Source organism: Streptomyces sp. NPDC008163 (assembly GCF_042956885.1).
GTDB classification, from domain to species: Bacteria; Actinomycetota; Actinomycetes; order Streptomycetales; family Streptomycetaceae; genus Streptomyces; species Streptomyces drozdowiczii_A.
In genome coordinates, this window is record NZ_JBIBHG010000006.1 from 168829 (window position 1) to 225053 (window position 56225).

The following is a 56225-nucleotide window of genomic DNA, read 5'->3' on the forward strand; positions in this document are numbered from 1 at the left end:
GGACGGCGAAGGTGATCTCCAGCGGCGAACGGCTCATGTACGCCACGTGTGTCCGCACGCCGACGGCGGTCAGGCGCAGGGCCCGGGCGGGCGTCATGCGGCGACCTCGCCGTCGAGGTGGCGGTCCGTCCCGGAGCCGGTGGCCGGCTCGGCGCGGCCCGGCCCGTCCGGTGCGGGCTCCGCGGGGAAGGGCCCGTCCGGTGGTGCGGTTTCCGGGCCGGAGGGGTCGTCCGACGCGGACTCCGCGCGGGAGGGCCCGTCCGGTGCCGGCTCCGCGCGGGAGGGCCCGTCCGGTGCCGGCTCCGCGCGGGAGGGCCCGTCCGGTGCCGGCTCCGCGCGGGAGGGCCCGTCCGCCTCCTCCACGATCGCGATGTAGGCGTCCTCCAGCGTGGGTTCCCGGGTGACGACCCGTCCGACGCGGACTCCGTCGAGCGCCGCAAGCACCTGTCCGTGCAGGTCGGCGCCGTGCTCCGTCTGCACGATGACGGCCTGTCGGCTGCCCCGGTCCTCGGCGGCCACGCCGTGCACCCCGGCCACGGCGCGGATGCGTTCGAGATGGTTCTCGTCCGCCCCGTAGGCCTCGATCTCCAGGATGCCGCGTTCCTGAACGCGGGACTTGAGCCGGTCCGGTGTGCCGAGCGCCCGGATGGTGCCGCCCGCGATGACGGCGATCCGGTCGCACAGCTCGTCGGCCTCCGCCATGTAATGCGTGGTCAGCAGCACCGTGGTGCCGCCGGCGCGGAGGTCGGCGACGGTGCGGCGGAGGTCGCGCGCCGCCACCGGGTCCACGCCGATGGAGGGTTCGTCGAGGAACAGGACGTCGGGGCTGTGCAGCAGGCCGCGCGCGATGTGCAGCCGCTGCCGCATGCCCCGCGAGTACCCTTCGACGCGCTCCTTCTCGCGCCCCGCGAGGCCCACCAGGTCGAGCAGTCCGGCGATGCGCCGCTTCTGGTCCCGGGGCTCGACTCCGTACAGCTCGGCGAAGTAGCGCAGGTTGTCGAGGGCGGAGAGCCGGTCGTACAGGCCCCGGTCGCCGCCGAAGACGTAACCGATCCGGCGGCGCACGGCGACCGGATCGGACGCCACGTCGTGCCCGAGTACCCGGGCCGTGCCGGAGGTGGGCAGCAGCAGGGTGTTGAGCATCTTGATGGTGGTGGTCTTGCCCGCGCCGTTCGGCCCGAGGAGCCCGAAGAGCTCGCCGCGCGCCACCTCGAAGGTGATCCCCCGCACGGCTTCGGTCTCGGTGCGGCGCGGACGCAGGAAGCCGGTCCGGCTGGTGTAGGTGCGGCGCAGGTTCTTCGCCTCGATCGCAAGCATGGCCCGGACGCTAGGTCCGCCGCTGCCGCCCTGCCATCGATTCGGAACCCTCCGAATCGTCCGCGCTCCCTCCTACGAGACCGCGCGCAGTACGTCCTCCCCCGAGAGCAGCGCGAGAAGGGCGCGGCCGGTGTCGGTGAGCTGGTAGTAGACGCTGCGGCCTATGCGGTGCCGGGTGACGACATCGGCCTCGGCCAGGGCCGACAGATGCTCGGAGACCGTGCTCGGCGCGAGCCCGAGCCGGTCGGCGATCCCGGCGGTGGTGAGGGGGCCGCCGAGCTGGCGCAGGACGGAGGCCCGGCCCCGGCCCAGCAGCAGCCCGAGCCGGTCGCCGCTGTCGGCGCGCTCCACCGGCCGCTCGCGCAGGGCGCCGGCGCCGCGCGCCTGGAAGGACACCGTCAGGACCTCGGGGTCGTCGGTGGAGTAGAGCCGGCAGCCCTCCGCGAAGACGAGGGGCACGAGCAGTAGCCGCCGCTCGCCGGCCCGGTACTCCGCGTCGATGTGCTTCGTCAGCTCCAGGACCGGCGGCTGCCACCTGGCCCGGCTCTCCAGGCCGGTGAAGAGCGCGTCGATGCCCTCGGTGGCGAAGGTCCGGGCCCGGATGAGCACTTCGTCCTCGACCAGGCGGCGCATGACGGGCCAGTGGACGGCCAACGCACCTTCCCAGTACGCCGCGTACGCGTCGGCGAGCGCCTCACACGCACCCTCGGGATCGACGAGATACGGGCGTACGAGGGGATGGTCCTCCAGCCCCGCGTAGTGCTCGGCGATCCCCGCGCGTACGACATCGGCCGGCGTCGTCCGTACGGCGTCCAGCTCCGCCTCGACGGCGGTGGCCCCGACCGGCCGGGGCAGCATGAAGTCCGGGAACTGGTGGGGGCCGTCGATCAGCAGCCGGAGCGCATGCGTCCGGTCGTCCTCGCGCAGCACTTCGCGGGCCCGCACCACCCATTCCTCGTACGGGCGGGAGGGGTGGCGGTGCGGCATCGTGAGGTGGAGGCTGCAGAAGGCGTCCCACAACGGGCTGATGGCGATGCGGGTCGCGCCGAGCGACGCCTCGTCCAGCTCGATCCGGATCATCCGGTCACCGCCCGCCCGGCGGCAGCGGCTCCAGGAAGCCCTCCTCGACCAGCAGCCGGATGGCCTGCGGGGTGCGGTCCCTCAGCAGCACCGGGTCCTCGTTCATCAGCTGGGCGATGGCGTCGAGGATGCGCCCGGCGGGCAGCGAGCCGTCGCAGACCCCGGCGAACCCGGCGCCGACCGCGTCGACCTTGGTGGCCCGGCGCATGCCACGGTTCTGACGGAGCACCACATGCTCCGGGTCCTCCGCCCCGGGCATCCCCACCTGCTCCTGCACCACCTCGGCGGCCAGGGTGAAGTGGGCGGCGAGGAGCGCGGCGTCGTCCTGCTCGCGCAGATAGTCCTGGCGGGCGAAGTGGGCCTCGACGGCGGGGCCGAGCGGCTGCTCCACCGCGTGCGGCCACTCCTCGATCACGACGGAGGGGCTCCCGGCGGCGGCCGCGGCGGACTTCCGCAGGGTGATCCAGCCGAAGCCGACTCCCTTGGTCCGCCGCGCCTCGAACTCGTCCAGCCAGGCGTCGTACCGCGCCTCGTACTCCACCGGGTCCGTGCGGTGGTCGCCGCTGTCGCGCAACCACAGCTCCGCGTACTGCGTGACGTCCTGCACCTCGCGCTGCACGATCCAGGCGTCGCACCCCGCCGGGACCCAGGTGCGCAGCCGGTCCTGCCACTCCTCGTCCTCGGTGTGCTCCCAGTTGGCCAGGAAGTGCGCGAAGCCGCCCTCGTTGAGCCGGCCGCCGGTCTGCCGCACCAGGGTCCGGCACAGGTCGTCACCGGCCATTCCGCCGTCGCGGTAGGTGAGCCGGGCGCCGGGGGAGATGACGAACGGCGGGTTGGAGACGATCAGGTCGAAGGTCTCGTCGCCGACCGGCTCGTACAGCGAGCCCTCGCGCAGGTCCGCCGGGGCGGCGCCGGACAGGGCGAGGGTGAGCCGGGTGAAGGCGAGGGCGCGCGGATTGAGGTCCGTCGCCGTGACCCTGGTGGCGTGCTGCGCGGCGTGCAGCGCTTGGATGCCGGAGCCCGTACCGACATCCAGGGCGGAGTCGACCGGCTTGCGGACGGTGATCCCGGCCAGGGTGGTGGAGGCCCCGCCGATGCCGAGGACGACGCCCTTCTCGCGCGAGCCGATCCCGCCGGCGCCGCCGACCGCGCAGCCGAGGTCGGAGACGATGAACCAGTCCTCGCCGTCCGGCCCTCCGTACGGCCGGACATCGACGGTCGCCCGCACCTCACCGGCCGTCTCGGTCAGCCAGCCGTCCGCCACGCACTCCTTCAGCGGGAGCACGGCCGCCGCCCGCTCGACAGGCACGGGCCGCTGGAGGAGGAAGAGGCGCACCAGCGCGTCGAGCGGCGTGTCACCACGGGTGGCCCGCGACGCCGGAACCGTCTCGCTGCGCGCCAGGGCGGCGTAGGCGGGCGCGCCGAGCCGGTCGAGGAGCCCGTCGGCCGTGAACGCGGCCGCGAGCAGGGCCTCGCGAAGCCGGTGCGCGTGGTCCGCCGCGGGAAGGTCTGCTGCGAAAAGGCTGGTCTTACTCACGTGCTCCATTGTGACGGCTCCCACTGACAACGGCAGCGACCCGGCCACCGCACCGGGTATCCCCGGGGTGGCCGGGCCGCTCACCCGGTCTCCGTACGCTCACCGCGGGCCGTGGCTCCGGCCGCCCGGTTACGCCTTCTTGCCGGCGGACGCGGAGGGAGACGCTTCCTTCGACGGCTCGGTCGAGGGCTTCGCGGAGGGCTCGGAGTCGTCCGCCGAGCCGCCCGAGGGAGACGCCGAGGCGGTCGGCTTCTGGCAGCCCTCCTGCTTGGCCATCGCGGTGCCGACATCGCCGGACTGGAGCTTCTGCAGCGCCTGGTCACCGCTGGTGCTGATCTTGTTCAGCTCCTCCGCGACGCCCTTGAGGCCGTCGGCGAACTTGCCCTGGTCCTTCGTCTCCAGGTCGTCGACCTTCCCCTGGAGCTTCGCGTAGGCCGCGGAGGAGGCGTTGAGCTCCTTCACGGCCTCCTTCTGCGTGGTCTCGCCGTCGTCCACCGGCGGCGGACCCGCCGAATCGACGGCCGAGCCCAGCGCCTTGTACGCCTGCGAGATCTGCTGGAAGGCCGCGGAGTCGGTCTTCTGGACGTCCGCGGGCTTGCTGTTGTCGGAGGTCTGCTGCTGGATGGACGCGTTGGCGTTCGCGATCTTCTGCAGCTGCGGCTGAACCTGGTCGCAGACCTTCTTCGCCCAGTCGTTCACCTTGTCGTCGCTGTCGTCGCTGCAGCCCGACAGTGCCAGTACGAGTACCGCTCCGCCGGACAGCGCGGCTGCAAGCTTCTTGTTCACCGGTTTGGTCCCTTCCAAGGCTCTCGGCCCCGGAACTTACACGTCGAACGCCCTCCATCCGGGTGCCAGGCGTCCGATAAGGAGGCTTTTGCAGCCATTTGCACCAAGGGAAATGAGGGATACGCAACTCACCCGGACGGCCCCCACCAAGGCGAACACGTGAACGATTCCTCACTCGCGCGCGACGGCGAACGGCCGGACGCGACGTCAGAAGCACGCGCAGAAGAGGGAATTGATTCCACGTTTCCCGCGACGGGCAGCAGCCCCGCTCAGGGAAGGACGGCGACCGGGGTCTTCGGCCAGCTCATCCGGATGACGCCGCCATCCGTACCGGACCTGACCTCCACGTCGTCCACGAGGCCGCTGATGACCGCGAGGCCCATCTCGTCCTCGTCGTCCGCTTCGGGCTCATCGAGCCCTTCGCCACGCCCGGAGACACCGCCGGGAACGGAGCCGTCGGCGCCGGGGCCCGGCACCTCGTCCCCGACCTCGATGGCGAAGGTCTTCTCCTCCTCGATCAGGCGGACCGTCACGGGAGCGGTGATGCCGTGGCTGCGGTGCAGGCCGACGGCGCGGCTGCACGCCTCGCCCACGGCGAGGCGGACCTCGTCGAGCACGGCCTCGTCGACTCCGGCCCTGCGCGCCACGGCCGCCGCCACGAGACGGGCGGTCCTGACGTGTTCGGGCTGGGCGCTGAAGCGGAGTTCAACGGTGGCCATGCGATCCCCCTCGAACGTACGTATGTGCATGCCAGGGGCAGGCCGCACGGCCCGAAGCCCCGGGCCCCTGCGGACCCTGGCTCCCGGCGTCGAGCGGACTCTCCCGGACGGATCGGGCGGCTGACGAACAGGGCGAACAATTAATCCGGCCACGGGCCGCCGACCGAGTGATCCCGGCACCCCGGGCACACCCACCGGCGACGGCGGAACCATCACGGCCGCCCCGGCAGGCTCCCTGGGGAGCCTGCCGCAGGCCGGCCGGCGCCGGACCGGCACGAACCCGGGCCGGCGCCGGACCGGACGTCAGTCGGTGGCCGCGACGGCCTCGTCGACCGTGGTGTGGATCGGGAACACCTTGGTCAGACCGGTGATCCGGAAAATCTTGAGAATGCGCTCCTGGTTGCACACCAGGCGCAGCGAGCCCTCATGGGCCCGCACCCGCTTCAGGCCGCCCACGAGCACGCCGAGGCCGGTGGAGTCGAGGAAGTCGACGCCTTCCATGTCGACAACCAGGTGGTAGCTGCCGTCATTCACCAACTCGACCAACTGCTCGCGCAGCTTGGGCGCGGTATACACATCAATCTCGCCACCGACCTCGACGACCGTACGGTCGCCACCAGGGCCGGACACATTGCGAGTCGACAAGGACAGGTCCACGGATCCTCCAGCACCTTGCTATCGAGCGGTCGCCCCTCGGTCTCCCCGACGGAGCCGGGGGACGGATCGCCAGCCGCGATGGCATTCAATCACTTACCGGCAGCCATGCACGACGCCTTCGGACCATTGTCCGCCTCGCCAGTGACACACTCGGTGCCGATGGCCAAGAATCAACGCCCCAGTCGACCCCCGGGGAGCGGGGGCTCCCGCCCCTCTCCCGACATGGTCCTCGACCGGCTCGCCGCAGGGGCGGGCCGGTCCGCGCGCATCACTCATACGGAGCACTTGCCCCCGCGTGCGGGAACCCATGCAGTCTGGCCCGACCGCATCCGTCCGGAAGTGATCGCCGCCATCCAGAAGGCCGGCATCGACCATCCCTGGGCCCATCAGGCGGCCGCCGCGGAGCACGCGCTGGACGGCACGTCCGTCGTGATCGCCACCGGGACGGCGTCCGGCAAGTCCCTGGCCTATCTCGCCCCGGTCCTCAGCGCCCTCCTGGACGGCTCCGAGGCGCCGAACGGGCGCGGCGCCACCGCTCTCTACCTCTCCCCCACCAAGGCTCTGGCCGCCGACCAGCGACGCTCGGTCAAGGCGCTCGCGGCCCCGCTGGGCAACGGCATCCGGCCCGCCGTCTTCGACGGCGACACGCCGGTCGAGGAACGCGAGTGGGTGCGCCAGTACGCCAACTACGTCCTCACCAACCCCGACATGCTGCACCGGGGCATCCTTCCGGCCCACCCCCGCTGGTCCTCCTTCCTTCGCTTCCTGCGCTATGTCGTCATCGACGAGTGCCACACCTACCGGGGCGTCTTCGGCTCCCACGTCGCCCAGGTGGTGCGCCGGCTCCGCCGCCTCTGTGCCCGTTACGGCTCCGATCCCGTCTTCCTCCTCGCGTCCGCCACCTCAGCCGAGCCCGCCCTCGCGGCCGGCCGCCTCACCGGCCTCCCCGTCACGGAGGTGGCCGACGACGCCTCCCCGCGCGGCGAACTGGTCTTCGCCCTGTGGGAACCCCCGCTGACCGAGCTGCACGGCGAGAAGGGCGCCCCTGTACGCCGGACCGCCACGGCCGAGACCGCCGACCTGCTCACCGACCTGACCCTCCAGGGCGTCCGCTCGGTCGCCTTCGTACGCTCCCGGCGCGGCGCCGAGCTGATCTCTGTCATCGCCAAGGAGCGCCTCGCCGAGGTCGACCGCTCCCTGCCCTCCCGGATCGCCGCCTACCGCGGCGGATACCTCCCCGAGGAGCGCCGCGCCCTGGAACGCGCCCTGCACTCCGGCAGCCTCCTGGGCCTCGCCGCCACCACCGCCCTCGAACTGGGCATCGACGTCTCCGGGCTGGACGCCGTCGTCATATCCGGCTACCCGGGGACCAGGGCCTCCCTCTGGCAGCAGGCGGGCCGGGCCGGTCGCGCGGGGCAGGGCGCCCTCGCCATCCTGGTGGCCCGCGACGATCCGCTGGACACCTTCCTCGTCCACCACCCCGAGGCCCTGTTCGAGCAGCCCGTGGAGTCGACCGTCCTGGACCCGGACAACCCGTACGTCCTCGCCCCCCACCTCTGCGCCGCCGCCGCGGAGCTTCCGCTCACCGAGAACGACCTCCAGCTCTTCGGCCCGGCCGCGCCCGGGCTCCTCCCCCAGCTGGAGACCGCCAGGCTGCTCCGCAAACGGCCGTCGGGCTGGCACTGGACCCGGCGCGAGCGGGCCGCCGACCTCACCGACATCCGGGGCGAGGGCGGCCGCCCCGTCCAGATCGTCGAGGAGGGCACCGGCCGGCTGCTGGGCACCGTGGACGAGTCCGCCGCCCACAGTGCCGTGCACAAGGGCGCCGTCCATCTCCACCAGGGCCGTTCCTACCTGGTCCGCACACTGGACCTGGAGGACTCCGTGGCCCTGGTCGAACAGGCCGACCCGCCGTACTCGACCACCGCCCGCGACACCACCTCCATCGCCGTCCTGGACACCGACACCGAGATCCCCTGGGGAGACGGCCGCCTCTGCTACGGGTCCGTCGAGGTCACCAACCAGGTCGTCTCCTTCCTCCGCCGCAGGCTGATCACCGGCGAGGTGCTCGGCGAGACCAAGCTGGACCTGCCGCCCCGCACCCTGCGCACCCGCGCCGTCTGGTGGACCGTGACCGAGGACCAGCTCGACGCGGCCCGGATCAACCCCGAGATCCTCGGCGGCGCGCTCCACGCCGCCGAACACGCCTCGATCGGCATGCTGCCCCTCTTCGCCACCTGCGACCGCTGGGACATCGGCGGGGTGTCCGTGCCGCTGCATCCCGACACCCTGCTGCCCACGGTCTTTGTGTACGACGGCCACCCGGGCGGCGCCGGATTCGCCGAGCGCGCCTTCCACACCGCCCGCGAGTGGCTGACGGCCACGCGCCTGGCCATCGCGTCCTGCGAGTGCGACGCGGGCTGCCCGTCCTGCATCCAGTCCCCCAAGTGCGGCAACGGCAACGACCCCTTGCACAAGCGAGGCGCCGTCCGCCTCCTCACAGAACTCCTGCGCTGCGCGCCGGGCGGGACGGTGACCGGGGCCCCGAGCGCGACGAGCGATGACGACCTGGGCGATGTGGAGACGGCTCCGAGCGCGACGGGCAAGGACGACGCCCCGGACGCCGAGGCAGGGGGCCCGGGCGCAACGAACGAGAACGACGGCCCGGACGCCGAGACAGGGGGCCCGGGGCCTACACCGGAGGGCCCGGGCCGCCCCGCTGATCCCGGGCCGCCCCGCTGATCCCCGCCCGGAGCGGCGGTCCGCCCGCCGGAGGAGCCTCCTCCGGCGGCCCCGCCCGGGCTCTGACCTCCGGCGCGTACGGCCCGAACCGCACCCGGGCCGTCACATCGGCGACCTCCCCCAGCACCGCGCACCGCACCACCTCCGCCCCTTGCGCCCTGGCCACCTCCTCGGCCGACGCGCAGGCCGGCCCCGCGCCTTGCAGGGCCCGGTCCGCCGCCGCCAGCGCGGCAAGATCGGCCGCGCCCCCGGCCCGGTGCCGGGCGGCCACCACCTGCCCGAGCGCCAGAACCACCGCGAACACGGTGCACAGCGTCGCCGTGGACACCGCCGCCCAAACGGTCGCCAGCCCCTGATCCCCCACCGGCACCCAACGCCGCCCTCCCCACCGGTCCGAGACTTCACCCCAGCGACAACGGCCCCACGCCCTCACCGGCCGCCCCCTTCCACCACCGGGTCCGGCGCGCCCACCGCAGGCACCGACGCGTCCTCGGACGCGGCCGCCGCCTCCGCTCTCAACGTCACGGCGAGGCGCTCGGGCCCGGGCGTCGGAGCGGACACCGTGACCCGCCACAGCTCTCCGGCCCGCTCCACTTGGACCGATGCCCCACCGGGCGCGGCGGAAAGAGCGGCTTCCCGCACCTGAGGGGCCGGCTCCGAACGGGCTGCCGCACGGGCGCCCGCCCGGGCCGCGTCCACACAACGGATTTGGGCCGACGCGGCCATCAGCGCCCACAACAGCGCCAGAGCGAACAGCGCCAGCACCGGCATCACCATGGCGGCCTCCGCCGTCACCGCTCCCCGATCGCCGAACCTCTTTCCGCCCGGCCCGACGCCCCCCGCCCCCGCCTCAGAACTTCGCATCGAGCGCGCCCTTCAGCAGCGACTGCAGCTGGGACATCACCGCCGCACTGGTGACGACCTTGTAGAGCACCGCGGCGAACGCGCAGGCCGCGATCGTGCCTACCGCGTACTCGGACGTCGTCATTCCGCTGTCGCCCCGAGACCGTGCGAGACGGACCACGGACCGCGTCCAGTTCTTGATCTTGCGCATCACTTCAAACCCCCGACACATCGGTTACGTACGACACGACTGAACTGCTCTTGCGCACTGCTCCTACGTCATCGCTCTTACGTCTTTGCCCTCCTGGTTAAGCCGGCTGAAGCAGGCCACCGGCCAGCCCGATCACCACGGGCGCCACACCGAACGTCAGGAACGCGGGGAGGAAGCAGAGCCCCACAGGCGCGGTGACCATCACGCCGGCCCGCTGCGCCCGCGCCACGGCCGCTCTCGCCCACTCACCCCGCAGTGCCTCGGCGATCCGGGCCACCGGCTCCGCCGCCGGGGCGCCGGTCGAGCCCGCCCGGTCCAGGCAGCCGGCCAGGGCGGCGGCCCCGGTTATCTCACCGAACCTCCCCCAGGCAACGACCGGGTCTCCGCCGAGCCGGATCTCCGCAGTCGTCCGGGCGAGCTGATCGCCCACCGGACCTCCCAGGGACTCCCCCACCGCCTCGGCCGCCTCCAGCGGACCGGCACCGGCGGAGAGGCAGGCCGCCAGCAGGTCCGCCGCCATGGGCAGTTGGCGTGCGGCCTCCGCCGTTCGGGCCTTGGTCTCGGCGGCGAGTCGCGAGGCGGCTCCGAGCCTCTTGCGCTGCCACCGCCGCGCGGCGTAGGCCGAGGCCAGGCCGACCGCCCATCCCGCCAGGCCGCCCACGAGGAACCACCCGGTCAGCACGACCGCCGACAGCACCACCCACTGTCCGACCGGGCCGGCGGAGACCATACGGCCCACCCGGGGCCCGGATGACCGGAACGGCCCGATCCAAAGGCCGGGAACCGCCGGCTCCACCGCCAGAAGTCGCTCGCCCCGATGCCGCACCCGCCGGCCGGTCTGCCGACGCGCCAAAGGAAGAACCACTCGCGCGTAGAGGCACAGAGCCACCGCAACGGCCTCTGCCACCTGGACGCCCCCTCCGGCTGACGCGCTCATCCGGCTTCCCCCGCCCGGACGATCCGGGCAGCCCAGAAGAGCCCGCACGCCTCCAGCAGGCCGCCGGTCACCAGACAGACCAGACCGGCGGTGCTGTGCAGCAACACCCTCAACGGGTCCGCGCCCATTGCGGCGCCGAGCCCCAGGCCGACAACGGGGAGCAGGGCGAGCACCACCACCGTCGACCACGCCCCCGCGAGTTCCGCCCGCAACTCATCCCGCTGCCGGCGCTCGGCACGCAACGCGCTTTCCAGCCGGCCCAGGCCGGCCGCGAGCCCGGCCCCGCTGCCCACCGCCACCCGCCAGCAGGCGGCCACTCCGGCCAGACCGTCCAGCCCCGGTTCACCCGCCGCCTGTACGAGCGCTCGCGGCACATCGCCCCCGAACCGCGCGGCGGCCGACACGTTGAATCCGGAGTCGCCCATCACGTCCGTGCCGCGCACCGCGACGAGCAGCGCCTCTCCCGGCTCGCGACCGGCCCTGAGCTCGCCGACCAGTGCGCCACACAGGTCCACCACCCCGTTCGCCCGGGTCTCCTGTTCCCTGCGCGACCGCCTGTTCTGCAACCACCTCCGCGCCAGGGGGACGGCGACCGCCCCCGCGATCAACGGCAGCACGGACTGTCCGAGCGCCGCCGGCACCGAGGCGACCGGGATGCACAGCCACTCCCACCGCCCTCTCAGGCGCCTCTCGATCCGGTTTCGGACCCTCCACCACCTCGCCCCGGACGGCGACCGCTCGCCCTCATCGGTCAGCAGCTTTCGCGCCCGGCGCAGCGGCCGACTACGTCCCATCACCGCCAGCCAGGCCGCCATCGCCAGACACAGCGCTGCGGCGTGCACCACGTCCGGCACCCCGACGTGCGCCGCCTCCCCAGTCACAGCGCACCTCCGATGAGGTCGTACAGCCGGTCCCAGCCACGCTCCCGCTCAAATCCCGTGACACCCCACCGCAGCGCCGGAACGGTCAGCACGAGCCCGGCCGCATCACGCTCCAGCACATGGATGTCCGCGATCCGCCTGCGTCCCGTCCGGTCCCGAGCCAGGTGGACCACGGCCGACAGAGCGGCCGCCAGTTGGCTGTGCAGCGCCAGCCGGTCCAGCCCCGCCGCGGTACCGAGTGCTTCCAACCGTGCCGGAACGTGTCCGGCCGCATTGGCGTGGACAGTTCCTGAACCTCCTTCATGTCCCGTATTCAGGGCGGCCAAGAGTTCGGTCACCTCGCCACCCCGCACCTCACCGACCACCAGCCGGTCGGGACGCATACGCAGGGCTTGTCGCACCAGGTCCCGAAGGGTCACCTGTCCGGCGCCCTCCTGATTCGCGGGGCGCGACTCCAGCCGTACAACGTGCGGGTGATCCGGTCGCAGCTCTGCTGAGTCCTCGGCGAGCACGATCCGCTCGCGCTCCCCCACCGCCCCCAGCAGGCTGGAGAGCAGAGTCGTCTTCCCGGCCCCCGTCCCGCCGCTGATCAGGTAGGAGACCTTTGCTTCCACCAGGGCCCTCAGCACTCGGTCCCCTCCGGGCGGCACGGTCCCGGCCTCGACCAGTTCCGCCAGTGAGAAGGCCCGGGGCCTGACCACCCGCAGCGAAAGGCACGTCGACCCGACGGATACCGGTGGAAGCACCGCGTGCATGCGGGTGCCGTCCGGCAGCCTCGCGTCCACCCAGGGCCTGGCATCGTCCAGCCGGCGTCCGGCCACCGCCGCGAGCCGCTGGGCCAGCCTGCGGACGGCGGCCGCGTCCGCGAAGGTCACCTCGGTGAGTTCGAGTCCGCCGCCCCGGTCCACCCAGACCCGGTCGGGCGCCGACACCAGAACGTCCGTGACCTCGGGGTCGGCCAGGAGCGGCTCCAGAACCCCGGTGCCGATCAGTTCCCCTCTGAGTTCGTCCGCACGACCGAGCACCTCGGCCGTGCCGAGCAGTCGCCCCTGCGCCCGCAGGGCGGCGGCGACCCCGGCCGGGGTCGGAGCAGTGCCGCTGGACGCGAGCCGCTGCCTCACCGCGTCGAGCAACGCCTCGGTCATGGAGTACTCCCGGCGACCGGGCCGCTGACGCGCTCCCCCACGAGCGCCTGTTCCCAGAAAGCGGCGCAGAATTTGGCCAGCGGGCCGCGCGCGTTGCCGCCAGGCGGCTCGCCGGCGTCCTGCTCGGCCGACAGACATCTTTCCAGCGGGAGTTCACCGGCCAGTGGCAGGCACATGGCCCGGGCCACCCATTGCGGGTCGAGCCCTGGCGCGTACGGCCCCCGTGCCACTACCCGCAGATCGTCGAGCACCATCCCGGCCACCGAGGCCACCCGCTTCGCCGCCGCGACCGCGCGCAGCTCTCCAGGAACGACCAAGAGCCCCAGGTCCAGCTGGGCAAGGGCCTCGGCCACCGCTTCGTCCACCCGGCGCGGCAGATCGACCACCACCACCCCGCCGAGCCTGCGCGCGGCGGCCAGCACCGCCCGCATGGCGGGTGGCGGGATCACCACCCAGTCGTCCCGGCCCCAGCTGAGCACCCGAAGCCCATGGAGCGCGGGCAGCGATTCCTCCAGCGCACCCGCGCCGACACGCCCCTTTGAATGGGCGAAATCAGGCCACCGCATGCCCTCCGCCCGCTCACCGCCGAGCAGCACGTCGATGCCACCGCCCAGCGGGTCCCCGTCGATGAGCATGGTCCGCTGCCCCGCCCCGGCCGCAGTCACCGCGAGGGCGCAGGCCAGCGTGGACGCCCCCGCGCCGCCCCGGCCCCCGATCACCCCGACCGTAACCGCGGGCCGGCCGACGCCTTCCGACGCGTTGGCGATCTGGTCGACAAGCCACGTCTCGGAGTCGGGCAGCCGAATCACGCACTCGGCGCCGATTTCGACGGCTCGGCGCCACACGTCCGGCACGTCCCGGCCTCGCCCCACGACCATGACGCCCCGCCTGCGCGCCGCGCCGCGGCACCGTGCGACCGCGTCGTCGCCGACGAGGACCATGGGCGCCAGCTCCCACCCCTCTCGATGGTCCGGCAGCGTGTGATGCACCTCCGGCTCCGCACCGGCGGCGGCACACAGTCTCAGCAGGTCGTCGAGGAGATCCACATCCTCGGTCACGATCAGCGGTCCACCCCGCCGCGTGGTGACAGCCGTCCACCGGCCCCGCGCACTGGATTCAGCCACGCTCTCCCCCTCCATCACTCACCCTCGCCGTGGTTGCGGCGATCTCGGAGCCCATCCGAGAACGGTGATTCCGGTACCCGTGGAGTTCACAGGTGGAATCACGGTGCAGCGCTTCCGGAAATCATGTGGATCTTGCTCAAAAACCGTGGACAACTCAGTGGTTGTGAATAACTTCGTCGCTCATACCGGTGACTCCCCGGTGCGACTCTTTCGCTACCCAGCGTCACGGCGCACGCTGAAGTGAGCCGGGTGCGGGCAGGCCCGACAAGGAGCAGAAGGAGGAGAAATGGTCGATTCCGCGCGGCAAACCGCGTCCGGACATGCGACGACCCCCGCCGGGGGGGAGAGCGGGGGTCGTCCCCACGGCCGACTCGGGGGGGGGAGGAGCCGGACCGGGTTAGCACGGTCGCGAACGATCCGTGACTTCCATGGTGTACCCGAGGCCCTTCTCAGGCAAACCCACGCGCCGGGGTTTACGCCGAATGGCGGGCCCCTATGCTCTGCCGTGTGGAAAACCGCTTCTTGCCGCGTACAGCCGCCTTCTTCGACCTGGACAAGACGGTCATTGCGAAGTCATCGACACTGACCTTCAGCAAGTCCTTCTACCACGGAGGGCTGATCAACCGCCGCGCGGTACTGCGCACCGCGTACACGCAGTTCGTGTTCCTTGCCGGAGGTGCGGATCACGACCAGATGGAGCGGATGCGCGAATATCTCTCGGCGCTCTGCAAGGGCTGGAACGTGCAGCAGGTCAAGGAGCTCGTGGCCGAAACCCTGCACGAACTGATCGATCCGATCATCTATGACGAGGCAGCGACCCTCATCGAGGAGCACCACACCGCCGGCCGCGATGTCGTGATCGTCTCGACCTCGGGCGCCGAGGTGGTCGAGCCGATCGGTGAGCTGCTCGGCGCCGACCGCGTCGTCGCCACCCGCATGGTCGTCGGCGACGACGGCTGCTATACGGGCGAGGTGGAGTACTACGCGTACGGCCCCACGAAGGCCGAAGCCATCAAGGCTCTCGCGGAATCCGAGGGATACGACCTGGCCCGCTGCTACGCGTACAGCGACTCGGCCACCGATGTCCCGATGCTGGAATCCGTCGGTCACCCCCACGCGGTCAACCCGGATCGCGCGCTGCGACGGGAGGCCGCGCTTCGGGAGTGGCCGATTCTCGTCTTCGACCGGCCCGTCCGCCTCAAGCAGCGCCTCTCCGCGTTTTCCCTGCCACCGCGACCGGCACTCATGGCCGCGGCAGCCGTGAGTGCGGCCGCGCTCACGGCGGGAGCCGTCTGGTATGCCGCCCGCCGACGAGCCGGCGCGGCTACCGCCTGACGCGGCCGATTGAACCAACTCGTCCGTAATTGAACCCAAAAGTAAAGAAGTGTGGCCACCACTACCGCTCCAGCAGCCCCTGGAGTACAAAGGATTCAACGGCCCGCGAGACCAAGGACATCCGTGAGGATGACCTGATTACGCAGCAAGGCCCCACGGACCGCGCATGAATACCCGGCACCCACGCGACGTCGACCCGTCGATTACGGGCCAGCCACACCAGGAGCGGGCAAAGACTCCGACCTGATGGGCACATATCGAGGACGCTTGGTAACCGGGTGGACGTGCCAGCGGCGGTACCGAGACCGGTACCGCCGCAACCATGTCCAGCCCCCCACGCCGGCGACGCCCTGCCGGTCAGCCGTCGGCCGACGCCGGCGGCTGACGACGCCGACGGCTAACAGGGGCCGCGCCTATGCGGCGCCTCGCTGCAGGGCCTCGCACACCGCCGTCGATTCCCTGACGCCGAGTTCCGCCGAGCGCCCGCAATGACTGATCCAGGCGGCCATGCCGTCCGGCGTGCCGGAGAGGTAGCCGTCGAAGGCGGCGACATAGGCCGCCCGCCCCTGCTCCGCGTGCCCGACCTCGGCCGGGCAGATCGATTTGGGATCGAGCCCGCTCCCGATCAGCACGATCCGCTCCGCGGTCCGCGCCACCAGGCCATTGTGCGAACCGAAGGGGCGCAGGGCCAGCAGCTCTCCGTGCACGACGGCGGCGGTCACCAGAGCGGGAGCCTCACTCCCCGAAAGGATGATCCTGCTGAGGCCGTCCAGTCGGCCCGCGACCTCGTCCGCGTTCGGCAGCGAGGCTTCGATCAGAGGCTCGTCCACCGGTTCGCCCGCAAGCCGGGGCCGCCCGACCGCGTCCTCCGGGGCGGCACTGCCGGCCGCCACCAGGTGAAGCCGGGCCAGTACCCGCAGCGGAGACTGACGCCAGATGGACAGAAGCTGCCCCGCCTCCGCCGTCAGGCGCAGCGCGGCCCCGACGACACGCGCCTCGTCGTCGCTGCTGAAGTCGGTGCGCCGGCGCACCTCTTCGAGGTTCCAGTCGGCTCCGGACAGGGCGGCCGATCCCCGCGCGCCCCGCAGAGCGGCCTCCGCCGTGACCTCGTTGCTGCGGCGCCGCATCACGCGGTGGCCGTAGACACGGTCCACCGCCTTGCGCACGGAGTCCACCGCGTCGGTCACGCCCGGCAGAGCGCCCAGAGCGACAAGCGGGTCCGAGGAAGTCGTACTCATAAGTAGCGAGGCTACGCGCCTCCCGCACGCCTACCGGCCGGGAGTGGCCTTCTTCACGAAACGAGACAACCCACAGCGAGCAATCGACTACCCTAGGTGAACATGAAGATCGCTTTCGTAGGGAAGGGCGGCAGCGGAAAGACCACGCTGTCCTCGCTCTTCATCCGCCACCTCGCAGCCAATGAAGCCCACGTCGTCGCGGTGGACGCCGACATCAACCAGCACCTCGGAGCCGCGCTCGGCCTGGATGAGGACGAATCCGCAGCGCTGCCCGCCATGGGCGCCGAGCTGCCTCTGATCAAGGAGTATCTGCGCGGCAGCAATCCGCGCATCGCCTCGGCCGAGACGATGATCAAGACGACACCCCCGGGCGAGGGCTCGCGCCTCCTGCGCGTGCGCGAGGACAATCCGATCTTCGACGCCTGTGCCCGTACGGTCCGGCTGGACGACGGCGACATCCGGCTGATGGCCACGGGGCCGTTCACCGAATCGGACCTGGGCGTGGCGTGTTACCACTCGAAGGTCGGCGCGGTCGAGCTCTGCCTCAACCACCTTGTCGACGGCCCCGACGAGTACATGGTGGTCGACATGACCGCCGGTTCGGACTCCTTCGCCTCGGGGATGTTCACCCGCTTCGACATGACGTTCCTCATCGCCGAACCGACCCGCAAGGGCGTCTCCGTCTACCGCCAGTACAAGGAGTACGCGCGGGACTTCGGCGTGGATCTGGCGGTCGTCGGTAACAAGGTGCAGGACGAAAACGACCTGGACTTCCTGCGCTCCGAGGTGGGCGACGACCTGCTGGTGACCGTCGGCCATTCCGACTGGGTCCGAGCCATGGAGAAGGGCCGCCCCGCACGCTTCGAGCTGCTTGAGGCCGACAACCGAATGGCCCTGCAGACCCTGCAGAACGCGGCGGAGGACTCGTACGAACGACGGGACTGGGGCCGCTACACGCGCCAGATGGTGCACTTCCACCTGAGGAACGCGGAGAGCTGGGGAAACGAGAAGACCGGCGCCGACCTCGCCGCGCAGGTCGACCCCGGCTTCGTCCTGGACGAGCGCTTCCTCCGGGCCGAAGCCACCCAGCCCGCGTGAGCGACTGAGGTCCCGGGGGGGGGCTCGGCCACGGCGCCGGGCACATCTCCTGCCCGGCGCCCGGAGCCATCGGCTCTAACGACCAGCCGGATTGCCCGCGGCCGCGGCCGGCGCCTTCGAGGCCGACTGCTCCTGGCCCACACCCGACTTGAGGAAGGCGGGCCACCCGGCCTTGGGCGCCTGGCCGACCTTCAGTGTCCGAAGCTGCGCCAGGGTCGCCGGATCCTGGGCATCGAGCCAGTCCGCCAGCTGCCTGAACGAGACGCAGCGCACGTCCTTCTTGGTGCAGACCGCCGCGATCGTCTGCTCGATGGCGCGCATGTACGTGCCACCGTTCCAGGACTCGAAGTGGTTGCCGATGATCAGTGGCGCGCGGTTGCCGTCATACGCGCGATCGAACGCCTGGAGCAGGCCGTCACGCATCTGATTGCCCCAGTACTCGTGCTTGTCCGGGTCGCCCTGCGTCGTCCCGGACTGGTTGAACATGAAGTTGTAGTCCATCGACAGCGTCTCGAACTCGCGCCCCGGGACCGGCACCAGCTGCATGGAGAGATCCCAGACGCCGTTCTTCTTCTGGGGCCACACCTGATCGTTGACACCGCTGGAGTCGTAGCGGAATCCCATGGTGCGTGCTGCCGCGACCATGTTCTTCTGGCCCTCCAAGCAGGGGGTGCGGCCGCCGACGAGTTCCTTGTCGTAGTCGAAGGGCAACGCCGTCTCGTCCTTGAGGACCGGGTCGTTAGTCTTCCAGCCCTTCACGAATGACTTGGCCTGGCTGATCTCGCTCTTCCACTCCTCGACGGTCCAGGTGCCGACGCCGCCGTCCTTGCCGCAGAAGTGCCCGTTGAAGTGGGTGCCGATCTCGTTGCCGTCCTGCCAGGCCCCACGGAGTTGGGTCAGGGTGTCGCGGATGCCCTGGGTGTCGTTGAAACCGATGTCCGAGGCACCGGCGTTGTGCTTGGGCGGGTCGTACTGCGTCCGCTTCCCCTCCGGCAGCAGATATACGCCGCTGAGGAAGTACGTCATCGCGGCGTTGTACTTCTTGCCCACCTCGCGGAAGTGCGAGAAGAGCCGCTGGCTGTCCTCTCCCGCGCCGTCCCATGAGAACACCACGAACTGCGGGGGTTTCTGGCTCGTCGTCAGGCGATTCACCAGCGGCTGCCTGGGCTGCACCCCCGTGAACGCCGTGGAGCCATCGCCGATGGCCCGGAACACACGCTTGGGCGCGGCTTCGGCGCCCTTCTTCTTCTCTCCCGCTGCGCCGTTCACGGCCCCGAGACCGGAGCCCTCCGCTCCGGAGCCGGTTCCCGCGCACCCGGCCGCTCCCGCGACCAGCGCCACGGCCACGACGCCCAGGCCGATCCTTTTCGTGGCGCCCATCGACTTCTTCGCGGCGGCCATCATCCGCCCACCTCTTTCTCGCAGGTAGCTTGCGCCGGGTGCCGACACGGCGCGGCCAAAGTCGCACGCACTGCCCAAGAGCCAGCACGACAGGCCGAATGAAAAGCTGACTATTCACCGGAATGGGTGGCTGGATGGCCCATTTGCGCTCAATCCTGGACATGACTCTTTACTCTCCATTACTGTCTGTTTACCGAGAGTTGAGATATCCCGCCGCTGCATGCCATGACCCACGGCCGCGTCATCGAGTTCACGACCGCGCCGCTCAGGAGGAGACGGGAAATATGTCTGCCTGCGTACCCACTCGCCACGACCACTCGTCCCGCAGTTCGCGCCCCTCCCGGTCCTCGGGAGTCAAGCGACCACACAGCCCGCCCCCGCCGCCGCGCGGCGGACGATTCCGCATCTCGGGCGCCGATGTGTCCGCGTCCATCACTGTCTTTCTGCTCGCCATCCCCATGTCGCTCGGTCTGGCCGTTGCCATGGGAGCCCCTCTGGAGGCGGGTCTCATCTCCGCCGCAGTCGGCGGCATCGTCGCCGGACTCCTCGGCGGCACTCCCCTGCAGGTCTCCGGCCCGTCCGCCGGACTGACCGTCGTCACCGCCGAGACGATCCAGATCTATGGCTGGCGCACCACCTGCGCCATCACGATCGGGGCGGGCCTGCTTCAGCTCGCACTCGGCTCACTGCGGGCAGCCCGTAGCGCACTCGCCGTCAGCCCCGCCATCGTCCACGGCACGCTCGCCGGCATCGGCGTGGCCATCGCGCTCGCTCAACTGCACATCGTGCTGGGCGGTTCACCGCAGAGTTCGGCGATCTCCAATGTGCTGCATCTCCCCGATCAACTGGCACGTGTCAGTCCCGCCGCACCGTTGATCGGCGCGCTCACCGTAGCCGTCCTCGTCCTGTGGCCACGCCTGCCCGGACGGACCGGGCGGTTCCTGCGCCGCACTCCGGCGGCCCTGGCCTCCGTGGGCCTGGCCACAGTCGTGGCCGCGTGGGCGGCGCCGTCGATCGCCCGGGTCGATCTGCCTTCCTGGCGGTCCCACGCCCTGCCCGAAATGCCCCACGGACCGGTGCTCGGTCTGGCCACAGCAGTGTTCACGATGATGCTGGTGGCCAGCCTGGAATCGCTGCTCGCCGCCGTCGCCGTGGACAAGCTGGCCGCCGACCGGAGCCGTGCCCAGGCGACAGACTCCCCGGCGCGGTCCGGATGCGCATCGGACGACAAGGCATGCGAGGTGGACGAGACGCGCGAGGGCGTCGACCAGTCGGACGCCACCCAGCGGCCCGTGCCACCCCTCCTCAAGCGCTCCGACCTCGATCGGGAGCTACGCGCGCAAGGCGTCGCCAACGCGGTGTCGGGCCTGCTCGGGGGACTCGCGGTCTCCGGTGGGGCCGTGCGCAGTTCGGCGAATGTGAGGGCCGGGGCGACCGGCCGCGCGTCCACCGTGCTGCACGGCGTATGGATCCTGGTCGCCTCTGCCCTGCTGGTCGGCGTCCTGGAGCGCATCCCGCTGGCCGCCCTCGGGGCACTCGTGATGATGGTCGGCCTCAAAATGGTGAGCCTGGCCCACATCCGCAACGTCCATAGGCACCGGGAGTTCCTGGTGTACGGCGCCACCATCGCCGGGGTTCTGGTCGTCGGCGTGCTCAAGGGCGTGGTCATCGGCATCGCCGTCGCAGTGGCCGTCGCGCTGCACCGACTGGGCCGGACCCGGATCTCGGTGTCCGAACGGAACGGGCAACACCTCGTTCTCGTCCGCGGCCAGTTGACCTTCCTGGCCGTTCCCCGCCTCAGCCGGGTGCTGGGGCGACTTCCCCAGGATGCCGATGTCGTCGTGGAACTGGACGGCTCGTTCATGGACCACGCCGCGTACGAGACGATCCAGGACTGGAGCAGCGCCCACGCGGCCCACGGCGGCCACGTCGCCTTCGCCGGGAGGTTCGGCGGCAGAATCGCCGAGCCCGCCGCGGCAGCGCACTCCTGCTGCCGGCCATGGACCCCCTGGCGCAACCATCACTGCCACGACCGGCCCGAGCACGCCCCTCCGCCAGAGGTCGACGGCGGTGCGGATGCCGACGCGGGCGAGGCCCCGCAGCGCACGGCATACGCCCCGGGCGCAGTCCACCCGCCGAGCCCCGCCCACGTCGCCGAATCCGCCGGAGGCGCAGACACCGCACCAGCCGTCCCGACCGGGATCGCGACCGCCACCAGCCCGGCCCCGGGCAGCCCCACACCCACCGCCACCCCCGCTCCCCCTCACACCGGCACCGGCACCGGCACCGGCACCGGCACCGGCACCAGGGCACCCTCCGAGCCCTCCCCGCCCTTCACGCAGCACCCGCCCTCGTCGCGGACGCAGACCCCCGCGGCCGATGCCCCCGCCACCACCGCCCAGCAGCCCGCATCCGCCGGCCGGCCCTCGCGCTCAGTCCGCGATCACCGGCTGGTCAGGGGTCTCAGCTCGTTCCAGCGGGATACGGCGCCCCTCGTCCGGGGAGAGCTGGCACGACTCGCCAGGGAAGGCCAAAGCCCCTCGCAGCTCTTCATCACCTGCGCGGACTCCCGCCTGGTGACGAGCATGATCACGGCCAGCGGCCCCGGCGACCTGTTCACCGTGCGGAACATCGGCAATTTGGTGCCACCCCCCGACGCCGAGGAGGGCGACCACTCGGTGGGAGCCGCGATCGAGTACGCGGTGGACGTGCTCGGCGTCGAGTCCATCACCGTCTGCGGCCATTCGGACTGCGGCGCGATGAAAGCGCTGTTGGGGGCCGCCCCGAAAGCCCCGGACACATCGCTGTGGCGCTGGCTCCGGCACGGGCTCCCCAGCCTGACTCGGGTGAACTCGACCGAAGACGCCCCGGTGCGACTCTCCGGCCGGCTGCCCGCCGACGCGGTGGAGCAACTCTGCCTCGCCAACGTCGTCCAGCAACTCGACCATCTGAGGGCCCACCCATCGGTGGCACACCGGATCGCCGACGGCACCCTTCAGCTCCACGGCATGTACTTCCACGTGGCCGAGGCCCAGTCCTATCTGCTGGACGAAGGCGCGAGCACTGAGAGCGGCACGGCCGAGGTGTTCGACCCGATCGCACCGTCGCACCCGACCCCACCGTCGCACCCGATCCCACCGGCACACCCGGCGGAGCCGGCGCGTACCGGCGCCTGAACCGCCGGCCCCTCGGATCCGTAAGACCTGGTGATCCCGCTTCCGTGTCGGAAGCGCCCGCACCGATGGTGTGCTGCACCATGCCGCGACGGCGCGGAGGCGGGATCATGCCTCTATACACGAGACACAGGTCTAAACCAATTCCTGGCAGACACTTGTCACCCGGCCTCGGGACTGATGAGCTATGCCCCGGGACACAACGGACACCCTGGGACTGGGAGAAGTCGTGAGCAACGAGAGCCTGGCCAACCTGCTTCGGGAAGAGCGGAAGTTCGCTCCGCCTGCCGAGCTGGCCGCCAACGCCAACGTCACCGCAGAGGCGTACGAGCAGGCCGAAGCGGACCGGCTGGGATTCTGGGCACAGCAGGCCCGCCGCCTGACCTGGGCCACCGAGCCGACCGAGACCCTCGACTGGAGCAACCCGCCCTTCGCGAAATGGTTCGCGGACGGCGAGCTCAACGTCGCGTACAACTGCGTGGACCGCCACGTCGAAGCGGGCAACGGCGACCGGGTCGCCATCCACTTCGAGGGCGAGCCCGGCGACAGCCGCGCTATCACCTACGCGGAGCTGAAGGACGAGGTCTCCCGCGCCGCCAACGCCCTCACCGAACTCGGTGTCGGCAAGGGCGACCGGGTCGCCGTCTACCTCCCGATGATCCCCGAGGCCGCCTTCGCGATGCTGGCCTGCGCCCGCATCGGCGCCGCGCACTCGGTGGTCTTCGGCGGCTTCTCCGCCGACGCCATCGCCGCCCGCATCCAGGACGCGGACGCGAAGGTCGTCATCACCGCCGACGGCGGGTACCGCCGCGGCAAGCCCTCTGCCCTCAAGCCCGCGGTCGACGACGCCGTCTCCCGTATCGACAGCGTGGAACACGTGCTGGTGGTCCGCCGTACGGGCCAGGACACCGCGTGGACCGAGGGCCGCGACGTCTGGTGGCACGAGATCACGGGCCGCCAGTCCGCCGAGCACACGCCCGAGGCGTTCGAGGCCGAGCAGCCGCTGTTCATCCTGTACACGTCGGGCACCACCGGGAAGCCCAAGGGCATCCTGCACACCTCCGGGGGCTACCTCACCCAGGCGGCGTACACCCACCACGCGGTCTTCGACCTCAAGCCGGAGACCGACGTCTACTGGTGCACCGCCGACATCGGCTGGGTGACCGGGCACTCCTACATCGTCTACGGGCCGCTGGCCAACGGCGCCACGCAGGTGATGTACGAGGGCACCCCCGACACCCCGCACCAGGGGCGCTTCTGGGAGATCGTCCAGAAGTACGGGGTCACGATCCTCTACACCGCACCGACGGCGATCCGTACGTTCATGAAGTGGGGGGACGACATCCCCGCCAAGTTCGACCTGTCGTCCCTGCGCGTCCTCGGTTCGGTCGGTGAGCCGATCAACCCCGAGGCCTGGGTCTGGTACCGCAAGCACATCGGTGCCGACACGTGCCCGATCGTGGACACCTGGTGGCAGACCGAGACCGGCACGATGATGATCTCGCCGCTGCCCGGCGTCACCGAGACCAAGCCGGGCAGCGCCCAGCGCGCCCTGCCGGGCATCTCCGCGACCGTCGTGGACGACGAGGCCAACGAGGTCCCCAACGGCGGAGGCGGCTATCTGGTCCTCACCGAGCCGTGGCCGTCGATGCTCCGCACCATCTGGGGCGACGACCAGCGGTTCCTCGACACCTACTGGTCGCGCTTCGAGGGCAAGTACTTCGCCGGCGACGGCGCCAAGAAGGACGAGGACGGTGACATCTGGCTGCTCGGCCGGGTGGACGACGTCATGCTGGTGTCCGGGCACAACATCTCGACCACCGAGGTCGAATCGGCGCTCGTCTCGCACCCGTCGGTCGCCGAGGCAGCCGTCGTCGGCGCCGCCGACGAGACCACCGGCCAGGCCATCGTCGCCTTCATCATCCTGCGGGGCACGGCGACCCCCTCCGACGAACTGGTGGCGGAACTGCGCAACCACGTGGGGGCGACGCTCGGCCCGATCGCCAAGCCGAAGCGCATCATGCCGGTGGCCGAGCTGCCGAAGACCCGTTCCGGCAAGATCATGCGCCGCCTGCTCCGCGACGTGGCGGAGAACAGGGCCCTGGGCGATGTCACGACCCTGACCGACTCCTCGGTCATGGACCTGATCCAGAGCCAGCTGCCGTCGGCCCCCTCCGAGGACTGACACCGACGCACGATCCGAAGGGCACCCGGCAGCGCGCCGGGTGCCCTTCGGGCCTTTACCGTGAGATCACCGCTCCCGGGCATCCTCAGCTCCTCACCCCGCCGGTACAGTGGCAGCTGATCGACAACAAGATAAGAAAATCTCCACAGGGGTGCCGGGAAGTCTGGTCGGCAAGTGCATCAGCCATGCCATCGCTGCCGTACCGACCCGGAGGTCTCCCCCCGTGGCCACACCCACCCCCACGCCCGCCGGCCCGCGCCGCACCTTCCTCGGGCGGCTGCCGCTCCCCGAGCGGAACTACGTCGCCGACGCCCTGCGCACGGAGACCGTCGGGGGCGTCCTCCTGCTGGTCGCCGCCGTGGCCGCGCTGGTGTGGGCGAACACGGCGGGTGCGAGTTACACGGCCGTCAGCGACTTCCACATCGGGCCCGAAACCCTCGGTCTGCACCTCTCCGTGGAGCACTGGGCCGCCGACGGGCTGCTCGCGGTCTTCTTCTTCGTCGCGGGCGTCGAACTCAAACGTGAACTCGTGGCGGGCGAACTGCGCGACCCGAAGGCCGCAGCGCTCCCCGTGGCCGCCGCGCTCTGCGGCATGGCGGCCCCGGCGATCGTCTACACCCTGGTGAACGTCCTCGGCGACGGCTCGAAGGACGGCTGGGCGGTCCCCACCGCCACCGACATCGCCTTCGCGCTCGCCGTTCTCGCCGTCATCGGCACCTCGCTGCCCGCCGCGCTCCGGGCCTTCCTGCTGACGCTCGCCGTCGTGGACGACCTCTTCGCGATCCTCATCATCGCCGTCTTCTTCACCGAGGACATCAACTTCCTCGCGCTCGGCGGCGCCTTCCTCGGCCTGGGCCTCTTCTACCTGCTGCTCCGCCTCGGTGTGCGCGGCTGGTACGTCTACGTGCCGCTCGCCCTGGTCATCTGGGGGCTGATGTACAACAGCGGCGTGCACGCCACCATCGCCGGTGTCGCCATGGGCCTCATGCTGCGCTGCACCCGCCGCGACGGCGAGAAGCACTCCCCCGGTGAGCGCATCGAGCATGTGGTGCACCCGCTCTCGGCGGGCTTCGCCGTGCCGGTCTTCGCACTCTTCTCCGCAGGGGTCTCCCTCTCCGGCGGCGCGGTGCGCGCCGTGTTCGACCATCCGGAAACCCTCGGGGTCGTCCTGGGCCTCGTCGCCGGCAAGACGATCGGCGTCTTCGGCGGTACGTGGCTGACCACCCGGCTCACCAGGGCCGAGCTGAACAAGGACCTGGCCTGGGCGGACGTCTTCGCGATCGCCACCCTCGCCGGCATCGGCTTCACCGTGTCGCTGCTGATCGGGGAACTCGCGTTCGCCGGTGACGACGACATGATCAACGGGATCAAGGCATCAGTTCTGCTCGGCTCCCTCATCGCGGCCGTACTCTCCGGTGTACTGCTCAAACTGCGGGTACGCAGATACAGGGCGCTGTCCGACGCCGAGGAACTCGACGAGGACGGCTCCGGGGTGCCGGACGTCTACGAACAGGACGATCCGGCGTACCACCTGAGGATGGCCGCGATCTACGAGGAGAAGGCGGCCGAGCACCGCCGCCTTGCCCGACTGGCGGGGGCAGCGAGCAACAGGCCGGACAGTCCGGCATGATCTGACATCGGACGTGTTGAACAGGAGAGGGAGTCAGGGATGAGCGACCCCGGCAATTACGCGGGCAGCGCCGACCGCAGTCTCGGCCAGCTGGTCGCGTCGGCGACAGCCGAACTGTCGGCGCTGGTGCACGACGAAATCGCCCTGGCCAAGGCCGAGGTGCGGCAGGACGTCAAGCGCGGCGTCATCGGGAGTGTGGCGTTCATCGTCACCGGCGTGCTGATCCTTTTCGCGATCCCGGTGCTGAGCTTCGCGGCTGCCTACGGCATTCACAACCTGGGCCTCGGCCTCGCCTGGTCGTTCCTGATCGTGGGCGGCGCGTTCATCCTGCTGGGCGTTCTGCTCGCGCTCTTCGGCTACGCGAAGATCAAGAAGGTCAAGCCGCCGGAGAAGTCCATCGCCTCCGCCAAGCAGACCGCCGCAGTCCTCCAGGGCGTCAAGCCGCACCCGCGCCCCGAGACCGCCGCCGACGCGATCCTCCCGGTGGGCGGCAGCACCCGCTCCGACCGGGCCATCGAGAGCGCACCGGTCCAGGACAAGGCGTCGGCTGTGGCACGCTCGTCCACATGACCGTTCCCGCACCGTCCGCCCCGGCCGGCGGCCCCGTCCGCCTCGACGGCCCCTGGACCCACCGGGACGTCGCGGCGAACGGCGCCCGCTTCCACATCGCCGAGATGGGTGAAGGGCCGCTGGTCCTCCTCCTGCACGGCTTCCCGCAGTTCTGGTGGACCTGGCGCCACCAGCTGCCCGCGCTCGCCGAGGCCGGCTTCCGGGCCGTGGCGATGGACCTGCGCGGCGTCGGCGGCAGCGACCGCACGCCCCGCGGCTACGATCCCGCCAACCTGGCGCTCGACATCACGGGCGTGGTCAGGTCCCTCGGCGAGCCGGACGCCGCTCTCGTCGGCCACGACATGGGCGGCTACCTGGCCTGGACCGCGGCGGTGATGCGCCCCAAGCTGGTGCGCCGGCTGGTCGTCTCGTCGATGCCCCACCCGAGGCGGTGGCGCTCCTCGATGCTCTCCGACTTCGGGCAGTCCCGGGCCGGGTCGTACATCTGGGGCTTCCAGCGTCCCTGGGTGCCGGAGCGTCAGCTCGTCGCCGAGGACGGTGCCTTGGTGGGCCGTCTGATCAGCGACTGGGCGGGGCCGGGCAAGGCCGTGTTCCCCGACGAGGCGACGCTCGGTGTGTACCGGCGGGCCATGACGATCCCCTCGACGGCGCACTGCTCGATCGAGCCGTACCGCTGGATGGTGCGCTCGCTGGCCCGCCCGGACGGCATCCAGTTCTACCGGCGCATGAAGCGGCCCGTTCGGGTGCCGACCCTGCACCTTCACGGTTCACTCGATCCGGCGGTCCGCACCCGCAGCTCGGCCGGGTCCGGCGAGTACGTCGAGGCGCCGTACCGGTGGCGACTTTTCGACGGTCTGGGTCACTTCCCGCACGAGGAGGATCCGGCGGGGTTCTCGGCCGAACTCATCAACTGGCTCAAGGATTCCGAGCCCGATCGCTAGCCCTTCTGGCACACCTGTTCCACGAACGGCCACGTGCCTGCCGCATAAGCCAATTGGCTGACGGACAGGCGATTACGGACCATGAGGCACGGGCAGACGTCCGGGTATGGGCTGGACGCACGACTTCGGTGACGCAGCACGCAATCGTCGCTCGACCGCCACGGCGGTTCCGGGCATTCATGAGGGGGACGGCCTTCAGGGCCGGGTGCACGCTTTGCACGTCATGCATGATCCGCGGCTCGGCATCTCACGCATCCTCCGCCGCCGGGCCCGCTGGGTCTCGGCGCGGCTGCGCCATCCCCGCAACTGACGCACCGACGGTCCCGCACGGGCCGCCCGGAGACCCTCAGAGCGCGCACCCCTGGCTGTCGACCTGCTGGTTGGCGGTACGGCCCTGCGTGATGTCGTCGCGGATCTCGTCCGCCGTCAACGCGTAGCCCGTGTCCGGGTCGTCGAGCGACTTCGCGAACACGACTCCGTACACCTTGCCCTCGGGGGTCAGCAGCGGGCCGCCGGAGTTGCCCTGACGGACCGTGGTGTAGAGCGAGTACACATCACGGCGGACCGTGCCCCGGTGGTAGATGTCGGGGCCGTTGGCGTCGATGCGGGCCCGCACGCGCGCGGAACGTACGTCGTACGAGCCGTTCTCGGGGAAGCCCGCGACGATGGCGCTGTCGCCCGTCTCCGCGTCGCTGTCGGGACCGGTGAACTGCAGGGGCTTGACGTCGAGGTCCGGGACGTCCAGTACGGCGATGTCGCGCTGCCAGTCGTAGAGGACGACCTTCGCGTCGTACAGGCGTCCCTGGCCGCCGATCTGGACGGTCGGCTCGTCGACACCGCCGACGACGTGGGCGTTGGTCATCACCCGGCGGCCGGAGAACACGAACCCCGTGCCTTCGAGGACCTTGCCGCAGCTGGGGGCCGTACCCACGACCTTCACGATGGACTGCTTGGCGCGCGCGGCGACGGGGCTGCCGGCCAGCGCCGGGTCGGGGGCCTTGACCTCGGTGATGGGTTCGTTGGCGAACGGGCTGAAGACCTGCGGGAAGCCGTTCTGCGCGAGGACCGAGGAGAAGTCCGTGAACCAGGTGGACGCCTGGGGCGGCATCACCCGGGAGACGCCCAGCAGGACCGAGGAGCTACGGACCTCCTTGCCCAGCGTCGGCAGCGAGGTGCCCGCCAGGGCCGAGCCGATGAGCCAGGCGACGAGCAGCATCGCCACCACGTTGACCAGGGCGCCGCCGGTCGCGTCCAGGGCGCGCGCGGGCGACCACGTGATGTGCCGGCGGAGTTTGTTTCCCAGATGGGTGGTGAACGCCTGGCCCACCGACGCACACACGATCACGATGACGACCGCGACGACGGCCGCGGTGGAGGAGACCTCCGAACCGTCCGTCATCTGGTCCCACAGGACCGGCAGGAGATAGACGGCGACGAGACCGCCGCCCAGGAACCCGATCACCGACAGAATGCCGACGACGAACCCCTGGCGGTAGCCGATGACCGCGAACCACACGGCTCCGGCCAGCAGCAGGATGTCCAGCACGTTCACCGTCTATAGCCTCGCAGATTCGTCACCGGGCCCGTACGTCTCCGTGGTCCGGGCGGTCCCGGATCGGTGGAGCACGGAAGTCAGCCTGTCATGCGCGCCAGTCGAGCGGCACCTGCCTGGCTCTGTCCCAGGGGCGTTCCCAGCCCGCGAAGTGCAGAATCCGGTCGATCACACCGGCCGTGAACCCCCAGACGAGTGCGGATTCGACCAGAAATGCCGGGCCCCGGTGTCCGCTGGGGTGGACGGCCGTCGCCCGGTTGGCCGGGTCCGTGAGATCCGCCACGGGGACCGTGAAGACCCGCGCCGTCTCGCCCGGGTCGACCACATCGACCGGGCTGGGCGTCCGCCACCAGCCGAGGACCGGGGTCACCACGAAGCTGCTCACGGGGATGTAGAGACGGGGCAGCACACCGAAGATCTGCACCCCGCGCGGATCGAGGCCGGTCTCCTCCTCGGCCTCGCGCAGAGCGGCCCTGAGCGGCCCGGTCGTGGCCTGGTCGCCGTCCTCCGGGTCGAGCGAGCCGCCGGGGAACGACGGCTGGCCGGGATGCGAGCGCAGGCTTCCGGCGCGCTCCATCAGAAGCAGCTCGGGGCCGCGCGCGCCCTCGCCGAACAGGACGAGCACGGCCGACTGGCGCCCCGCCCCGTTCTCCGGCGGCAGGAAGCGGCTGAGCTGCTGCGGCCGCACCGTGCGCGCGGTACGGGCGACCGGATCGAGCCACTCGGGCAGGCCCTCCTCCGACACCATGACCGCAGGGCCGTCCGCCCCACCGCGCTCCGTGCCGGTCTCATGCGTCTTCATAGGCACCCCTCCGTCTCACAACGCCCGTCGTCCCGCGATTCGTTCCGCAGCGGCGGTACGCGTCAGTCGGCGCCCAGGGGAGGGGCCGGGCTTCCCGGGTAGTCCGGCGGCGGGCTCAGCCGCTGGCCCGGCTTGCCGCCCATCTCGTACTTCAGGAGCTTGCGGGCCTTCTCCGGGTCCGTCTCGCCCTCACCGTACGACGGACACAGCGGAGCGATCGGGCAGGCGCCGCAGGCGGGCTTGCGGGCGTGGCAGACGCGGCGGCCGTGAAAAATGACGCGGTGCGAGAGCATGGTCCACTCGCTCTTGGGGAAGATCGCCGCGACCTCCGCCTCGACCTTCTCCGGGTCCTCCTGCTCGGTCCACTTCCACCGCCGGACCAACCGCCCGAAGTGGGTGTCCACGGTGATTCCGGGCACCCCGAAGGCATTGCCCAGCACGACATTGGCCGTCTTGCGGCCGACTCCCGGCAGCTTCACGAGGTCCGCGAGCTTCCCCGGCACCTCGCCGCCGAAGTCGTCGCGGAGCGCGGCGGACAGGCCGAGGAGCGACTTCGCCTTGGCCCGGAAGAAGCCGGTGGGCCGGATGAGCTCTTCCAGCTTCTCCGGCACGGCGGCGGCCATGTCCTCGGGGGTGGGATAGGCGGCGAAGAGGGCGGGTGTCGTCTGGTTGACCCTCAGGTCGGTGGTCTGGGCGGAGAGAACCGTGGCGACGAGCAGTTCGAACGGATTCCGGAAGTCCAGCTCCGGATGGGCGTACGGGTAGACCTCGGCGAGCTCGCGGTTGATCCGGCGGGCGCGGCGGACCATCGCCAGATGCGATTCCGGGCGCCCCGGCTTCTTCTTCGGCGCGGCGGCTCCTGACGCCCCGGCATCCCCCGGCTTCGCCCGCCCGGCCGAGCCGGCCCCGGCGGCCCGGCTCTTCACCTTCCCGGTGGCGGTTTCCGCCGTTTTCTTCAGGTTCTTCCCTTTGCCCGCACCCTGTTCGCCCACAGCGGAATCACGGCCCTCCGACACCCCATCAGCCCCCTTGGCCTGCGCTCTCACCGGCAATCCGGACACTCGGCCAGCCTAGAGCCCGGCACTGACATCCGCCCCGGTCACGGGTGATCCGCCCCCAATCGGCCCCCTGCCGTACCCCTCGGCACGCGCGTGCGTCAAACTGGTTTGTGATTGATCGCACTGTTTTACCGTCCGGCATGATGGGGACCACGGTTCCCTGAACAGGCCGACAAGGAGAGAACTCGTGGACGACGTTCTGCGGCGCGCCCCGCTTTTCGCGGCGCTCGATGACGAGCAGGCCGCGGAGCTCCGCGCCTCGATGAGTGAGGTGACCCTCGCGCGCGGTGACGCGCTGTTCCACGAGGGTGACCCGGGTGACCGCCTCTACGTGGTCACCGAGGGCAAGGTGAAGCTCCACCGCACCTCCCCCGACGGCCGCGAGAACATGCTGGCCGTCCTCGGTCCCGGCGAGCTGATCGGTGAGCTCTCGCTCTTCGACCCGGGCCCCCGCACCGCCACCGCCACCGCGCTGACCGAGGTCAAGCTCCTCGGCCTCGGCCACGGCGACCTGCAGCCCTGGCTCAACGCGCGCCCCGAGGTGGCCACCGCCCTCCTGCGCGCCGTCGCCCGGCGCCTGCGCAAGACCAACGACCAGATGTCCGACCTGGTCTTCTCCGATGTGCCCGGCCGCGTCGCCCGCGCCCTCCTGGACCTGTCGCGCCGCTTCGGCGTCCAGTCCGAGGAAGGCATCCACGTGGTGCACGACCTGACGCAGGAGGAGCTGGCCCAGCTGGTCGGCGCCTCCCGCGAGACGGTCAACAAGGCCCTCGCCGACTTCGCCGGCCGCGGCTGGCTGCGTCTCGAGGCCCGCGCGGTGATCCTCCTGGACGTGGAACGGCTGGCCAAGCGGTCGCGCTGACCCGTCGTCGTGAGGGGCCCCGCCGGCACCGGCGGGGCCCCTCACGCATGTCAGATCAGCCCGTGCTCGGCCAGGTAGTCCAGCTGCGCCCGCACCGACAGCTCCGCGGCCGGCCACAGCGATCGGTCCACGTCCGCGTAGACGTGGGCCACCACCTCGGACGAGGTCAGGTAGCCCGATTCCACCGCGGTCTCCACCTGGGCCAGCCGGTGCGCGCGGTGGGCGAGGTAGAACTCCACCGCCCCCTGCGCGTCGTCCAGCACGGGCCCGTGCCCCGGCAGCACCGTGTGGACCCCGTCGTCCACCGTCAGCGAGCGCAGCCGGCGCAGCGAGTCGAGGTAGTCCCCGAGTCGCCCGTCCGGATGCGCCACCAGCGTCGTCCCGCGTCCGAGGATCGTGTCTCCGGTCAGCACCGCCTGATCGGCCGGCAGGTGGAACGACAGCGAGTCCGCCGTGTGGCCGGGCGTCGGCACCACGTACATCTCCAGGCCGCCCGTCGTGATCACGTCACCCGTGCCCAGGCCCTCGTCGCCGAGCCGCAGTTCCGGGTCGAGCGCGCGCACCTTGGTCCGGGTCAGCTCCGCGAACCGCGCCGCGCCCTCCGCGTGGTCGGGGTGGCCGTGGGTGAGGAGCGTCAGCGCGATCCGGCGGCCCGCCCGCTCGGCGGTGTCGATGACGGCCCGCAGATGGGCGTCGTCCAGCGGACCCGGGTCGATGACGACGGCCAGGTCCGAGTCGGGCTCGGCGACGATCCACGTATTGGTCCCGTCCAGCGTCATCGCCGACGGGTTGGGCGCCAGGACGTTGACCGCACGGGTCGTGGCCGGACCTGACAGCACACTGCCGCGTGGCTGTCCGGGCAGCGCCGCCGCGTCGCTCATGCCGCACCGCCTTCCGCGTCGCCCTTTTTCTCCCCGCCGTGCGTTTCGTCCGCACCGGCGGTGGAAACGTGCTTGGTGAATTCCTCGTGCCCCGGCCAGCTCAGCACCAGCTCGTCACCGTCCAGCCGTGCCTGCGCGAGTACGGGGGTGAGGTCCTGGTCCGATGCCGCCTCCAGCGCCTGCGCGGCGGTGGCGTACGGCCGCAGCGTCCGCAGCGTCGCCACGGTCGGCGGCATCATCAGCAGCTCGCCCCGGTCGTATCCGTCGGCCGCGTCGCCCGGGGTGATCCACACCGTGCGGTCGGCCTCCGTCGACGCGTTCCGGGTGCGCTGCCCCTCGGGGAGCGCGGCGACGAAGAACCACGTGTCGTAGCGGCGCGGCTCGAACTCCGGCGTGATCCAGCGCGCCCATGCGCCGAGCAGGTCCGAGCGCAGCACCAGCCCGCGCCGCTCCAGGAACTCGGCGAACGACAGCTCCCGCGCGACCAGCGCCGCGCGATCGGCCTCCCAGTCGTCGCCGGTGGTGTCGGTGACGACGGTCTCCGCCGTCGGACCGGCCAGCAGGATCCCGGCCTCCTCGTACGTCTCGCGGACCGCTGCGCAGACGACGGCCTGCGCCTCGGCCGGCGTGCCGATACCCAGCCGGTGCGCCCAGGTCTCCAGCGCGGGGCCGGCCCAGCGGACGAGCCGGTCGTCGTCACGCGGGTCGACGCCGCCACCCGGATAGGCGTACGCCCCTCCGGCGAAGGCCATCGAGGTGCGCCGGCGCAGCATGTGGACGGCGGGCGCACCCCCGCGGCCGGTGGCGTCGTCCCGGAGCAGCATCACGGTGGCGGCCCGCCGGGGCTCGGCGGCCGTCAGCTCGCCTGCGGCGAGGGCCCTGATCCGGCCGGGCCATTCCGGGGGGTACCACTGACCATTGGACATGGCCGGAGGCTATCCGGAACCGCGTCGATGTTCGAGGGGTCCCCGGATCCGTACATGGGGTGTACATACACAAGATCCCGTCCGGCCCTCACGGCCGGACGGGATCAGGGGTGGAACGGTACGGATCAGACCCCGGTCAGCTCGACCTGGATCTCGACCTCGACCGGCGCGTCCAGCGGCAGCACGGCGACGCCCACGGCGCTGCGGGCGTGCACACCCCTGTCGCCGAGGACCTCGCCCAGCAGCTCGCTCGCGCCGTTGATCACACCGGGCTGGCCGGTGAAGTCGGTGGCCGAGGCGACGAAGCCGACGACCTTCACGACCCGGGCGATCCGGTCCAGGTCGCCCGCGACCGACCTCACGGCGGCGAGGGCGTTCAGCGCGCAGGTCTTCGCGAGCTCCTTCGCCTCGTCGGCCGTGACCTCGGCGCCGACCTTGCCGGTCACCGCCAGCTTGCCGTCGACCATGGGCAGCTGACCGGACGTGTACACGTACACCCCGGACTGCACGGCCGGCTGGTACGAGGCCAGCGGCGGTACGACGGCGGGAAGCGGCAGTCCGAGCTCGGCGAGCTTCGCCTCGACGGTGCCCGCCACTACTGCTTCTCCCGCTTCAGGTACGCCACGAGCTGCTCGGGGTTGTTCGGGCCGGGAACGACCTGGACCAGCTCCCAGCCGTCCTCGCCCCAGGTGTCCAGAATCTGCTTGGTCGCGTGCACGAGAAGGGGCACGGTCGCGTATTCCCACTTGGTCATGGCCCGACTGTAATGCCTGCACAATCCGGGGGACGCGCAGCCTCGTGCGTAGCCTGCGGTGCGACTGGTTAGGCTCGAATACGTGAGCAGGTTCCAGGTCGTCAGCGGCAAGGGCGGTACCGGTAAGACCACGGTCGCCGCCGCCCTCGCGCTCGCCCTCGCGGCCGAGGGCAGGCGCACCCTCCTCGTGGAGGTCGAGGGCAGGCAGGGCATCGCCCAGCTCTTCGAGGCGGATTCCCTCCCCTACGAGGAGCGCAGGATCGCCGTCGCTCCGGGCGGCGGCGAGGTCTACGCCCTCGCGATCGACGCGGAGCTGGCGCTCCTCGACTACCTCCAGATGTTCTACAAGCTCGGCAGCGCGGGCCGGGCGCTCAAGAAGCTCGGCGCGATCGACTTCGCCACCACCATCGCGCCCGGCGTGCGGGACGTCCTGCTGACCGGCAAGGCGTGCGAGGCGGTCCGCCGCAAGGACCGGCAGAACCGGTTCGTCTACGACTACGTGATCATGGACGCCCCGCCGACCGGCCGCATCACCCGCTTCCTCAACGTGAACGACGAGGTGGCCGGGCTCGCCCGGATCGGCCCGATACACAATCAGGCGCAGGCCGTGATGCGGGTGCTGAAGTCCCCGGAGACCGCGGTGCACCTGGTGACGCTGCTGGAGGAGATGCCGGTCCAGGAGACCGCGGACGGCATCGCGGAGCTGCGCGCCGCCGAGCTGCCGGTGGGCCGGGTCATCGTGAACATGGTGCGCCCGCAGCTACTGGACGGGGACGCGCTGCGCGCCACGGTGGGCGGACGGCGCAAGGAGATCGCCAAGACGCTGACGCGGGCGGGCGTGACCGGCGCGGCGGGGCTCGTACGCCCGCTGGTCGAGCAGGCCGCCGAGCACACCCAGCGGGTCGCGCTGGAGCGTGAGCAGCGCACCGTGCTGGCCGGGCTCGGGCTGCCGGGGTACGAGCTGCCGCTGATCGGCGAGGGGGTGGACCGGGCCGGGCTCGACCACCTGGCGGCCGCGCTCCGGGAACAGGGCGTGGGGCAAGCGGGAGCCGGACGAGGGGCGGGTTCATGACAGCGCGCACGAAGGCGGGGGCCGGCGGGGGTGCCGGTTCGGAAGGCGTACCCGATGGTGCCGGTTCGCAAGGCGTACCCGATCTGGACACCGACGCGCTGATCGATGACCCGGGCATCCGGATCATCGTCTGCTGCGGTTCGGGCGGCGTCGGCAAGACGACCACCGCGGCGGCCCTCGGGGTGCGGGCGGCGGAGCGCGGCCGCAAGGTCGTCGTCCTGACCATCGACCCGGCCCGCAGGCTCGCCCAGTCCATGGGCATCGACTCACTGGACAACGTCCCGCGCCGGGTGAAGGGCATCGAGGGCTCCGGTGAGCTGCACGCCATGATGCTCGACATGAAGCGGACCTTCGACGAGATCGTCGAGGCGCACGCGGACGGCGAGCGGGCCCGCGCGATCCTGGAGAACCCCTTCTACCAGTCCCTGTCGGCCGGCTTCGCGGGCACACAGGAGTACATGGCGATGGAGAAGCTGGGGCAGCTCCGGGCGCGGGACGAGTGGGACCTGATCGTCGTGGACACGCCGCCGTCGCGTTCCGCGCTGGACTTCCTGGACGCCCCGAAGCGTCTGGGGTCGTTCCTGGACGGGAAGTTCATCAAGCTGCTGATGGCGCCCGCGAAGATGGGCGGCCGCGCGGGGATGAAGTTCCTCAACGTGGGCATGTCGATGATGACTGGGACGCTGGGCAAGCTGCTGGGCGGTCAGTTCCTGCGTGACGTACAGACGTTCGTTGCCGCGATGGACACCATGTTCGGCGGCTTCCGTACCCGCGCGGATGCCACGTACAAACTCCTTCAGGCACCCGGTACGGCGTTTCTCGTCGTCGCGACTCCGGAACGGGACGCCCTGCGCGAGGCGGCGTACTTCGTGGAGCGCCTGGCCGCGGAGGACATGCCGCTCGCGGGGCTGGTGCTCAACCGGGTCCACGACAGCGAGGCGGCGCGGCTCTCGGCCGAGCAGGCGCTGGCCGGCGCGGAGAAACTTGAAGCAGAAAATCTTGAAACCGGCGGCATTGTGGATCAGACGGCCGGGAAGGCTGGACTTCGTGAGCCCGCCGACTCCCCCACGGACGGGTACGCACCCACGCCGGACTCCGGTCCCCGGCCTGCCGGGACGGCAGCCGTCACAACCGAAGAACTGACCGCGGGCCTGCTCCGTCTGCATGCCGAGCGGATGCAGGTGGTCGCGCGCGAACAGGACACACGCGACCGCTTCACCGCGCTGCACCCCGAGGTGGCCGTGGCCGCCGTGGCCGCGCTGCCCGGAGACGTCCATGACCTCTCGGGCCTGCGCGCCATCGGGGACCGCCTCGCGACCGGTTCCGCACCGGACGGGGCCGCCTAGCCCCTCGTCCCACGCAAGCCGTACACCGTACGGTCCGCCGGGGGCTAGCCGACGGCGGCGAACGTCTCGTGCAGCTCTTCGCTGTCCTCCAGGCCGATCGCCACGGGCAGGATGCCCGAGGAGCGCTCGTACTCACTGCGGGCGGTCTCCAGCAGCCGGCGCCAGGACGTCACCGTCGGCCGCCTGCGCAGCAGCGCACGGCGCTCCCGCTCGGTCATCCCACCCCACACGCCGAACTCGACGCGATTGTCCAGCGCGTCGGCCAGGCACTCGGTCCGCACCGGGCATCCGGTGCACACCGCCTTGGCCCTGTTCTGCGCTGCCCCTTGTACGAACAGTTCATCCGGATCAGTAGTGCGGCAGGCTGCCTGCGCACTCCAGTCGGTTACCCAGCCCATCCCGGCGCCGTCCTCTCCCGAATCGAGGCTCCCCCACGGCGGCAGCGGCATATTCACCGCTGCCAGTTGAGGACGTTACGGAAGGTGGCGACAGCACAACACCCCCTTCGGGCCCAATCTTGAATGGCCCGAACGGACTATGCGTATACGGCAGATCACCCAGGGGAGTGAGGTGAGGACATGCGGGAATATCCCGTCAGAATCGGGACAGTCTGCCAGAACCACATCGGGCAATCGGTGAGACACGGGGCGAATTCGGGAGCGCCGGGTGTGTGGCCGGATCGTGCACGGGGGTTGATACGGAACCGGACTGCTGTGACAGTTGAGAGCAGCTTAGGCCAAGGCATATCCGTGTGTCCGGCGAATGGGAACCTAGCCCCCTCGCGTCACCATGCCACCAGGTCCAGCAGCCGCAGCGCGGCACCCACGCCGGTTCCGAATGTCACGGTCCGGTACGCGAACGCTCCGAGAGGCCCCCGGTCCCACGGAACACTCATATCTACGGATTAGGCTGCCCCCATGCCAAAGAAGCGCTCGGGCGGGGGTCTCACCACGACCCAGCAGGCCGCCAAGTTCCTCGGTGTCGCCGCACTCTCCGGAGTCGTCCTGGCGGGCATCGCGCTGCCGGCGGCCGGAGCACTGGGCCTCGCGGCCAAGGGGACGGTCGACGGGTTCGACGAGATCCCGGCCAACCTGAAGACCCCGCCGCTGAGCCAGCGCACCAAGATCCTCGACAGCAAGGGCGGCCTGATCGCGACGGTCTACTCGCGCGACCGCACGGTGGTGCCGCTCACGAGCATTTCCCCGTACATGCAGAACGCGATCGTCGCGATCGAGGACGCCCGCTTCTACGAGCACGGCGCGGTCGACCTCAAGGGCATCCTGCGCGCGCTGAACCGCAACGTCCAGGCGGGCGGTACGGCCGAGGGCGCGTCGACCCTCACCCAGCAGTACGTGAAGAACGTCTTCGTGGAGGAGGCCGGCGACGACCCGGCCAAGGTCGCCGAGGCCACCCAGCAGACGCTGGGGCGCAAGGTCCAGGAGCTGAAGTACGCGATCCAGGTCGAGGAAGAGCTCGGCAAGAAGAAGATCCTGGAGAACTACCTCAACATCACCTTCTTCGGGCAGCAGGCGTACGGCGTCGAGGCGGCTTCCCAGCGCTACTTCTCCAAGTCGGCGAAGGACCTGAAGCTGGAGGAGGCGGCGCTGCTGGCCGGGATCGTGCAGTCGCCGAGCCGCTACGACCCCATCAACGACACGGAGGAAGCGACCAAGCGCCGCAACACCGTGCTCCAGCGGATGGCGGACATCGGCAAGGTCTCGCAGGAAGAGGCCGACAAGGCCAAGAACACCCCGATCAAGCTGAAGGTCAAGCGACCCCAGAACGGCTGCATCACGGCCGTCAGCGGCGCCGGGTTCTTCTGCGACTACGTCTCGAAGATCGTCAAGAACGACCCGGCCTTCGGCAAGACCGAGAAGGACCGCGCCAAGCTCTGGGCGACCGGCGGTCTGACCATCAAGACGACCCTGGACCCGAGGTCGCAGGCCGCGTCCAACGAGGCCGCCGTCTCCCGGGTCAACAAGGACGACAAGGTCGCCGACGCGGTCGTGCAGGTCCAGCCCGGCACCGGACGGATCCTGGGAATGGCCCAGTCCCGGCCGTACGGTCTCGACACCTCCAAGCACCAGACCGTACTGAACCTCTCCGTCGACCACGCGATGGGCGGCAGCTACGTCGGCTTCCAGGTCGGATCGACGTTCAAGCCGATCACCGCGGCGGCGGCGCTGGAGAAGGGCATCAGCCCGGCGCAGAGCTTCGACACCCCGCGCAAGATCAGCCTGCCCGCCGACGCCTTCCGCACCTGTGAGGGCGCCCCCACGGACGACAAGCCGTGGGAGGTGCAGAACGAGACGGAGTCGGAGAAGGGCATGTTCGACATGACCAGCGCGCTGGGCAAGTCGATCAACACCTACTTCGCGAAGCTGGAACAGAAGACCGGCCTCTGCGAGACGCTCGCGATGGCGAAGAAAGTCGGCTACGAACGCGGCGACAACAAGCCGCTGTGGCAGGTCGCCAACACCACGCTGGGCGGGCAGGAGTCGACCCCGCTGGCCATGGCCTCGGTGTACGCCACCTTCGCCAACCGCGGCACGTACTGCACCCCGGTCGCGCTCCTCTCGGTCACCAGGCCGAACGGGAAGCCGATCGACGTACCGAAGTCGCAGTGCAACCGCGCGATGAGCGAGCACACGGCGGACACCATAAACCAGATGCTCAAGGGCGTCGTCGAGGACGGCACCGGTACGCAGGCCGGCCTCAGCGACCGTGACAACGCGGGCAAGACCGGTACCACCGACGGACGCAAGAACGCCTGGTTCGTCGGCTACACGCCGAACCTGTCCACAGCGGTTTGGGTCGGCAGCGACGGCGCCCACCAGAATGAAATGACCGGCATCGTCATCGGCGGCCAGTTCTACGACAAGGTCTGCGGAGGCTGCCTGCCCGGTCCGATCTGGCGGACCGCGATGACCGGCGCCCTGAGCCCGTCCGAGACCCCTTCCTTCAACCCGGTCGACGTACCGCGGGCGAAGGAGAGGGAGGACAAGGACAGGAACAAGGGCGGGGACAAGAAGAAGCCGGGCGACAACAAGCCCGGCGGCGACAACAACCCGTTCCCCGGCATCAGCATCCCGCCGGACGTCCTCGGCGGGAACAACGGCCACGGCCGCGGTCAGAACGGCGGCGGTACGAACGGCCCCTGATCAGCCGTTACGCAGACGAGGGCGGGGCGCTCCGGATCATCCGGGGCGCCCCGCCCTCATCCGTACGCGGCCGACTCGGCCTTCGCTCAGCCCGCGAGGAGCTTCTTCACCGTGGCGGCCACCCGGCCACCCTCGGCGCGCCCCGCGACCTTCGGGTTGACGATCTTCATGACGGCGCCCATCGCGCGCGGCCCCTCGGCCCCGGCGGCCTTCGCCTCGTCGACGGCGGAGGTCACGATCGCGGTCAGCTCCTCGTCGCTCAGCTGCTGCGGGAGGTACGCGTCGAGGATCGCGCCCTCCTTCTTCTCCCGCTCGGCCTGCTCGGTCCGGCCGCCCTTGGCGAAGGCATCGGCGGCCTCACGGCGCTTCTTGGCCTCCTTGGCGATCACCTTCTGCACCTCGTCGTCGGAGAGTTCGCGGGCGGTCTTACCGCCGACCTCTTCCTTCGTGATCGCGGTGAGGGTCAGCCGGAGCGTGGACGAGGTCAGCTCGTCACGCGCCTTCATGGCCGTGGTGAGGTCTTCCTTGAGCTTGGACTTGAGCGTGGTCATGAGGTGATTGTGGCAGGTGCGGGGCGCCCGGCGCCCGCCTGTTTTCCCGCGGGCGCACGGTGTCTGCGACGATGGGCGCATGCGCGCACGCTACGGAGTACCCCTGAAAATCACGGCGGTCACCGCCGCGGCCGGCGCCGCCGGTCTCGCCTACGCCGCAGGCTTCGAGGTCCGCTCGTTCCGCCTGCGCAGGGTCACGGTCCCGGTGCTTCCGAGGGGTGCGCGCCCGTTGCGCGTCCTCCAGGTCTCCGACGTGCACATGGTCAGCGGACAGCGCAAGAAGCGGGCCTGGCTCCAGTCCCTGGCGGGTTTGCGCCCCGACTTCGTGGTGAACACCGGCGACAACCTCTCCGACCCCGAAGCGGTGCCGGAGCTGCTGGACGCGCTCGGCCCGCTGATGGAGTTCCCGGGCGTGTACGTATTCGGCTCCAACGACTACTACGGCCCCAAGCTGCGCAACCCGGTCCGCTATCTCTTCGAGAAGGCGTCGGGCAAGCACGGTCTCAACGGCAACGCCCCGGCGACCGGGGTCGTCCACAATCCGTGGGAGCCGATGCGCGACGCCTTCGACGAGGCGGGCTGGCTCAACCTGTCCAACACCCGGGGCCGCCTCAAGCTGGACGGCCTGGAGCTCGCCTTCACCGGCCTGGACGACCCGCACATCAAGCGCGACCGCTACGCCGAGGTGTCCGGCGGCCCCGAGACGGGCGCCGACCTCTCGATCGGCGTGGTCCACGCCCCGTACCTGCGCTCACTGGACGCGTTCACGACGGACGGTTACCCCCTGATCCTCGCCGGTCACACCCACGGCGGCCAGGTCTGCATCCCGTTCTACGGCGCCCTGGTCACCAACTGCGACCTGGACACGGACCGCGTGAAGGGCCTCTCCACCCATTACTCCGGCGGCAACCGCGCCTACCTCCACGTCTCGGCGGGCTGCGGTACGAGCCGCTACGCTCCGGTCCGGGTGGCCTGCCCCCCGGAGGCGACCCTGCTCACGCTGACGCCCCGGGACGCCTGACCGGGCCACCCCCGTCGATCACGACAAAAACCGGATTTCGTCTCCGGGCGCCGGTGGGCTAGAGTTGTCGATGTCGCCGGGAGACCGGCGGCGATCGGGGTGTAGCGCAGCTTGGCAGCGCGCTTCGTTCGGGACGAAGAGGTCGTGGGTTCAAATCCCGCCACCCCGACAGCTGAAACACCAGGTCAAGGGCCTGATCCTCTCTGAGGGTCAGGCCCTTCCTGCGTCTCTGGAGATCGTTTGGGAGAAATCTGGGAGAAGATCTTGGTCCCCGTCTTCCAGACGGTCCCGCATCTCGCAACCAGCGGATAGCAGCCGTCACGCCGCTGAACCTGTGCGTTCGCCAATCTGCATCCAGGGCGCCCGCACCGAGGTGCCAGGAGTCGGCCCCCGCACGCGGTGTTCCCTCACCTACAGATCCCACTTATCCTCGCGATCACGCAACCGGGGGTGGGTGGACATGGCTGCTGAGGCAACGAGCTGGCAGAAGGAGCAAGTCAGTCGCGCTTACGTGCATGCCTTAGCAACGCAGGGCGGGTACACGATCTGCGACTGGAACGTGGACAAGGACGGCGTCGATGTCACGCTCCGATCGCGTGGCCTCATGGTCGACATCCAGCTCAAGTGCACTCAGAATCCACGCACTGTCAGGAGCGGCTACAGCTTCGACCTGGACATCGAGACCTACGACAAGTTACGTGACCCTGAGCGCTCAGCACCTGGTCACCTTGCGCTGCTCATAGTTCCGCCCGACATCGGGCGCTGGGTTATCCACCAGCCGGATTCGATAGTCCTTGCTTGTCACGGCTATTGGTCCTCCCTCTACGGGATGGGGCACGCTCCTGGTAGTTCCACGACTGCGGTCCACCTTCCTGAGCACCAGGAGCTCACCGTGAAGGCCATGGGGACCATGTTCGATGCGGCCCGTCGCATGACCAACAGCGCTGGTCTGGGGTTGAGCTGACATGGCGGACATCACCCCAGACTTCGGCCCCGAAGAGATTCGCAGCTACCTGAAGGTCACCGGATGGGCCCCGGTATCGGGCGGGGACGTAGCCGAGCTATGGAGGCTTCCGGGGCCGGCGGACGAAGTCGTCCTGGTCCCGATGAAGCCTGGCGCACCAGACTTCGCCAAGAGGGCACGGATCCTCACCCAGGACCTGGCAAGGGTCGAGTTCGAAGACGTCCAGACAGTCCACGACGCCATCGCCACGGTCTACAACGACGTAACCGACCTCCGGGCCTCCCACCCATCAATGAGCGACGGATCGATCCCGCTTGAGTCCGGGTACGAACTCTTTGTCTCCGCCAAGCGCCTCCGTGTGGCCTCGGCTGCAGCGACGATCCGACGGCAAGGGCACTTCCGGAACTTCCCGACTCGGGCACGTGATCAAGCGCGGGAAGTCCGCCTGGGCCAGACTCGTCGTGGCTCCTACATCGTGCCCATCATCAGCCAGGCACGCTCGCCCGAGGACGTCTACTCACCCAGGCAGGATCACATCGACGTTCAGATCGAGGAAACTCTCTTTGACCGCCGGGTGACGGCCACAATGTCTCGCGCGCTCGGAGTGCTGGAAGAAATGGCAGGCGCCGAACACGCGCCCACCGCAAGCGAAATCAACGACTCCATCGGTGAAGGCGTCTCATACGAGCTGTGCCAGGCTCTCGCCAAGGTCGTGAACACAGAGTCCGTCAATGCGCTCGACGTTGCTTTCAACTGGTCCCGAGTGGCTGCGCCACCTCCCGGTACGCCAGCGCATGTCGAGTTCAACCGCGATGCGATCGAGATCGTGGACCTGGTGTCCGAACAGCTGAAGACCAAGGTCTACACGCGAGAGCACCTGATCTACGGCGTGGTCACAGACCTCAGTCGCCACCCCGATGACGACACCGGCCGAGTAGGAGTCCAGACGCTCATCCAGCGCCGCAGCCGCACGGTATGGATGGACCTTGCCGACAGGGACTATCACGCAGCCGTGCACTGTCACGATGCCGGAATCCCGGTGCGCGTGAGCGGCACGCTGACCAGCCCACCCGGTGGACTCGCCCGCATGGTCGTCACTGCCTTCGGCCCCGACCCGTCGCTGGGAGCAGACGACTAGCAGCCCAAAGTTGGCGAGGTGGGACTGTCTCAACGACAGTCCCACCTCTCGGCCAACGCTGGCCTCCGGTCTATCCCTCCGGCCTCAGCAAGCGATCGAGAACTCGAACCGGTGAGGTCGGGCACAGGGCGCGACGCGCATCGAGCGCGGCCTCCCACTGCTCGGTCAAGCCGCGCATGAGGCGCCGGCGCATGCCGGGCGTGACGTGCGCGTAGCGCGCCGACACCGAGCCGTCGATGTGGCCCATGCGCTCGTCCATGAGGACCTTCTCGGTGCCGAGGTCGTCCATCATCGTGCGGTGGGTGTGCCGGAGCCCGTGGGGTGTGAGGCCCTTGGCGATCGGGAGCCAGCAGGCGTCTGCCCGAGCTGATGCTCCTCGACCTCGGGCCGGGATGCCGGGCCAAGGCTCGCCGAGGATCGGTACCGGGCGGGCTTCCTGCGGTGCCTTCTTCGGGTACCAGCCGGAGGCGGCCGGGGTGAACAGCCAGGTGGCGAAGCCGTTTCGGCGCCAGTGGGCGGCGTGCTCCGACGTGGCGCCTCCGCGTACAAACCCGAGCTCTGCGATGGCGAGTTCAACGCGTACGCGTGTGTCCTCGCGTACGCGGTCGGGGTGGTTGAGGACGTTCGAGACTGTGCCCGTGGAGACCTCGGCGCGGCGCGCGACGTCGGCGAGCTTCGCGCCCTGGTGACCGCCCGTACGGGCTGCTCCCTGGCCTCGGAAGACGTACGTCCTGCCGTGGCAGGGGCAGGACGTCGGCTTCGTACGGGCGATGTGGTTGAAGACCAGGGCCGACAGCCAGTCCATCGAGTCGATGGTGCGATAGCTGTCGTCCTTGGGCGGGCAGCGGACCAGCTCGCCCGTGTCCAGCTCATACAGCTGCCACTCGACACGGAAGGCGGCGGGGCGGACGAACTCCGTTTCCAGGCCGACGATTTCGCCCCACCGCTTGCCGGTGTAGCCCTTCAGGACCGTGGCGACGAACTCGTCGTCTCGTCCCGAGAGGAGGGCTGCCCGCTCGGCGGTCAGCAGGATGCCGAGCGCGTCGGTGACGACCTTCTCCGGCCCGCGGTCGCGGGAGCGGCCGGCGCGCTTACCTCGGCCGCGTCGGCGGGCCGCCGGGTTGGAGGTGAGGAGGCCCTCGTCGATCGCGTCCTCGAAGATCAGGTGGAGCGTCGAGCGCCAGGTCTTGACGCTGGAGGCCGCGTACGCGGCGCGCTCCTTCTTCTCCCACAGCTCGACGTCCGTGCGCTGGATGCCTGCGAGCGCCTTGTCGTCGAAGTCGGGGAGCAGGTGCTCCTCGATGTGGCGCTTGTAGTTCTGCATGGTCGACGCGGCCAGGTCCTGGGCGGCGTACCAGCGGCTGGCGTACTCACCGAAGGTCTCCTGGCCGAGGCCCGGGTCGCGCCATTGGCCACGGCGGACGGTCACCTCTTCGGCGTCTGCGGCCTGCTTGGCCTCGCGCTTGGTGGCGAACTTGACCACGGCGCCCGTGGAATCGGCGACGGTGCCGTACTGGCCGTCGGCGATCTTGTACCGGCCGCGCCAGTAGCCGCTGCGCTTCTCTGCGTACCCCACAGATTTCCCTCCCTTCTGTCGTGTGGGGTGCGTTAAGCAGCGGTTCCGTACTGGGACTTGGCCATGCGCCGTGGCGCCCGAGCCTTGAGGCGGACGGTGGGCTCGGGCGTCTCGCGCCGTTGCCGGGCAGGAGGCTTCGGAGCAGGGGTCGAGACAGCGCCGTGCGGCTGCGGATGCCGCGCCGGACGCTCTTCGTGCATGCGGACGATCTCGGCAAGGTGCTCGCCCGAGAAGCGGTACGCGCGGCCGACGCGCGTGAACGGGATGAGCCGCCGACGGGCCCGGTCCTTGACCCACCAGGCGGAGCAGCCGAGAACCTCGGCGACCTCCTCAGGGAGGTAGAGGCGCGGCAGGGCGGAGTCCGGGGGCGAGAGGTGCGTGGAGGCAGGGGGTATTGCGGCTTGGCGCAAGGAGTGAGTCCTCTTCAGGTTCATGGCGGGCGTAGGCGCGGCAACACCGGTCCGCCGGTCGATCGCTAGGGATGAGGGGAAAGCTCCCGTGCTGGGGGTTTGCAGGCCCAGGACGGGAGTGGGCGCTGGAGCTACGCCTCGTCGGCAGAGGGAGCGTCGACGTCACCAGGCGGAGGACCGTGCATCTTCAGCATGGTCTTGCTGGCCTCCTCCGCGATGGCGCTCTGGACCATGAGGTCGGCCTCCTCGCGGATGTCGACGTGCTCGGCAAGGTAGGCGTCGAGCGCTTCGCGCGCCTCCGTGAAGGCCATGTTGGCTCTCTGCGTCGCGCGGAACGCGTCCACGACCTCGTCGATGAGTTCCATGGCGCGGGCCTTGGCCGCCAGCTGGGGTGGCCCGACGAGGTTGCGCAGGTCGATGCCGAGGACCTCGGCGAAGCCGATGGCGTCGTCGAGGTTGATACGGCGCTTGCCGTTCTCGATCCGCCAGACCGCGGACGGGTTCATTTCGAAGCCGGCCTCGTTGAGCCGGTCGGACAGCGCGTTGGTGCTCCAGCCGCGGGCCTCGCGTTCCACCCGGATGCGGGTCGCGACGTTCGCCTCGCCGCTGAGCAGGACGCCGTCGGACGGTTCTTCCTCCGCCACCGGCACCCCCTTCCGTTCGTAGCAGTGCACTGCGGTTTGCAGCTCAGCCTAAACAGTACCACCGTTACTGCGAGACGCAAAGCACTTCTGCAATCTGCAATTCGTGTGGCATAGTGGTGGCATCCACCCCACTGACCTCAGGAGCCCAGACGAGCGCACGCCGCATGAAAGAAGCCCCCGGCGATGCCGGGGGCTCAAGCGCAAACCTCTCAACCGCCATCCCTAGCGATCAACCTGCGGAGTCCGGGATTGCCGTCCCATATGGCCCGCAAGCAGAGGAGCTGATGCCCAGTATGACCGATGCCCAGCCGAGTACGCCATCCCTTCCCGAGCGCTCCGGCACGCCCTGGCCTCCGGTCGCCGTGCCGGGCCAGCCGTCCGGCGCTGCTGCCCCTCCGGCAGAAGAGGACCGCGACGACACCGCCTCGCCCATGCCGCTGCCCGAGGGGGCGCAGATCCTGGACGACCTGCGGGCACAGCTGACGCGGTATGTGGCGATGCCGAGCGAGGAGGCCGTCACGGCGGTGGCCTTGTGGATCGCGGCGACGCATCTGCAGCGTGCGTGGCAGCACGCGCCGCGCCTGGCGATCGTCGCGCCGGAGAAGCGGTGCGGTAAGTCCCGCCTGCTGGACGTGGTGACCGAGACGGTGCACAACCGACTGATCACGGTCAACGCCAGCGCGGCGGCGATCTTCCGGTCGATCGACGGGGACGACCCGCCGACCCTCTTGGTCGACGAGGCCGACACCATGTTCAGCACCACCAAGGCCGCGGAGAAGAACGAGGAGGTCCGCGGCCTGATCAACGCCGGGCACCAGCGTGGCCGCCCGACTCTCCGGGTGTCCGGGCCCGAGCACCAGGTGCAGGAGTTCCCGACCTTCTCCATGGCCGCGCTGGCCGGGATCGGCGACCTGCCCGACACCATCATGGACCGCGCGGTGGTCATCCGGATGCGCCGCCGTGCGGCGGGCGAGAAGGTCGCCTCCTTCCGCACCGGCCGTGACACCCCCGCCCTGAACGCGATTCGTGATCGCCTCCATGCCTGGCTCCAGCCGCTGTACGTACCGGCCATGGAGATGGAGCCGCCCATGCCGGTCGAGGACCGCGCGGCGGACACCTGGGAACCACTGGTCATCATCGCCGACCTCGCCGGAGGCGACTGGCCCGCGCTCGCCCGTACCGCCTGCCGCACCATGGCCGACTACGAGGCCGGCCAGGACGAGGAAGGCGGCCTGCGCACCCGCCTCCTGGTCGGCATCCGCCGCGCCTTCGCCGCCGTCAGCGACCCTGCCGTGCTCAGCACGAAGCAGCTGCTGGAGTCCCTCAACGCGGACAAGGAAGCCCCCTGGGCGGAGTACGGCGCCAACGGCCTGACCCCGCGCGGCCTGCAGCTGCTCCTCAAGCCCTACGGCATCGGCTCTGCCAACCGCCGCTTCCCCGACGGCACCCAGGCCAAGGGCTTCGCCCGCAACCAATTCCTCGACACGTGGGCGCGCTACTGCCCCGAGCCGAAGCCGGTGGACGTGCCCGCCCAGAGAGCGGCCGAGCCGCTGCCCGGCACCGCCGCCTGACCCGACTCCACTCGCATCACTCGTCCCCGCGCAGGTCAGCGCAGGGACGAGTGAACACCCCGCAACGAGTCGAGTCGACATCACCGCGCCACTCGTACCTGTTCTGACCAGGCACGCGACGAGTGGTACGAGACATCACGCCGTACGGCGGCCCCGCCTTGCCCTCCCCCGCGCCGAGGCCGCCACGCGCCACGCTCACCTGGAGTACCCCGCTTGCTCGCCCGCGTCATCACCCGCCTCCGCCCAACTGAGTCGCGCCCGCGACCTCGCCCTGCCACCGATCCTGGAGAGGCTCGCCGCGCACGCGCCCGCACCACTCTCGTCCTCGGCCTGGTGGCAGTCGTCCTCATGGCCTTCCGCGTCTCGTGGAACGCCCTGTCCGACGTCGCCCGCGCCATCGGCGCCGACTCCACCGCTGCACTGCTCTACCCGATCGTGGTCGACGGGCTGATGGCCCTCGCGCTCGTCGCCACGCTCGTACTGACCGGCCCCGATCGGAAGTTCGCCCTGCGGGTCCTGGCGACCTACACGCTCGCCAGCCTCCTGCTGAACTACGTGCACGGCCTCATACCGGCCCTGCACAGCGAGTCGATCCGGTGGGGCCGACTGGCCGACTGGGACCCTGCGAACTGGGCCCTCGTACTCCTGGCCACCTCGCTCCCAGTCGGGTCGATCTACTTCGGGTCCGACCTCGTGGCGAAGGTGCTGCACCACACCCCAGAGTCGGCCGACTCCGCCGCAGTAGCCCCTGGCCCGTCGGCCGACGAACACGCTGATGAGTCGGCCGTCCAGATCACGGGCACGCAAGCCCCCGAGTCGGCGCCTGACCTGGCCGAATCGGATCCCGAAGGGGCTCGCGATGCGGCGCCCGTGAAGGAGCCGACCGAGGGCGACGAGTCGGCCTCCATGGCCCGATCAACCCGATCGGTCACCGTGGCGGAGTCGACCGGAACCCTCCGCCGGCCGGCGACCGGTCGGGTACCCGTCGCGGCCAAGCCGACCGTCGACCGCCTCCGCACCGACGCCGAAGTCCTTGAGGAGGCACGGCTCCTGACCGCCTCCTGGAGCGACGACTCGCTGACCGCCGAGCGTCTGCGCAACGAACTACGCGTCGGCCAGAACCGCGCCCGTGCCGTGCGCGACCAACTTCGGGCCGAGCGCTCCAGCCTGCCCGAGCCCGTCATGTACGACAGCCCCGAGGGCGAACCTCTCGGCGTACTCGACGGCGACGCCCCACAGCAGCTGAGGAAGCCCGCTACGGCCCCGTCCGGCACGGCCTGACCCAGCGTTCGCGCTGGCCCGCCCTTGTGCCTCCCCGTGTCGACGAGCGCGAGGAGGCACGGGGCCCGCCTACAGCGAGCCCCCCATCCCCCAGCACCCCACGGAGATCCAGCCCATGCACGACCCGCACAACGAACTACCGCTCCACCAACAGGAGATGACCGATGGCCTCAACAGCGCAGCAAGTTGTCGGGTAAGGAGTCCTTACCCGGCCTCCGCCCCACAGGGGGCGGAGGCGTCCGGCGCCGAGGCGGCACCGGAGTCGGCCGGCCCGGGGGTGCCAGCCGAGATGGGGGCCAGCAAGTCCTCGCCGATCACGCCACAGAAGCCCGTTCAGCGCCGCCGTCTGCGCGACAAGCAGCTCCGCGAGCGCCGCTTCCACCCGCGCTACAACGACGACGAGTTCGCCCTCGTGAAGCAGGCTGCTGTCCTGAGCGGCATGGCGCCTGGTGGCTATGTGGCCGAGTGCTCGCTCGCCGCTGCCCGCTCCGATGACCCCACCGCAGCCGTTGCCGACTACCGCGCCATGATCAAGGCACTCATGGCTGCCAACGGCAAGCTCGGCCAGATCGGCAACAACCTCAACCAGCTCACCTGGCACCTCCACAAGGACGGCGCCTGGCCCCACCCGGCCACCGTCCAACAGCTCTTGGATCGCGTCGACGCGTCCGTCGCTGAGCTGGACACCGTCATCGCCCAGGTCATCGAGGGGCGGTGATCAGGTGATACCCAAGATCATCCTCAGCTTGGGCCCAGCAGCCACGCGCCGCACGATCGGCTACCTCTTCGGCAAAGGCCGGGCGAACGAGCACACCGACCCGCACCTCGTGGCCTCCTGGAACAGCTTCGCCCCCGACCCCGGCCGCAGCCCCCATCGCGACCCCAAGGACGTGATGGCACGGCTCGTCGCGCAACTCGACCAGCCCGTGAAGATGCTGGGCGACAAGGCGCCCAGGGACACCGTGTGGCACTGCCCCGTCCGAGCGGCACCCGAGGACCCGATCCTCACCGACGCCCAATGGGCCGACATCGCCCGCCGGATTGTGGCCGCCGCCAACATCGCCCCCGACGGAGACGAAGAAGCCTGCCGCTGGGTCGCCGTCCGTCACGCCGACGACCACATCCATATCGCCGCCACCCTCGTACGACAGGACGGCCGGCGTCCCGATCGCTGCTATGACCAGCGTGCTGTCCAACGCGCGGCTCGCAAGATCGAGGTCGACTACGGGCTCAGGCGGTTGAAGCAGGGCGACGGCACCGGCGCCAAGCGCCCCACCAGCAAAGAGCACTTCAAGGCCAAGCGCCTGGGACAGGACGCCGCCACTCGTGATGTCCTCCGTCTGCGAGTGCGCCGCGCGGTTGCCGCCGCCGCCGACGAGGCCGAGTTCTTCGCCCTGCTGGAGGCGACGGGCGTGACCGTACGCCTCAAACTCGGCCCCTCCGGCGACGCGCTCGGCTGCAACTTCGCCCTGCCCGACGACACCAACGACAAGGGCGAACCGGTCTTCTACTCGGGGTCCACGCTCGCCCCCGACCTGTCCCTGCCCAAGATCCGCAAGAGCCTCGCCACCACCAGCCCCGATCCCGTGACGGCCCCACCAGCCGATCCGTGGCGCCAGGCGACAGCCGCCGCCGAACGCGTACCCCACCACCTCATCCACGGCGACGACCCGACCGCCCAGGGCCAGCTGGTCGCGCTCGGCGCAACACTGGACATCCTGTCGTTCACCGCACCAGCCGCAGTCAGGGCCGATCTGGAACAGGCCGCATCCGCCTTCGAGCGCGCCACCCGCTCCCGCATCGCGGCCGACCTGGACAGCTCCCGCGTCCTGCGCCGCAGCGTTCAAGCGATCTGGCGCGAGAAACCCGAGGACGGTGACGGGACCGGATTCACGATGCTCCTGGACGCCGTGCTCACAGCGGTGGCGTTCGCGATGCACTGGCACCGCACGCACCAGCACGCACAACAGGAAGCAGCAGCCGAGCAAGCCCTTGTCCATCTGCAGATCGCGTGCGCGCAGGCAGCTGAGCCGGTCGTGGCGGGCCTCGCGCAACGCGCTCCCAGCCTCCAGATGAAGCAGCGCTTCGCCCGCCACCTCCAGCAGGCGGTCCCCGATCGCGCCGAGCGCATCCTGGGCGACCCCGCCTGGGACGCGCTCACAGCCGTGCTCGCCGAAGCGGAGGCCGCCGGGCACAACGCAGACGCGCTTCTCAACCAAGCGCTCGACCAGCGCACCTTGGATGACGCCCGCAGCCCCGCACGTGCGCTGACCTGGCGCGTCCGGCGTCTGGGCGAGCGTCACGCCCCCAGCCCTCGGGCCCAGGCGGCAAGGGCTCGCAGTGCCGCACACGGCTACGTCGGCTCGACCCGCTCAATCCGCTCGACGCCCGCCGCACCCCTACAACCGCGGACGCCATCGCGCCGACGCTGACCAAGGAGCGCGCAACATAGCCGACGATCGCCGGTTACCCAAACCGGTGATTGTCCGGAGTATTTGGGCCTCAACCCCCGAACTCCGAAAGGAACCCCTGCATGCCCTCGCCCGAAATCCGACCGCACATCGTCACCCTCCTGTGCCGCGCTGACTTCAAGCTCCGGTCCGACACCAAGACGTGGAGCGACCGCTCCGGACGCCCGCTCACGGAAGCGGAGCAGGCAACAGCCCTCTCCGCCACCAAGGACGAATTCGAGGAGTTCGGCGCACAGCATCAGCGCTACATGGAGTATCTGCGCACGAAGGAGGACAGCCCCGACATCCTCCAGACCTTCCTCGCCCCGTTCATGGAACGGCTCACCGAGAAGAACCTCGGCAATGCGGTCGAGCTGATGACCAGCGAGGACAGGGCCGAACTCGACCGCATCCTTCGCCTCATGATCGAGCCGGCTCTCCCGTTCACCCCGTACACCTTTTGAAAGGCGTCACGGCCACGGCGGCGCTGATCAGGCCCGCGGGGACAGCTCGGGAGTGAGCAGTTCCAGCGCTTCCTCCCAGCGGTAGCGGTCGGCCCCGCCGCCGGCCTTCGGCTGGTGGGGCTCGTACGAGCCGATCAGGACGCCCATCTCGCGCAGCACGTCGAGGCTGCGTGCGTACGCGGGATGGGCGGCCTGGGCTCGGTTGAGGTAGGGCATGACCGCGATGGGGATGCCCATGCCGTGCGCCTCGCACAGAATGCCCAGCGCCAAGGTGTCCGAGATCCCTGCCGCCCATTTGTTGATCGTGTTGAAGGTGGCCGGCGCCACCGCGATGGCATCGGAAGGAGGCAGCGGGCGCGGGTCACCGGGCATCCGCCACGCTGAGCGGATCGGGTAGCCGGTCTGTGCCTTGACCGCCTCGGCGTCTATGAAGCCGAGGCCCTGCGGGGTAGCGACGACCCCGACGTCCCAGTTCGCCTCCTGGGCCGCGGTGATCAGCTTGTCCACGTCGCCGGCGATCCCCGAGGCACATACGACGACGTAGAGAAACGGCTTCTTGATCTGCTGGTCTGGCTGATCACTCACGCGGGCACTCCCAGTTGGCGACTGAAGCGGTGCAGTTCAGGCAGCGTACGGCGGCGGTCGCGAGCGGTCGTGTCGGCCACCGACTCGCGGATGGCCGGGCGGCGGATGTCCTCCAATGCCTAGTGCGGTCACCGGGGCCCGTACGACTCAGTGGCTCGCGTCAACGGTCACGCTGTCATGGGCGACAAGGCGACGCAGGTCGAATCCCGGCGGAAGTCAGTTGCCTCGACTCAACCGGTCGGACATCAGCGTCGTCGCCAGTCGCTCGGGATCTCCGTCGTAGACGACGACGTCTTCGTCTTCAGCGGGCGGATCGAATCGGGCGAAGAAGTCGTCGAGGGCTTCAGGGGTGACCGTGAGGGCGTTGGCGTCCTCACGCTGGTTGCGTTCGGCCAGGCGCTGGAGCAGCACGTCGCGGTCGGCGGGGAGGTAGACGACCCGCGGATGACCTCCGGCTCGGCGGGCGGAGTCTCGCCAGGCATCGCGCTCGTCGCGGCGCCAGAGCCCGTGATCGAGGACGATGTCGTTACCGGCCTGCAGTTCCTTGGTGAAGCGGGCCCGGATCGCCTCGACGACGGGGCGTTCGCGCTCGAAGTAGGTGTGCTCGGGGTAGTCCACGCCGTAGCGGCCATGCAGGCGATGGACCTCCTCGTCGACGGAGAGCCGGGTGAAGCCGTGCGCCGCGAGAGCTTGAGCGACGGTGGTCTTCCCGGAGCCGGTCAGCCCGGTCAGGAGAACGGCGAGGGGCACAAGGCTTCCCTTCTGTGGCGAGTGTGTGTCAGCAGGCATTGTTCCTAACCGCGGTGGGGGGTCGCGTGTGGCGGTCGCCAGGAGGTGAAGATGCCGTGGGCCTCCGTGGTCCAGCTCGACGGCATCCTGTTCAAGGTCACCTGCCGGAAAGCGAACCGGGGGTCACTCACGTTGATGGCACCGCCGTGGCGTCCGACGTGGGCCAGGAGGTGGCCGGCCTCGTCGCGGACAGCCGGAGTGTGTTCCTGCCAGACGCCGGACGAGAAGTGCTGGACCCGACGGCGCAGATCATCCAGGACACCGGCGCGCCATTTGAAGTGGTGGACAGCGCAGAGGTGCTCGGGGTCGGGCCGGTGATCCGGAGCTCGGTGGTTGCCTGATGCCACGGCGACGTCGTGGCGGGCGAGAACGACCTTGCGGGGGTCTCCACGCAGGAGGCGGTGGGTGAGATGGCCGCCGAGGGGATACGCGCGGTCGAGGCCGCCTTCGGGGCGCCAGCCAGTAAGGCGTCCGCTGGCCGCGACTCGGTCGAGCATGAGGCCGCCGACGGCGCGGTGTCCGGCGGCGTCGGCTCGGGCCATGACGTCGGTGAGATCCGCTGGGTACTGCTGGAATTCGTCAGCGTCGGCGAGCAGGTGCCAGCCGGGCCCGGCGCGATGCCGTAGTGCGTTTCTGAGCCGGGTGTTGGTGTGCTCGTGCCACGGACCGACGCTGGTCCCGATGGGAACGATGCCGCATCCACGGGCGGTGGCCTGGAGGTCACGTCGCAGTACGGGAGAGACGTGCTCGGGGAAGTGGAAGGCGAGCAGGAACCGCTCGACGCCCAGTTGCTGGTAGTGCCGCACCCAGGCGGTAAGGAGCGGCGGCTCGATGGGGCCGATGACGGCGATCAGGGCGGGCGGTGCGGTCAGCATTCGACGCTCCTCGGACGGGGCTCCGCGTTTTCCAGGGAGGCGAAGGTGTGGGTGAGGAAGTCGGCCTGCTCCGCGGCGGAGCGCATCCCGACCTGCTCCGGTGCCTCGGGGCCCGGCCGGGCGGGCGGCATGCGGATGATCGTGTGCAGCGCGTCCGTGAGGGCGGGAGGTTCGCCGGCGGGGTAGGTCCGGGCCCAGGGCAGTCCGTCCAGGCGGGTGGTGAGCGCGGGGTCGTGGTTCGAGACGAGCAGGGGGACCCCGAGGCGTGCGGCATCCATGACCAGGCCCGATTCCTTGCCCGTGCCGGGAAGGCGGGTGACGAGGGCTACGTCGGCGGCCGCGTACACAAGACGCAGAACGGCCTCACTGACAGGGCCGGGCACCGTGTGAACGCGCAGACCCGGCAAGCTGCGCCAGCGCCCCAGAACCGTCTCGTCGAGCGGGGTGCCGACAACCACCAGATGCAAGGGCTCCTTGAGCCGGGGCAGAGCCTTGTCGACCGTGTCGATGTCCTTGTACGGCCACCAGCCGCCGACCAGGCACACCACCGCCTCCGCTGCCGGGATGCCAAAGGCCACTCGGCCGCCGTCGCGCTCCACGTCGGTGAGGCCCTGGCCGTCATCCACGGCGAACGGACTGATGACCGCAGGCAGGTCAGGGAACGATGTAGAGAGCTGACGGCCCACGGCCTGTGTCGGGCACACCGCGATCGTCCGTTGCTCACCTCGGCGAGCGAGCCGGCCGAGCACTCGCACGAGCAGGTCCTCGGTGGTGACCTGCTCGTGCACGAACCGCAGGTGCGGCTGGCCGCCCAAGAGCGTCGCCAGCCCGTGCAGAGCCTCGCTCGCCGTGAGGATCACGACCGCGTCAGCACCGGGCGCCTGCTGTCGGGCGATGCGCAGGGCGGACGCTTCGGCGAGACAGCGGGCGAGGAGCGTGATCTGGTGCGGTAGTCGCCGAAGCCGGCGAGGCCACCTGCGGGGTCGGAAGGCCCACTGGCCGACAGCGGAAACGCGAGTCGCCAGCCTGGACAAGGCCAGGAGCATACCCGCCGTGGCCCCGTGCGGACCCGCGAACGTGCGGGCTCCCGTCTCCCGCAAGGCCGTCTCCCCATCGGCCGCGATCCCGTTCGGAGCGATCACCACGCTCCCGGGGCGGGCCCGGGCGAGAGCGATCAGGGTGCGCTGGTGGTGCCCGCCCATGCGATGGGCGTACGGCTCGATGAGTACGAGTGGCTCACTCATCCCGAGATCACCTGGTCCCCGTGCGCAGCGGTGAAGCGCTCTCGCAGCCACGCGGGGTCGTTGAGGTGATCGAACTGTTGCGAGTCGCGGGCCGCCTCCCGAGCGAACTCGATCCCCTCGCTCGCCCCGACGGCGGCAAAGTCGGCGAACTCGCCGGTGCGGCTGCCCGTCCACGCCTTCATTCGCCGACGGGCATCGTCGTCGGCCATCCCGTACTCGCTGCCACGGGCGAGCATGGCGCACTCACGGAAGCCCGCCTTCCAGGCGTGCAGAGGGCTTTGGTTGAACCGTGTGATCCCAGCGTTCTGACGGGCGAACTCGATGCGGCCGGGCAGAGCTGCGAGAACGTCCACGGCCGCGCCCATGTCGCGCAGTGCGCTGCGGCGCATCAGTTTCAACCCGCCGTAGCCGTAGATCAGGCCGTTGACGGGATTGACCGCCTGCCAGACACGCATGGAGACGCCTTCGTCTAGCGGTTCGACCACGGACGGGTCGAAGTCGGTGTTGATGGCGAAGTCACCGTCGGCGAGGAAGAACTGCTCGTGGTCCACGACCTCAGCGCACAGCCGGTAGGCCCTGCGCATGCCGTGCACCCCGTGCAGGCGTTTGACCGTGCCGCCGAGTGTCCGCTGGAGTCGGGAGTGCAGGGAGTCGGCCATCGGCTCGTCGTAGGACAGGAAGACCGCGTCGAAGCCGGT

Annotated in this window: 55 protein-coding genes, 1 tRNA gene and 1 pseudogene (3 of these 57 cut by a window edge); 22 read left to right on the top strand and 35 right to left on the bottom strand. The window is 70.3% G+C overall.

Annotated elements, in window-relative coordinates; translation table 11 throughout:
* The 7 genes from ACFZAT_RS15565 to ACFZAT_RS15595 all read right to left on the bottom strand — a co-directional run.
* A protein-coding gene (locus ACFZAT_RS15565; protein ID WP_391264568.1) for an ABC transporter permease crosses the window boundary here: on the bottom strand, positions 1–97 show its 5' end (the start). It extends 695 nt beyond the left edge of the window; only the first 97 of its 792 coding nucleotides appear in the window; it begins with the start codon at positions 95–97; its stop codon lies beyond the left edge, outside the window.
* Positions 94–1317 (bottom strand): ATP-binding cassette domain-containing protein, encoded by a 1224-nt coding sequence (locus tag ACFZAT_RS15570; RefSeq protein WP_391264570.1) that lies wholly within the window; start codon positions 1315–1317, stop codon positions 94–96. Before ACFZAT_RS15570 ends, ACFZAT_RS15565 begins: the two co-directional genes overlap by 4 nt.
* Before the next feature lie 72 nt (positions 1318–1389).
* Positions 1390–2397 (bottom strand): helix-turn-helix domain-containing protein, encoded by a 1008-nt coding sequence (locus ACFZAT_RS15575; protein ID WP_391264572.1) that lies wholly within the window; start codon positions 2395–2397, stop codon positions 1390–1392.
* A gap of 4 nt (positions 2398–2401) precedes the next feature.
* Entirely contained in the window at positions 2402–3943 is a 1542-nt protein-coding gene (locus ACFZAT_RS15580) for a methyltransferase (protein ID WP_391264574.1), read from the bottom strand.
* Between the two features lie 120 nt (positions 3944–4063).
* Positions 4064–4720, bottom strand: coding sequence for a small secreted protein (locus ACFZAT_RS15585; RefSeq protein ID WP_391264577.1), 657 nt, complete (start codon positions 4718–4720; stop codon positions 4064–4066).
* Positions 4721–4989: 269 nt separating this feature from the next.
* Entirely contained in the window at positions 4990–5439 is a 450-nt protein-coding gene (locus ACFZAT_RS15590; RefSeq protein WP_391264579.1) for an ATP-binding protein, read from the bottom strand.
* A 303-nt stretch (positions 5440–5742) separates the two neighbouring features.
* Positions 5743–6096 (bottom strand): STAS domain-containing protein, encoded by a 354-nt coding sequence (locus tag ACFZAT_RS15595; protein ID WP_003967428.1) that lies wholly within the window; start codon positions 6094–6096, stop codon positions 5743–5745.
* Positions 6097–6174: 78 nt separating this feature from the next.
* On the opposite strand from ACFZAT_RS15595, the gene ACFZAT_RS15600 reads away from it, so the two are divergent.
* Entirely contained in the window at positions 6175–8838 is a 2664-nt protein-coding gene (locus ACFZAT_RS15600; RefSeq protein WP_391264581.1) for a DEAD/DEAH box helicase, read from the top strand.
* Here ACFZAT_RS15600 and ACFZAT_RS15605 read toward each other — a convergent pair.
* From ACFZAT_RS15605 to ssd, 7 genes are all read right to left on the bottom strand, one after another.
* Positions 8789–9208, bottom strand: coding sequence for an Rv3654c family TadE-like protein (locus ACFZAT_RS15605; protein WP_391264583.1), 420 nt, complete (start codon positions 9206–9208; stop codon positions 8789–8791). The genes ACFZAT_RS15600 and ACFZAT_RS15605 overlap by 50 nt on opposite strands.
* Before the next feature lie 59 nt (positions 9209–9267).
* Positions 9268–9633, bottom strand: a complete 366-nt coding sequence (locus tag ACFZAT_RS15610; RefSeq protein WP_391264585.1) for a TadE family type IV pilus minor pilin — start codon at positions 9631–9633, stop codon at positions 9268–9270.
* A 55-nt stretch (positions 9634–9688) separates the two neighbouring features.
* Entirely contained in the window at positions 9689–9892 is a 204-nt protein-coding gene (locus ACFZAT_RS15615) for a DUF4244 domain-containing protein (protein WP_391264587.1), read from the bottom strand.
* A 97-nt stretch (positions 9893–9989) separates the two neighbouring features.
* Positions 9990–10829, bottom strand: a complete 840-nt coding sequence (locus tag ACFZAT_RS15620; protein WP_391264589.1) for a type II secretion system F family protein — start codon at positions 10827–10829, stop codon at positions 9990–9992.
* A complete protein-coding gene (locus ACFZAT_RS15625; protein WP_391264591.1) occupies positions 10826–11710 on the bottom strand; it encodes a type II secretion system F family protein in 885 nt (294 codons plus the stop codon). The genes ACFZAT_RS15620 and ACFZAT_RS15625 overlap by 4 nt, the downstream gene beginning before the upstream one ends.
* A complete protein-coding gene (locus tag ACFZAT_RS15630) occupies positions 11707–12855 on the bottom strand; it encodes a TadA family conjugal transfer-associated ATPase (RefSeq protein ID WP_391264594.1) in 1149 nt (382 codons plus the stop codon). The genes ACFZAT_RS15625 and ACFZAT_RS15630 overlap by 4 nt, the downstream gene beginning before the upstream one ends.
* On the bottom strand, positions 12852–13913 hold the full coding sequence (gene ssd / locus ACFZAT_RS15635) for a septum site-determining protein Ssd (RefSeq protein ID WP_391265018.1): 1062 nt from the start codon (positions 13911–13913) through the stop codon (positions 12852–12854). The genes ACFZAT_RS15630 and ssd overlap by 4 nt, the downstream gene beginning before the upstream one ends.
* Positions 13914–14474: 561 nt before the next feature.
* On the opposite strand from ssd, the gene ACFZAT_RS15640 reads away from it, so the two are divergent.
* Entirely contained in the window at positions 14475–15314 is an 840-nt protein-coding gene (locus ACFZAT_RS15640; protein ID WP_391264596.1) for an HAD-IB family hydrolase, read from the top strand.
* A 413-nt stretch (positions 15315–15727) separates the two neighbouring features.
* Here the strand turns inward: ACFZAT_RS15640 and ACFZAT_RS15645 are convergent, their stop codons facing one another.
* Positions 15728–16552 carry an oxidoreductase gene (locus ACFZAT_RS15645; RefSeq protein WP_391264598.1) on the bottom strand — a complete coding sequence of 275 codons (825 nt, stop codon included), beginning with the start codon at positions 16550–16552 and terminating at the stop codon, positions 15728–15730.
* A gap of 102 nt (positions 16553–16654) precedes the next feature.
* Here ACFZAT_RS15645 and ACFZAT_RS15650 point away from each other — a divergent pair, with 102 nt between their 5' ends.
* Complete coding sequence (locus ACFZAT_RS15650) at positions 16655–17650, top strand: ATP-binding protein (RefSeq protein ID WP_391264600.1); 996 nt, start codon at positions 16655–16657, stop codon at positions 17648–17650.
* 75 nt (positions 17651–17725) lie between these two features.
* On the opposite strand, the gene ACFZAT_RS15655 is transcribed toward ACFZAT_RS15650, so the two are convergent.
* Complete coding sequence (locus tag ACFZAT_RS15655; protein WP_391264602.1) at positions 17726–19054, bottom strand: hypothetical protein; 1329 nt, start codon at positions 19052–19054, stop codon at positions 17726–17728.
* A 281-nt stretch (positions 19055–19335) separates the two neighbouring features.
* On the opposite strand from ACFZAT_RS15655, the gene ACFZAT_RS15660 reads away from it, so the two are divergent.
* From ACFZAT_RS15660 to ACFZAT_RS15685, 6 genes are all read left to right on the top strand, one after another.
* Complete coding sequence (locus ACFZAT_RS15660) at positions 19336–22227, top strand: SulP family inorganic anion transporter (RefSeq protein WP_391264604.1); 2892 nt, start codon at positions 19336–19338, stop codon at positions 22225–22227.
* Between the two features lie 184 nt (positions 22228–22411).
* Positions 22412–24409: an acetate--CoA ligase gene (gene acs / locus ACFZAT_RS15665; protein WP_391264606.1), complete on the top strand. Its 1998-nt coding sequence runs from the start codon at positions 22412–22414 to the stop codon at positions 24407–24409.
* Positions 24410–24632: 223 nt separating this feature from the next.
* Positions 24633–26039 (top strand): Na+/H+ antiporter NhaA, encoded by a 1407-nt coding sequence (gene nhaA / locus ACFZAT_RS15670; RefSeq protein ID WP_391264608.1) that lies wholly within the window; start codon positions 24633–24635, stop codon positions 26037–26039.
* Positions 26040–26078: 39 nt separating this feature from the next.
* The gene (locus ACFZAT_RS15675; protein WP_073966435.1) at positions 26079–26609 is read left to right on the top strand and encodes a phage holin family protein; all 531 of its coding nucleotides are present in this window, start codon (positions 26079–26081) and stop codon (positions 26607–26609) included.
* Positions 26606–27550: an alpha/beta fold hydrolase gene (locus ACFZAT_RS15680; RefSeq protein WP_391264611.1), complete on the top strand. Its 945-nt coding sequence runs from the start codon at positions 26606–26608 to the stop codon at positions 27548–27550. Before ACFZAT_RS15675 ends, ACFZAT_RS15680 begins: the two co-directional genes overlap by 4 nt.
* A 106-nt stretch (positions 27551–27656) precedes the next feature.
* Positions 27657–27860 (top strand): hypothetical protein, encoded by a 204-nt coding sequence (locus ACFZAT_RS15685; protein ID WP_073966437.1) that lies wholly within the window; start codon positions 27657–27659, stop codon positions 27858–27860.
* A 36-nt stretch (positions 27861–27896) separates the two neighbouring features.
* On the opposite strand, the gene ACFZAT_RS15690 is transcribed toward ACFZAT_RS15685, so the two are convergent.
* From ACFZAT_RS15690 to nth, 3 genes are all read right to left on the bottom strand, one after another.
* The gene (locus ACFZAT_RS15690; protein ID WP_391264613.1) at positions 27897–29102 is read right to left on the bottom strand and encodes a MarP family serine protease; all 1206 of its coding nucleotides are present in this window, start codon (positions 29100–29102) and stop codon (positions 27897–27899) included.
* A gap of 88 nt (positions 29103–29190) precedes the next feature.
* Complete coding sequence (locus tag ACFZAT_RS15695; RefSeq protein ID WP_391264615.1) at positions 29191–29904, bottom strand: NUDIX domain-containing protein; 714 nt, start codon at positions 29902–29904, stop codon at positions 29191–29193.
* 62 nt (positions 29905–29966) lie between these two features.
* Positions 29967–30896, bottom strand: a complete 930-nt coding sequence (gene nth, locus ACFZAT_RS15700; protein WP_391264617.1) for an endonuclease III — start codon at positions 30894–30896, stop codon at positions 29967–29969.
* 253 nt (positions 30897–31149) lie between these two features.
* On the opposite strand from nth, the gene ACFZAT_RS15705 reads away from it, so the two are divergent.
* Complete coding sequence (locus ACFZAT_RS15705; RefSeq protein WP_014046869.1) at positions 31150–31824, top strand: Crp/Fnr family transcriptional regulator; 675 nt, start codon at positions 31150–31152, stop codon at positions 31822–31824.
* A gap of 50 nt (positions 31825–31874) precedes the next feature.
* Here the strand turns inward: ACFZAT_RS15705 and ACFZAT_RS15710 are convergent, their stop codons facing one another.
* From ACFZAT_RS15710 to ACFZAT_RS15725, 4 genes are all read right to left on the bottom strand, one after another.
* Positions 31875–32705 (bottom strand): MBL fold metallo-hydrolase, encoded by an 831-nt coding sequence (locus ACFZAT_RS15710; RefSeq protein WP_391264620.1) that lies wholly within the window; start codon positions 32703–32705, stop codon positions 31875–31877.
* On the bottom strand, positions 32702–33631 hold the full coding sequence (locus ACFZAT_RS15715) for an NUDIX hydrolase (RefSeq protein ID WP_391264622.1): 930 nt from the start codon (positions 33629–33631) through the stop codon (positions 32702–32704). Before ACFZAT_RS15715 ends, ACFZAT_RS15710 begins: the two co-directional genes overlap by 4 nt.
* A 125-nt stretch (positions 33632–33756) precedes the next feature.
* Positions 33757–34227, bottom strand: a complete 471-nt coding sequence (locus ACFZAT_RS15720; RefSeq protein WP_391264624.1) for an Atu1372/SO_1960 family protein — start codon at positions 34225–34227, stop codon at positions 33757–33759.
* Positions 34227–34385, bottom strand: a complete 159-nt coding sequence (locus tag ACFZAT_RS15725; protein WP_003991873.1) for a DUF4177 domain-containing protein — start codon at positions 34383–34385, stop codon at positions 34227–34229. The genes ACFZAT_RS15720 and ACFZAT_RS15725 overlap by 1 nt, the downstream gene beginning before the upstream one ends.
* 82 nt (positions 34386–34467) lie before the next feature.
* On the opposite strand from ACFZAT_RS15725, the gene ACFZAT_RS15730 reads away from it, so the two are divergent.
* A complete protein-coding gene (locus tag ACFZAT_RS15730; RefSeq protein ID WP_391264626.1) occupies positions 34468–35457 on the top strand; it encodes an ArsA-related P-loop ATPase in 990 nt (329 codons plus the stop codon).
* Positions 35454–36803: an ArsA-related P-loop ATPase gene (locus tag ACFZAT_RS15735; RefSeq protein ID WP_391264628.1), complete on the top strand. Its 1350-nt coding sequence runs from the start codon at positions 35454–35456 to the stop codon at positions 36801–36803. Before ACFZAT_RS15730 ends, ACFZAT_RS15735 begins: the two co-directional genes overlap by 4 nt.
* A gap of 44 nt (positions 36804–36847) precedes the next feature.
* Here the strand turns inward: ACFZAT_RS15735 and ACFZAT_RS15740 are convergent, their stop codons facing one another.
* A complete protein-coding gene (locus tag ACFZAT_RS15740) occupies positions 36848–37201 on the bottom strand; it encodes a WhiB family transcriptional regulator (RefSeq protein ID WP_203601634.1) in 354 nt (117 codons plus the stop codon).
* A gap of 519 nt (positions 37202–37720) precedes the next feature.
* On the opposite strand from ACFZAT_RS15740, the gene ACFZAT_RS15745 reads away from it, so the two are divergent.
* Positions 37721–39964 (top strand): transglycosylase domain-containing protein, encoded by a 2244-nt coding sequence (locus tag ACFZAT_RS15745; RefSeq protein ID WP_391264630.1) that lies wholly within the window; start codon positions 37721–37723, stop codon positions 39962–39964.
* Between the two features lie 86 nt (positions 39965–40050).
* Here ACFZAT_RS15745 and ACFZAT_RS15750 read toward each other — a convergent pair whose 3' ends face one another.
* A complete protein-coding gene (locus ACFZAT_RS15750; protein ID WP_391264632.1) occupies positions 40051–40515 on the bottom strand; it encodes a GatB/YqeY domain-containing protein in 465 nt (154 codons plus the stop codon).
* A gap of 79 nt (positions 40516–40594) precedes the next feature.
* Here ACFZAT_RS15750 and ACFZAT_RS15755 point away from each other — a divergent pair, with 79 nt between their 5' ends.
* The 4 genes from ACFZAT_RS15755 to ACFZAT_RS15770 all read left to right on the top strand — a co-directional run bounded on the left by ACFZAT_RS15755 (position 40595) and on the right by ACFZAT_RS15770 (position 43638).
* Positions 40595–41536: a metallophosphoesterase gene (locus ACFZAT_RS15755; RefSeq protein ID WP_391264634.1), complete on the top strand. Its 942-nt coding sequence runs from the start codon at positions 40595–40597 to the stop codon at positions 41534–41536.
* A gap of 95 nt (positions 41537–41631) precedes the next feature.
* A tRNA-Pro gene (locus tag ACFZAT_RS15760) sits at positions 41632–41705 on the top strand.
* A 291-nt stretch (positions 41706–41996) separates the two neighbouring features.
* Positions 41997–42500: a DUF4365 domain-containing protein gene (locus tag ACFZAT_RS15765; protein ID WP_391264636.1), complete on the top strand. Its 504-nt coding sequence runs from the start codon at positions 41997–41999 to the stop codon at positions 42498–42500.
* Between the two features lies 1 nt (position 42501).
* Positions 42502–43638: a hypothetical protein gene (locus ACFZAT_RS15770; RefSeq protein WP_391264638.1), complete on the top strand. Its 1137-nt coding sequence runs from the start codon at positions 42502–42504 to the stop codon at positions 43636–43638.
* A 70-nt stretch (positions 43639–43708) separates the two neighbouring features.
* Here ACFZAT_RS15770 and ACFZAT_RS15775 read toward each other — a convergent pair whose 3' ends face one another.
* The 3 genes from ACFZAT_RS15775 to ACFZAT_RS15785 all read right to left on the bottom strand — a co-directional run bounded on the left by ACFZAT_RS15775 (position 43709) and on the right by ACFZAT_RS15785 (position 46268).
* A complete protein-coding gene (locus ACFZAT_RS15775; protein WP_391264640.1) occupies positions 43709–45214 on the bottom strand; it encodes a LacI family DNA-binding transcriptional regulator in 1506 nt (501 codons plus the stop codon).
* A gap of 32 nt (positions 45215–45246) precedes the next feature.
* On the bottom strand, positions 45247–45624 hold the full coding sequence (locus ACFZAT_RS15780) for a helix-turn-helix domain-containing protein (RefSeq protein WP_391264642.1): 378 nt from the start codon (positions 45622–45624) through the stop codon (positions 45247–45249).
* 131 nt (positions 45625–45755) lie between these two features.
* On the bottom strand, positions 45756–46268 hold the full coding sequence (locus ACFZAT_RS15785) for a helix-turn-helix domain-containing protein (protein WP_391264644.1): 513 nt from the start codon (positions 46266–46268) through the stop codon (positions 45756–45758).
* A 293-nt stretch (positions 46269–46561) separates the two neighbouring features.
* Between ACFZAT_RS15785 and ACFZAT_RS15790 the strand changes: the two genes are divergently transcribed.
* From ACFZAT_RS15790 to ACFZAT_RS15810, 5 genes are all read left to right on the top strand, one after another.
* A complete protein-coding gene (locus ACFZAT_RS15790) occupies positions 46562–47839 on the top strand; it encodes a DUF3631 domain-containing protein (protein ID WP_391264646.1) in 1278 nt (425 codons plus the stop codon).
* 348 nt (positions 47840–48187) lie between these two features.
* A complete protein-coding gene (locus ACFZAT_RS15795) occupies positions 48188–49120 on the top strand; it encodes a DUF2637 domain-containing protein (RefSeq protein ID WP_391265019.1) in 933 nt (310 codons plus the stop codon).
* A gap of 289 nt (positions 49121–49409) precedes the next feature.
* Complete coding sequence (locus tag ACFZAT_RS15800) at positions 49410–49838, top strand: plasmid mobilization protein (RefSeq protein ID WP_391264648.1); 429 nt, start codon at positions 49410–49412, stop codon at positions 49836–49838.
* 4 nt (positions 49839–49842) lie between these two features.
* Positions 49843–51552, top strand: a complete 1710-nt coding sequence (locus ACFZAT_RS15805; RefSeq protein WP_391264650.1) for a relaxase/mobilization nuclease domain-containing protein — start codon at positions 49843–49845, stop codon at positions 51550–51552.
* Positions 51553–51653: 101 nt separating this feature from the next.
* Positions 51654–52034, top strand: coding sequence for a hypothetical protein (locus ACFZAT_RS15810; protein WP_391264652.1), 381 nt, complete (start codon positions 51654–51656; stop codon positions 52032–52034).
* A 27-nt stretch (positions 52035–52061) separates the two neighbouring features.
* Here ACFZAT_RS15810 and ACFZAT_RS15815 read toward each other — a convergent pair whose 3' ends face one another.
* Entirely contained in the window at positions 52062–52619 is a 558-nt protein-coding gene (locus ACFZAT_RS15815; protein WP_391264654.1) for a flavoprotein, read from the bottom strand.
* Positions 52616–52738 (bottom strand): annotated as a pseudogene (locus tag ACFZAT_RS15820) (transcriptional regulator); the annotation flags it as partial. The pseudogene ACFZAT_RS15820 and the gene ACFZAT_RS15815, both read right to left, overlap by 4 nt.
* A 97-nt stretch (positions 52739–52835) precedes the next feature.
* On the bottom strand, positions 52836–53369 hold the full coding sequence (locus ACFZAT_RS15825) for an AAA family ATPase (RefSeq protein WP_391264656.1): 534 nt from the start codon (positions 53367–53369) through the stop codon (positions 52836–52838).
* Between the two features lie 44 nt (positions 53370–53413).
* Complete coding sequence (locus ACFZAT_RS15830) at positions 53414–54283, bottom strand: glycosyltransferase family 2 protein (protein ID WP_365677182.1); 870 nt, start codon at positions 54281–54283, stop codon at positions 53414–53416.
* Positions 54277–55527, bottom strand: coding sequence for a hypothetical protein (locus tag ACFZAT_RS15835; RefSeq protein WP_391264659.1), 1251 nt, complete (start codon positions 55525–55527; stop codon positions 54277–54279). The genes ACFZAT_RS15830 and ACFZAT_RS15835 overlap by 7 nt, the downstream gene beginning before the upstream one ends.
* A protein-coding gene (locus tag ACFZAT_RS15840; RefSeq protein WP_391264661.1) for a hypothetical protein crosses the window boundary here: on the bottom strand, positions 55524–56225 show its 3' portion. The gene runs 3 nt beyond the window's last position; 702 of the gene's 705 nt are visible here — the last part of the coding sequence; its start codon lies off the right edge, out of view; its stop codon occupies positions 55524–55526. The genes ACFZAT_RS15835 and ACFZAT_RS15840 overlap by 4 nt, the downstream gene beginning before the upstream one ends.
* Position 56225, bottom strand: partial view of a glycosyltransferase family 1 protein gene (locus ACFZAT_RS15845; RefSeq protein WP_391264663.1) — a 1-nt sliver only. The gene runs 1160 nt beyond the window's last position; just 1 of its 1161 coding nucleotides falls inside the window; its start codon lies beyond the right edge, outside the window — the gene reads right to left on this strand; the stop codon is cut by the window's right edge — 1 of its three bases falls inside, at position 56225. The genes ACFZAT_RS15840 and ACFZAT_RS15845 overlap by 4 nt, the downstream gene beginning before the upstream one ends.

Excerpts from the sequence above, each read along its gene's own strand:
- ACFZAT_RS15570 (WP_391264570.1), bottom strand. The coding sequence starts at position 1,317 with ATGCTTGCGATCGAGGCGAAGAACCTGCGCCGCACCTACACCAGCCGG.
- ACFZAT_RS15575 (WP_391264572.1), bottom strand. The coding sequence starts at position 2,397 with ATGATCCGGATCGAGCTGGACGAGGCGTCGCTCGGCGCGACCCGCATC.
- ACFZAT_RS15580 (WP_391264574.1), bottom strand. The coding sequence starts at position 3,943 with ATGGAGCACGTGAGTAAGACCAGCCTTTTCGCAGCAGACCTTCCCGCG.
- ACFZAT_RS15590 (WP_391264579.1), bottom strand. The coding sequence starts at position 5,439 with ATGGCCACCGTTGAACTCCGCTTCAGCGCCCAGCCCGAACACGTCAGG.
- ACFZAT_RS15600 (WP_391264581.1), top strand. The coding sequence starts at position 6,175 with ATGGCATTCAATCACTTACCGGCAGCCATGCACGACGCCTTCGGACCA.
- ACFZAT_RS15615 (WP_391264587.1), bottom strand. The coding sequence starts at position 9,892 with ATGCGCAAGATCAAGAACTGGACGCGGTCCGTGGTCCGTCTCGCACGG.
- ACFZAT_RS15620 (WP_391264589.1), bottom strand. The coding sequence starts at position 10,829 with ATGAGCGCGTCAGCCGGAGGGGGCGTCCAGGTGGCAGAGGCCGTTGCG.
- ACFZAT_RS15630 (WP_391264594.1), bottom strand. The coding sequence starts at position 12,855 with ATGACCGAGGCGTTGCTCGACGCGGTGAGGCAGCGGCTCGCGTCCAGC.
- ACFZAT_RS15640 (WP_391264596.1), top strand. The coding sequence starts at position 14,475 with ATGCTCTGCCGTGTGGAAAACCGCTTCTTGCCGCGTACAGCCGCCTTC.
- ACFZAT_RS15645 (WP_391264598.1), bottom strand. The coding sequence starts at position 16,552 with ATGAGTACGACTTCCTCGGACCCGCTTGTCGCTCTGGGCGCTCTGCCG.
- ACFZAT_RS15650 (WP_391264600.1), top strand. The coding sequence starts at position 16,655 with ATGAAGATCGCTTTCGTAGGGAAGGGCGGCAGCGGAAAGACCACGCTG.
- ACFZAT_RS15655 (WP_391264602.1), bottom strand. The coding sequence starts at position 19,054 with ATGATGGCCGCCGCGAAGAAGTCGATGGGCGCCACGAAAAGGATCGGC.
- ACFZAT_RS15660 (WP_391264604.1), top strand. The coding sequence starts at position 19,336 with ATGTCTGCCTGCGTACCCACTCGCCACGACCACTCGTCCCGCAGTTCG.
- acs (WP_391264606.1), top strand. The coding sequence starts at position 22,412 with ATGCCCCGGGACACAACGGACACCCTGGGACTGGGAGAAGTCGTGAGC.
- ACFZAT_RS15675 (WP_073966435.1), top strand. The coding sequence starts at position 26,079 with ATGAGCGACCCCGGCAATTACGCGGGCAGCGCCGACCGCAGTCTCGGC.
- ACFZAT_RS15680 (WP_391264611.1), top strand. The coding sequence starts at position 26,606 with ATGACCGTTCCCGCACCGTCCGCCCCGGCCGGCGGCCCCGTCCGCCTC.
- ACFZAT_RS15685 (WP_073966437.1), top strand. The coding sequence starts at position 27,657 with ATGGGCTGGACGCACGACTTCGGTGACGCAGCACGCAATCGTCGCTCG.
- ACFZAT_RS15695 (WP_391264615.1), bottom strand. The coding sequence starts at position 29,904 with ATGAAGACGCATGAGACCGGCACGGAGCGCGGTGGGGCGGACGGCCCT.
- ACFZAT_RS15710 (WP_391264620.1), bottom strand. The coding sequence starts at position 32,705 with ATGAGCGACGCGGCGGCGCTGCCCGGACAGCCACGCGGCAGTGTGCTG.
- ACFZAT_RS15715 (WP_391264622.1), bottom strand. The coding sequence starts at position 33,631 with ATGTCCAATGGTCAGTGGTACCCCCCGGAATGGCCCGGCCGGATCAGG.
- ACFZAT_RS15725 (WP_003991873.1), bottom strand. The coding sequence starts at position 34,385 with ATGACCAAGTGGGAATACGCGACCGTGCCCCTTCTCGTGCACGCGACC.
- ACFZAT_RS15735 (WP_391264628.1), top strand. The coding sequence starts at position 35,454 with ATGACAGCGCGCACGAAGGCGGGGGCCGGCGGGGGTGCCGGTTCGGAA.
- ACFZAT_RS15740 (WP_203601634.1), bottom strand. The coding sequence starts at position 37,201 with ATGGGCTGGGTAACCGACTGGAGTGCGCAGGCAGCCTGCCGCACTACT.
- ACFZAT_RS15745 (WP_391264630.1), top strand. The coding sequence starts at position 37,721 with ATGCCAAAGAAGCGCTCGGGCGGGGGTCTCACCACGACCCAGCAGGCC.
- ACFZAT_RS15750 (WP_391264632.1), bottom strand. The coding sequence starts at position 40,515 with ATGACCACGCTCAAGTCCAAGCTCAAGGAAGACCTCACCACGGCCATG.
- ACFZAT_RS15755 (WP_391264634.1), top strand. The coding sequence starts at position 40,595 with ATGCGCGCACGCTACGGAGTACCCCTGAAAATCACGGCGGTCACCGCC.
- ACFZAT_RS15765 (WP_391264636.1), top strand. The coding sequence starts at position 41,997 with ATGGCTGCTGAGGCAACGAGCTGGCAGAAGGAGCAAGTCAGTCGCGCT.
- ACFZAT_RS15770 (WP_391264638.1), top strand. The coding sequence starts at position 42,502 with ATGGCGGACATCACCCCAGACTTCGGCCCCGAAGAGATTCGCAGCTAC.
- ACFZAT_RS15790 (WP_391264646.1), top strand. The coding sequence starts at position 46,562 with ATGACCGATGCCCAGCCGAGTACGCCATCCCTTCCCGAGCGCTCCGGC.
- ACFZAT_RS15795 (WP_391265019.1), top strand. The coding sequence starts at position 48,188 with ATGGCCTTCCGCGTCTCGTGGAACGCCCTGTCCGACGTCGCCCGCGCC.
- ACFZAT_RS15800 (WP_391264648.1), top strand. The coding sequence starts at position 49,410 with ATGGGGGCCAGCAAGTCCTCGCCGATCACGCCACAGAAGCCCGTTCAG.
- ACFZAT_RS15810 (WP_391264652.1), top strand. The coding sequence starts at position 51,654 with ATGCCCTCGCCCGAAATCCGACCGCACATCGTCACCCTCCTGTGCCGC.
- ACFZAT_RS15830 (WP_365677182.1), bottom strand. The coding sequence starts at position 54,283 with ATGCTGACCGCACCGCCCGCCCTGATCGCCGTCATCGGCCCCATCGAG.
- ACFZAT_RS15835 (WP_391264659.1), bottom strand. The coding sequence starts at position 55,527 with ATGAGTGAGCCACTCGTACTCATCGAGCCGTACGCCCATCGCATGGGC.